We start from the raw sequence: 54,913 nt of genomic DNA on the forward strand, positions 1-54,913 counted from the left end.
GCGAAATGCCGTCGAACCAGCGGGCGCCGTCGAAGACGGTCGAGGCAAGCCACATGGCGTGCGAGGTCGGGCCGATGAGCTTCGGATTGCCATCAATCCATTCCCCGTCCACATAGGTCCAGGTGGTTGAGCGGGGGGATGTATCGACGGCCATGATCAGTCTCCTTCAAAGCAGGCACGAAAAGTGGCGCGAATGAAGGCTTCCGGGGCTCGAAGGTCAAGCGATAATATGAAATGTCTCATCACAAGAATTGATGGATCACATCCCATTGTCGTCAGGGATTGCTATTTGGCTGGCTGGGTGTCGGCGGCTGACCGGTCAGCGGATTTTGCTGCGTGGGATCACCACCCTGCAAATGGCCACCGGCGGGGAAGCGATTGGCGTCATTCATCCAGATGATGCTCAAAACGCAGGCGACCAGAAGGGCAAGAACAAGGATAAACAGCCAGCGCAACGCGACACCTCTTCAATTTCATTCACGCAATAATATCGGATCGACATGATCCGTGATCTTTCATCAGAACAATCGGGCGTCTATGCGGCAAGGCGCATAAACATAGTGCGGCAATGCGTTGACACCTCGACGAAGGCGGCGCATTTTCCAGCCTTGCAATCATATTCCCTGCGCCGACGCCCATAATCGCCATGCCAAAATCGTCTCCTATGTCCCTGACCCAGCAGATGGTCGATCTCTGCTTTCGCGAGGAAGAAGATCCGGGCCTGCCGGCGGCATGGACGCCGCTTATGGATGAGGATTATCTGGCGCTGACGGAGCGTCTGCTGGAGGAAATCGGCGACGAGCCTTTATGGATCTTCGCCTATGGTTCGCTGATCTGGAAACCCGGATTCACGTCCGTCGCCTGCCAGCGTGCCACCGCCTATGGCTGGCACCGGTCGTTTTCGCTGCGCATCGAACGCGGGCGCGGCTCTCCCGCCCAACCGGGATTGATGATGATGCTGTCGCGCGGCGGCCGCTGCGACGGCGTGATCTATCGGGTGGCCGATCACGACAAGCGCGAACAGATCGACAAGGCGCTTCGCCGCGAACTCAGCAACAAGGACAGCCTGACGACGTTTCGCTTCCTGCCGGTCAGAACCGAGGACGGCGATACGATCCCGGCTTTGACCTTCTGGGCCGGCGGAGACAGCCCGCGGATCGTGCGCCCTCTCCTGCCGCTCGAAGACGTCGCCCCCATTCTGGCGCGCGCCTGCGGGCATCGCGGCTCCTGCGCCGAGTATCTCTACAACACCGTCGTGCATCTGGCCGAATTCGGCATTCGCGACCGCAATCTGTGGCGCCTGCAGGAGCTTGTCGCCCGGGAGGTCGAGGCGCTGCATGGCGCTGCCGCTCCACCACTGGACGGCACGTCTCCCTCAAATGGGTGAAGACGCCGCGTGGCGATCATGCTTGAAAGATGACGGGGCGCTGTCAGCCTCCACCTGCTGAATGACTGGCCCTCTCGCCAAACCTTTTTGAGGGGGGCACTCCACGAGAGGGCCAGCCATGCCGCAATATATACGAAGCTTATTATGCGCTTCCTCTTTGAAACACCGTAAAGCCCCCATAGAAGAGCCGTTCCATCGCCCTATATGCCCGTCCGGATCAACCTATGACGGAACAGACAGTCGATGCAGAGCATATTGAAGGAAGGTGAGACCTGCTGGCGGATCGCAAAGGCAGACCGGCTTTCAATCATTATCGACGCCGCCGACTTCTTTCGACACGCCAAGGACGCCATGGCCAGGGCGAAGCGCTCGATCTATCTGATCGGCTGGGATTTCGACACGCGCATCGACCTCATTCCCGGCAATGGTGATGACCGGCAGCGAAACCGGAAAAAGACCGACGAATTGCCCGACCAGCTCGGCAAGTTTCTCAACGCGATTGCTCGGCGCAACGAGGATCTCGATATCCGCATCCTCAAATGGGATATCGGGCTGATCAACTCGATCACCCGCGGCGAGACGCCGTTCTACATCCTCAAATGGATGTTCGACAAACGCATTCACCTGAAGCTCGACGGCGCGCATCCCCCGATTTCCTCGCATCACATGAAGCTGCTCGTTATCGACGACGAAGTGGCGTTCTGTGGCGGGATCGACATGACGGTCGGGCGCTGGGATACGCGCGACCATGCCGAGAACGAGAGCCTGAGGAAATCGCCGATGCGGTTTGCGCAAGGCCCCTGGCACGATGCAACGACCTGTCTTTCAGGCGAAGCGGCGCGGGCGCTGGGCGAAGTTGCGCGCAACCGCTGGAAGCTCGCGACCGCTGAAGACCTGCCCTCGCCGTCGGCGCTTTCGCAAGACGATACCCCTTGGCCCGACGGGCTGGAGGTCGGGTTTCGCGACATCTCGATCGGCATCGCACGCACCGCTCCCGAATATGACAAGCGCGAGCAGATCGTCGAGATCGAGACGGCGAAGCTTGCGATCATCGCGGCGGTCAAAAAGACGCTTTACGTCGAGAGCCAGTATTTCGCCTCGCGCCGGATCGCGGAGGCGATGGCCGAGCGTTTGAAGGAGCCGGACGGACCGGAGATCGTACTGATCAATCCGGAAGGCTGCGAGGGGTTTCTGGAAGCCAAGGCGATGGACAGTGCCCGCATCCGGCTGATGAAGCTGGTGAAGGAGGCTGATATCCATGACCGGTTCCGGCTCTATTATCCCGTCAACGCGGCGCGCACGCCGATCTATGTACATGCCAAGATGATGTATGCCGACGACCGGATCGTGAAGATCGGCTCGGCCAATCTCAACAACCGGTCAATGGGTTATGACACCGAATGCGACCTCATTCTTGAGGCTGCCGAAGGACAGACGGAGTTGACGGAGAAGATCATTTCTACCCGTGACGACCTGATCGCCGAGCATCTGGGACGGGATGTATCGGAAGTCTCGCAGACGATTGCGGCGCATGGCGGCTCGATCATCGGGGCGATAGAGGCGCTTAACCGCGAAGAAGGCCGCGGTCTGGTGCCGGTGCCGATGCGGGAACTGACGGCGGATGAGGAACTGATCGCGGAATCCGACATTGCCGACCCCGAACGGCCGGCAGGTGTGCGCTATCGCACTTCAAGCTTCCTCAAGCGCCGTTTCGGGCACAAGGTGAAGGCGGCGATCTGACACTTTTCCTAACGGCAACCGGCTCGCAGGGTAACTGCTGACCGTAGCGGTATCCATTCCGCATGCTGCCGTATGCCCCGACAATGTTCCATCCCCGGAGATATCTCGCCACTCCATCTCAGGCAACACGAGAGCGGCAATCATATTTGATCAGATGCTTATTGACTATCTGGTTGTTCTCGTCATTAAATGCAACCAAGGGTTAAGGGGAATGACAATGATTAAACCAATAGTACTGGTGTGCAGTCTGCTGCCTTGCGTTTTGAGTTCATGCGCCAACGTATCGGCCATTCCGGTCGAACCGGGTTCGAAGGTGCAGGGTATAAGAATATATGACGTCAAGCCATTACTCGTGGTCACGGGCACGTCCGTCACCCTTCTCATGGTTCCCAACTATAACCGCGCCTACGCGGTTCAGTTCAGTACATTCCTGGCGAAGCACGACTTCGAAGCGGATTTCAGCAACGGCTTCATGACGAAGATCCGCAGCAACCAGGACACGACAGCCGTAGCCACCGCGCTCATCAACGTCGTCCAGGAGGCCATCAAGACCGGAAATCCGATCGGCGATGCCTTCAGCGGCAAAACGGCCGGCGGCGCGGAGGAACGGTTCGGGGTCTATGACATCGTGTTTGACAACCACGGCAACCTGATCGGCCTTAGACCGCTCCTCGACAAGACGACCCTGATCAAGGTGCCAGCCTCTTCGGTGAGAGCGGTGCCCGGCTTTCAAAGCGGACAACCCGGCGCGGACAACCAGCCACGCGTAAACGCAAACTGAGGTGCGATATGCCCGACCCAAATCAGCTTACAGTCTGGGATATACGACGCTCAGCCCTCTCCCAATTCGATGATCTGATCATCAAGCAGAACGTCTCGCATATCACGATAGGACACAAACATACCGACGGGATTTGCACCCATGAAAAATCGCTGATCTTCTATGTCCGCGACAAGCAAGACGTTGCGCCAAATGAGACCATTCCGAAGACGATCGAGGCTAAGGCCAAGGACGACAGCCCGATCGGTGACATTCTGACCGATGTGCAGCAGGCGGGAGAAGCAGAACCATTCGGCTGGCGCTCAGGGCATATGATGCGAGGCTCCGACGACGATATCGGCGTCTGTGCCGTATCGTTCAGTGTGAGAGGTCAGAAATATCTCGTTACCAATGCTCACGTCGTCGTCGACGCTGCGAATGGAGGGATCGGAGGCCCTCCGGCGATTTTCAACCGCACAGACGGAAAATTCTATCAACTCGGCGCCATATTGAAGGCAACGACGCTTACTCGTGGCGCTGTAGCAACCTCGGATCTGGCGATTATCGAGGTTCCGCAGAACCACGTGGTCGACAGTTTCATGATCCTCGACACGCAGAATGATATCGACGCCATTGAGGGCATCGGCACGTTTGCGCAAAGCCAGTACTGGTACATGGTCAATGGGGTCCGCCACCATTGCAGCATGCCGGAACGAATTGTCGGGACCATGGGGATCATGGTCGACGGTGTCCTGATTAACTATTCCGAATTTTGGCAGTTGAAGATGAACCCACCGACCTCGGGCAAAGGACATTCCGGCGCCTTGCTTTGCCGCAGCCAGGGCGATGAAATCATCGCATGCGGGCTGGTTTTTGGAGGAATTCCGCAGACGCATGTCTTCGCGTTTCCGTTCAACAAGATGTGGCAGATGATACAGTCTGCCGTGGGGTAGCTCCGTTCTCGCGTCTCCCATTGCTCTGAAACAAAAGGCATCAGAGCCTTTCGGCGAGGAAATCGATGAAGGCGCGGATGCGGACGGCCAGATGTTCATGGCCGGCGTAAACCGCGTGGATTTCCTCGATGTCTTCCGGGTTGAAATCCTCCAGGATCGGCACGAGACGGCCAGCCTGGATGTCCGGTTCGACATGGAAACGCCCGACGCGGCCGATGCCGATGCCGTCTACGCAGAACTGGCGGATGATCGAGCCGCTCGACGCCTTCAGATTGCCGGATACGGGGCGCAGGTCCATCTTGCCGGTCGCCGGGTCGCGAAAAGGCCAGCCTTCGACGGCGCGGCGGAAATTGAAGTTGATGCAGTTGTGGCGGTCGAGCTCAGAGGGGATTTTCGGCAGGCCGTGCCTTTCGATATAGGCGGGCGAGGCCATGACCACTTGCCGGCTCTGGCCGATCTTGCGGGCCATCAGAGTTGAATCGCGCAGCGGCCCGTGGCGGATGGCGATATCGACACGCTCGCGGATGAGATCGACGGTATCATCGGTCAGCGTGATGTCGAGCTGGACTTCGGGGAAAAGCGCCAGGAATTCGCCCGCAAGCGGCAGGATGTAGCGCTCGCCAAAGGCGACCGAGGCATTGACCGACAAGGGACCGCGCGGCAGTGCCCGCCCGCCGCCGGAGACGATTTCTTCCGTATCGGCGATCTCGGCGAGGATGCGTGAGGCGCGCGCAAGATAGGTCTCGCCTTCCGGGGTCAGCTGCAGCAGGCGGGTGGAGCGGACCACCAGCCGGGTGCCCAGCCGGTCCTCCAGTCGGGTAACGAGCTTGCTGACGGCCGATGGCGACAGTTTCAGCTTTCTGCCTGCCGCCGAGAAGCTTTTCAGCTCGGCGGCGAGCACGAAGACTTCCATTTCTCCGGCGCGGTTGTCCATCAGTATTCCTGCTTTCGATTTTCTGTTTCAACCAGCATGCGGAGCTACCCCCCTCTGCCCTGCCGGGCATCTCCCCCACAGGTGGGGAGATCGGCTGGGAAGAACGCTCCCCACCCTACATTCCGCGTTGCATTCCGGGCGCCCGACAACTGCAGGTCAGCGATGAATGGCGATCGTGCCGCCTGCTGATCTCCCCCCTTGTGGGGGAGATGCCCGGCAGGGCAGAGGGGGGTGTGGCTCGCTTCTCAAACTCACCTGTGACTTCATTTCACAAATCATTATCCATCTATGCCGCTACACAGGCAAGTGTCTGGCGACGATATTGCGACGCATCGAATGATCTTCCCTTGGTTCCTCCCCCCAAGGGATCAGGACAAGGATACCCCAATGCCTCTCGCTCTCTACGCGTTGACGGCCGGCGCCTTCGGCATCGGCGTCACGGAATTCGTCATCATGGGTCTGCTGATAGATGTCAGCAAGGATCTCGGCGTCTCGATCTCCGCCGCCGGCCTCTTGATTTCCGGCTATGCGCTCGGTGTCGTCATCGGCGCGCCGATCCTCGGCGCCATTTCCGGCAAGTGGTCGAAGAAGACCCTGCTGATGGCGTTGATGGTGGTGTTCACCATCGGCAATCTCGCCTGTGCGCTCGCCCCCGATTACTGGACGCTGATGGCGGCCCGCGTGCTGACCGCGTTCGCGCATGCCTCCTTCTTCGGTGTCGGTTCGGTGGTTGCCACCAGCCTCGTTGCGCCGAACAAAAAGGCGTCGGCCATCGCTATCATGTTCACGGGTCTGACCGTCGCCAACATTCTCGGCGTGCCGTTCGGCACATGGCTGGGCCAAGCCTATGGCTGGCGCTCGACCTTCTGGGCGGTGACGTTGATCGGCATCGTTGCCCTTGCCGTGATCGCACTGCTCGTCCCCAAGGATAAGGCTTCCGATGCGCAGGAAGAAGGCTCGCAAGGCGTCGCCGCCGTGCTTGGCCGTCGCTCGGTCATTCTCGGCCTGTTGACCACCGTGCTTTCCTGGGTGGGCGTGTTTGCCGGCTTTACCTATATCGCGCCTATCCTCACCGAGATCACCGGCTTTTCCGCAGCCGCCGTCTCGCCGATCCTGCTCGTCTTCGGCGGTGGTCTCGTGGTCGGCAATCTCTTCGGCGGCTGGCTGGCTGACCGTCACCTGATGCCGACGATCATCGGCAGCCTGATCGCGCTTTCCGTCGTGCTTCTGGCGATGACCGCGACCATCCACCAGCCGGTGCTGGCGGTCATTTCCATCGCGCTCTTCGGCGCTGCCGCCTTCGCCACGGTTGCACCGCTGCAGATGTGGGTGCTGGCCAAGGCCGAAGGTGCAGGCCAGGGCCTCGCCTCGTCCTTCAACATTGCCGCCTTCAACCTCGGCAATGCGATCGGCGCCTGGCTCGGCGGTGCCGTCATCGACCATGGCCCCGGTCTTGGTGGCGTCACCTTCATCGCCGGTCTGGTTCCGATCGCAGCCCTTGCCGTGGCGCTGATTGCAATCCGCCTGGACAGGAAAGAAGGCCTGCGCGAAGCCCGGCTTTCACCCGCCGAATAACCGCCAAGAAGGATACCGGTCATGGACTATCGCACACTTGGAAAATCCGGCCTGAAAGTGCCGGTCCTCGCCTTCGGAGCCGGCACGTTCGGCGGCTCCGGCCCGCTGTTCAGCGCCTGGGGCAATACTGATGTAGAGGAAGCCCGCCGCCTCGTCGACATCTGCCTCGAAGCCGGCGTCAACCTGTTCGACACGGCGGACGTCTATTCGAACGGCGCATCTGAAGAGGTGCTGGGACAGGCGATCAAGGGTCGGCGCAAGGACGTGCTGATCTCCACCAAGGCCAGCCTGCCGACCGGCGACGGGCCGAACGACTGGGGTTCGTCGCGATCCCGGCTGATCGGTGCGGTCGAAAGATCGCTGAAGCGGCTCGGCACCGACCATATCGACATCTTCCAGCTGCATGCCTTCGATGCATCGACGCCCGTTGAAGAAGTGGTCTCGACGCTCGACCAGCTCGTTCACGACGGCAAGCTGCGCTATATCGGTGTTTCCAATTTCTCCGGCTGGCAGATCATGAAATCGCTGGCGGCGGCGGAGAAGAACGGTTGGACGCGCTATGTCGCCAACCAGGTCTATTATTCGCTGATCGGCCGCGATTACGAATGGGACCTGATGCCACTCGGTGAAGACCAGGGCCTCGGTGCACTGGTGTGGAGCCCGCTCGGCTGGGGCCGGCTGACCGGCAAGATCAGCCGATCCAAACCGATCCCCGCGGGCAGCCGCCTGCACGAGACGGCAAGTTTCGGACCACCGGTGGAGGGCGAGTATTTCTACCGGGTGATCGACGCTCTGGAAGAGGTTGCGGCGGAAACGGACAAGACCGTACCGCAGGTGGCGATAAATTGGCTGATCTCTCGGCCGACCGTGTCTTCCGTCATCATTGGCGCCCGCAACGAGGAACAACTGAGACAAAATCTCGGTGCGGTGGGCTGGTCGCTGACGAAGGAGCAGATCGCCAAGCTGGACGCGGCAAGCGCTGTGACGGCGCCCTATCCGCATTTTCCCTATTACCGGCAGGAGGGATTTGCCCGGCTCAACCCACCGATCATCGGCTGATCCTCTCAACGGGAGCAACCGGTTTTCGCGAAATATTGCAATTGATCCATCCGTCAAACGGCCCATCTAAAGTGGGTCTCATTTCCGGCCCGGCCCGCTTTTCACCTATCACGGCCGGGCCTGCCTTTCCAAAGGAGTTATCATGTTCGACGTCAGCGCAAACGGCGCAAATATCCCCGCCCTCGGTTTCGGCACCTTCCGCATGCCGGATGCCGATGTGCATCGCATTCTGCCGGAAGCCCTGAAGCTCGGCTTCCGCCATGTCGATACCGCGCAGATCTACAAGAACGAGGCGGCTGTCGGCGATGTCCTGAAATCCTCGGGTATTCCCCGGCAGGATATCTTTCTCACCACCAAGGTCTGGGTCGATCGTGTCGGCCACAAGGATTTCATCGCCTCGGTGGATGAAAGCCTGACCAAGCTGAAGACCGATCATGTCGATCTTCTTCTCTTGCACTGGCCGCAGAGCGAAATGCCCCTCGCTGACCGGATCGGCGCGCTGAACGAGCTTCGCAAGGCCGGCAAGGTGAAGAATATCGGCGTCTCCAACTTCTCCACCGCGCTGATGGCGGAAGCGGTAAAACTGTCGGACGCACCGATCGTCAACAACCAGGTCGAATATCACCCCTATCTCGACCAGACCAAGGTTTTGGCCGAAGCGGCCAAGACCGACATGTCGGTGACCGCCTATTACCTGATGGCCGATGGCGCGGTGCCGAAGGACGAGGTGCTGAAGGATATCGGGGCCAAGCATGGCAAGACCGCAGCACAGGTCGTGCTGCGCTGGGCCGTGCAGCAGAAGGGCGTGATCGCGCTGTCGAAGACGGCGACGGAAAGCCGCCTGCCGGAAAACTTCGACATCTTTGATTTCGCCCTGTCGGAAGAGGAAATGGCTCAAGTCCATAAGCTCGCCCGCCCGGACGGCCGGATCGTCAATCCGGGCCATCTGGCGCCGGAATGGGATAAGTGATCCGCAGTACAAATCAGGATTGAAGAAGACGGGCTCCAGAGAGAATATCTCTGGAGCCTTTCTACATCGATCAGCCACGGAGCCGACGGATGAAGTTAGATAAAGAGCCCGATTTGGCGCTTGAGGATGACGCACCGGACCTAAGCCAGCCACCATGGCCCGATATGCTTGCAACTGTGCCGGTTCGATCTGGAGCGCATCCGCTCCTGCGTCGGGTGGAAGGCCGTTTCTTCCGTTCGGTGCCGGCGAGCCGGCTGGACAACATTCTCGATCCGCCCGATCCGAAAAGCGCCGGCCGCTATCATCGCCCCGGCGAGAGTATCCTCTACACCAGCGCGACATTCGAATCGGCAGTCGCGGCGATCTCGGGCTATATGAGCCAGGACGGCATGCCTCGGATGATGGTGCCGCTCCGGATCAGCGAAGCCTTCGTGCTCGACCAGCATGATGAAGAAGCCTGCAAGGTATTCGGCATCGAGAGAGATCTTTCCAACGAGCCGTGGCAGGCAGCGCTTGCGGAAGGTCGCGAACCGGCTTCGTGGCGGAATGCCGATATCGCCCGCGCCTCGGGCGCAGACGGGATCATCGACCGATCCCGCAAGATGCCGGGAGCATGGCATCTCAACCTGTTTTACTAGAACGAAAGCGGTGGCCCGAAAGTCGAGATATGCGGCGAGCCGGTCGAAATCATCCCATCGGCTGACGGTCCGACATGGGATCGGAGCCGGACAGGCTGAAACGAGGAACTTTTTTCAAGCGGCTTCCGGAGTTCGAGCCGGGGGTGGAATAGGAGGCGCATGCGGCGCGTTACCCCCTTCTGCCCTGCCGGGCATCTCCCCCACAAGGGGGGAGATCCGCTGGGCGCACTGCCCTGCCTCGATCAAATTCAGCCATGGAAGAGACCACTGCTTTCGGGCTTCTTTCTTGAGCGCTCCGGCTCGGGCGATGAACAAGCCGCTTGTAATCTCCCCCCTTGTGGGGGAGATGGCCGGCAGGCCAGAGGGGGTGCCGGCCATTTCCAATCTCGCTTGATCTACTCAATCCTTGGCAAAGGTCGTCGCCGTCTGCGAGGTCGTCACCATGGTGTTATAGTCCGAGACGATCCATTCGATATCGCTGCCGCCGGCCTTGCGGGCGTCGCCCTTGACCTTGCGAAGCTGCTCGTCGAGATCGCGCAGCTTGGAGAGAAGCGAGGCCGGGCGGCTTTCGAAGACATGGAAACTATCCGGGTGGTCGATGGCATAGTCGTCGAACGCGCGCACCGCACCCGCATAGGCATCGAGCTCGCCCTTGAACACGGCCATATCGACGATCGGCTTCTCATTGTCCGGCATCAGGTCCATCATCGCTTCGGCGCGGATCATGACATTGCGGACATGCCAGCGGGATTTCCTGCCCTCGGCCTGTTCGAGCGCATCGAGAGATGCACGGTCGAGCTTCACCTTTTCCGACCGCAATGTCAGGTCGGCAGTCTCGCGACGCTCCTGATAGGTTGGAGCAAGAGCCGCGATATCCTTATGGAAAGCCCTGGCGCCTTCCATCTTGTCCGATTTATAGTCGAGCCGCTCGTAATACTTGTTGGCTTTTTCGACGACCGGTGCCAGCTTCTGGTAGACCTCGACATAGGCAAGCATGGCGGCGTCGAGTTCCGGCATTTTCGGTTTAGCCCTCGCGGCTTCCTCGACTGCTGCGATCTCATCGCGCACGTCGTAAAGCGAATAAAGCCCGTAGATGACCCTCTCCTTGCCTGTTGGCCCCTGTTTCATGTCGACCCAGCTCTCATAGCGCTGGAGCGATTCGGAGGCTCGAATGGAGCGGTTGAGGAATTCGACATAGGCATTCATCTTGCCAATCGCATCGTCGGAGAGATCGGCTTGCACCTCACCCGCTGAGCCCGCGACTGCTGCAGATTGGGCAAATGCAGGTGTGCCGGAAAGAACCGGCGCGATGGTCGGAACCTGCAGCAAAAGCGAAACCGCGGCGACGGCAAACGCCCTCGACGTGAAAATGCGCATTCTGATTACCCCCGAAGACATCAAATTATTAACTGTTTGAATTTGATGTTTGAACCGCGAAGGTCAACTGCGAAAAATCGCAGTTTGTGCGCTTTTGCAGGATGGCGAAGGGTTGGCCCCCTTGTCAAACAAGCCGTTTACCAACCTCCACTTGCGCCTCCAGGTTCGTTCAACTTTGTTTCCTGAGAAATATTCAGCTTTTCAACGAATTTTCCGATTCCTGCGCATTTGATTAAATTGCGATTAAGCAAGATTGCCATAGCGTGCGCCCAAGCCCATGACAGGCCCGCATGACAGCCCAGCCCGCGCCTTCCCGGCCTCCGATAGCGACCACTCGTGCCTCCTCCATTCTGCCCGATCTTCCCAAGGCGACCTGCGTCCACGCGGTCCATTCTCACGGTGTATGCTATGAGTTTTCTTTCAAACGCGAAAATTAGAACCAAGATACTGTCCCTGATCATTCCGGTCTGTCTGATCGGCGTGGCCGGTATCGGCGCTGCCGCCTACAGCTTCAAGCAGGCGGACAAGCAATATACGTCCTTCATTGCAGAAGACAGTGTCGCAGCGACCCAGGTCTCTCGCGCTTCCACCTCGATGAACTCGGTCGCCTATAGCGCGTATCAGTTGACCGTCTACCCGCAGGGTTCCGCCTTCCGCGCCGTGGCGCAGAAGAATTACGAAAGCGGCAAGAAGGTCATCGGCACGCTGCTCGGCTCGGCCAAGCAGCTTATCCCGGAACAGGCCAGCGATCTGTCCGCGTTCGAAACCCGCGCGCTCGCAATCATGGCGATGACCGACAAGGCCGTCGCGCTGACTGAGCAGGGCCAGATGCAGGATGCCCAGGCCGTGCTTGCCCAGGTCGATCCGGACATCGCCAAGATCCGCGATGATTTCAAGGATTGGAACGTCGCCAATACGAAGACGGTCCTCGACAACAGCGCCGCGATCACCGCACAGATCAACTCGACCCTCATCACGCTGATCACGACGCTCGGCCTGCTGTTTGCCGCTGCGATCGCGGCGTCGCTGTTCGTTGCCTCGCGCGGCATTTCGGGCCCGATCGACATGCTGCGCCAGCGTATGGCGTCGCTCGTCGGCGGTCAGACGAAACAGGAAGTTCCGGGCCTCGGCCGCAAGGACGAAGTGGGCCAGATGGCCGAAGCTGTTGCGGTGTTCCGCGACAATGCGATCGAACGCATCAAGCTTGAGGAAGAGGCCCGCGCCAACCGCAGCCTTTCCGAACAGGAACGCGCCGCCCGCGAAGAGCAGAAGGCGAAGGAAGCCGCCGACGTAAAGTTCGCAGTCGACAACCTTGCAAGCGGCCTGTCGCATCTTGCCGACGGCGACCTTGCTTACCGGATCGGCCAGCCCTTCACCGAAACGCTCGACGGCGTACGCCATAACTTCAACGCCTCGGCCGACAAGCTGCAGACCGCCATGCGCGGCGTTGCCCAGAATGCCCGCGGTATCGATGCCGGTGCCAACGAGATCAAGTCGGCTGCCGACGATCTGGCCAAGCGTACCGAACAGCAGGCCGCAGCGCTGGAAGAGACCGCTGCAGCGCTGGAGCAGATCACCACCACGGTGAAGGACGCCGCCAAGCGTGCGTCGGAAGCCGGTTCGCTTGTCGCCCGTACCCGTCAGGGTGCGGAAAAATCCGGCGAGATCGTCCAGACCGCTGTCCAGGCGATGGAGGAGATCGAAAAGTCTTCGGGCGAGATCGGCAACATTATCGGCGTGATCGACGATATCGCCTTCCAGACCAACCTGCTTGCTCTCAACGCCGGTGTCGAAGCTGCGCGTGCCGGTGAAGCCGGCAAGGGCTTTGCGGTCGTTGCACAGGAAGTGCGCGAACTCGCTCAGCGCTCTGCCAATGCGGCGAAGGAAATCAAGGCGCTGATCACGACGTCGAACGAGCAGGTTCGCAACGGCGTGGACCTGGTCGGACAGACGGGCAAGGCGCTGCAGACGATCGTCGGCGAAGTTCAGGAAATCAACCGCAACGTCGCGGCGATCGTGGAATCCTCGCAGGAACAGTCGTCGGGTCTCCAGCAGATCAACACGGCCGTCAACCAGATGGACCAGGATACGCAGAAGAACGCGGCGATGGTGGAAGAATCCACCGCCGCCAGCCACAGCCTGGCGCGCGAAGTCGCCTCGCTGAACTCGCTGCTCGCCCAGTTCAAGCTGGCAGACGGCCATGCCCCGGCAGCCGTTCGTCCGGCAGCGCGGAACGATGCACCGGCCGCTTCGCCGGCCCGGTCGCTCGCCCGCAAGGTTGCAGGCGCGTTTTCCGGCAATGCTGCCGTGGCGCAGAACTGGGAAGAATTCTGAGCTGCACCGAAGCAGCCAACCGAAACCTGAAACGGGCGGAGCAGCAATGCTCCGCCCGTTTCGTTTTGCTGATCCTGCCTGAAGATTACAGCCAGCCCTTGCGCTTGAAATAGAGGTAGGGCACGGCCATCGAGAAGATCATCAGGCCGATGGCCGAATGGTAGCCATATTGCCATTGCAGCTCCGGCATGGCGGCGAAGTTCATGCCGTAGACGGAGGCGACCAGCGTCGGCGGCAGGAACATGACCGAGGCGACGGAGAAGATCTTGATGATCTGGTTCTGCTCCAGATTGATCAGGCCGAGCGTCGCGTCGAGCAGGAAGTTGATCTTGTTCGACATGAAGGCAGAGTGATCGCCAAGCGAAGTGGCATCCCGCTGCAGCAGCTTCAGCCGCTGGCGGACTTCCTTCGACAGTTTGCGATCGACGCCATCGAGCGCCGCATAATAGGCGACGACGCGGGAGACGCTGACGAGGCTTTCGCGCACAACGGTGATGAACTCTCCCTTCTGGCCGATGGCCTGGATGAGTTCCTGCAGGTCACGCTGCTTCTTGTTGGCCTTTGCCGCCTTGGCCTGGAACACATCCCGCGAGATCTGGTCGATATCGGCGCCGAGCCGTTCCAGCGTATCGGCCATGCGGTCGATGATCGCCTCGATCAGGCCGCTCATGATCAGCTCGCCGGTGGCCGTATGGGTGCCGAGACCGTTTGCCTTGCGGGCACGGGCCATGAAGGCATCGAAAGGACGTGGTTCGGCATGGCGGACGGTGACGAGGATCTGCCCCTTGATGATGAAGGTGACCGGCACCTTGATCGGCGTGCCGGCATCGGGACGCGTCAGCACCGTCATGGTCATGAACTCTGCGCCGTCCTCCTGATAGAGACGGGCGGAAAGCTCGATATCCTCCATCTCGTCCATGGTCGGAACGACGAGGCCGAGACATTGTCCGACTTCACGCTCCTCTTCGGCCGTCGGGCTGATCAGGTCGTACCAGACGATGGAAGGGGCTTTTACGGCAGGCGTGGCATCGGTCTGCTGCGCAACGGTATTTGTACCTTCGGACGGTTCGTCGAAGGCTGCGGGCACAAGGCGGTCAAGGTCATAGGCGTGGATGCGCAGCATGACGGCTCCTTTTCGGACCAGTTGGTCCCCGGAGCGCATCACCGAGAAAACGGATCAGAGCCCCGAAGCGGCAGGTCTATCTGTTGACGTCGAACTTCGACTGTCGGGGTTCATCTCGGTTGTCCTTTGAAAGAGCGACGCCCGGACGGGCCGTCGCTTCGAGGCTCACATGGGCCTGTTGGCAAGGAAAGTCAATGGCTTCCTTAAGTAGCACCCACAAAGATAAATGCCCGGCCGGAACCGGGCATTCGGATGCGAATCGGCGACCGTTTTATTCGGTGACCTGACCGAGATAGGCGTCGAGACGCTCCTTCTTCATCACCAGCTTGGAGCGCAGCTTTGCCGCCTTTTCCTTGACTGCTTCGAGGTTTTCCGGCTTGCCGACCTGAACCACGCCGATCATCGCCATCATCAGATGCGGCGGGCAATAATAGAGGTAGACACCCTCCTTATCGACGGTCACCTTGTATTCCTCATCCAGCTTGCTCTTCCAGGGTGCCGCACCTTCCGGGATGGCAAAGGACTGGACGTTGTGGCTGGAATTCTGCGGCACGAAGGTGATCGTGTCGCCGATCTCGGCCTTCACATAGGCCGGCTCAAACACCATGCTGCCGTCCGTGCCGAAATTCAGCATTTTCACCGTGTGATCGGCCGCCATCAGGGGCGAAGAGACGAGCGCGGCGGCAAGCGCCAGGGCGACGGATTTCATGCAAGCATTCCTTCGTTTGCAGGGGAGATTTCATCTTCGGAGGAGATTTCGTGGATATTGCCAAGCGGCTGGACGACAGGGTTGCCACGGCGGTCATGCAGCACCTCGACATGGATGCCGTAGGTCTCGTGCACGAGATCGGGGGTCATGATCTGCTTCGGCGGGCCAGAGGCCTTAAGCGTGCCATCGGCGATCACCAGAAGATTGTCGGCATACTGGCAGGCGAGATTGAGATCGTGCAGGACGACCAGCGTCGCCCAGCCATTGGCACGGGTTTCCCGGCGCACGACATCGAGAAGGGCTACCTGATGTTTCAGGTCGAGAGCGCTCACCGGCTCGTCGAGCAGCATGACCTTCGGCTGGCGCATCAGCACCTGGGCGAACAACACCATCTGCCTTTGGCCGCCGCTCAACGAGGCGATATCGCGACCGGCGAGATGGCCGATGCCGGCCTGGTTGAGGCGGTCCATGGCCATTTCCAGCGTTTCGTCATCGATATGCAGCGAGAGCTTTCCCAGCCGTCCGAGGACAACGACTTCGAGCACCGTCAGCGCCACGTCGGCGCCGGTATCCTGCGGCATGTAGGCGATGTGTTCACGCCAGTCGGAAAGCCGTTTGCGGCCTGTTGCGGAGATCGTCTTGTTTTCAATGCGCACGACACCCTTGTCGATCGGCAGGTCGCCGAAGATGGCGCGCAAAAGCGTCGTCTTGCCGGTGCCGTTGGGGCCGATGATGGCGTGGATCCTGCCGCCTTCGAGCCGCGTGCTGACGCCGCGAACGATGGTCTGGCCGCCGCGTTTGACGGAGAGGTTTTCGATCTCGATCATGTGCGTTTCCCCCTCATGTGCGTTTCCGGGGTGCGAAGATCAGCCAGAGCAGGAAAGGCACGCCGACAATGGCGGTGACGATGCCGACCGGAAAGAGCGCGCCCGGGATGATCGACTTCGACAGGACAGAAGCGGCCGACAGCATCAGCGCGCCTGATATGACCGACATCGGCAGGAAATAGCGCTGGTCTTCCCCCACCGTCATGCGGGCAATATGCGGGGCGACGAGGCCGATGAAGCCGATGACGCCGACGAAACTGGTGGCGGTCGCGGTCATGATTGCGACGATGACCAGCACTTTCATGCGCAGGAAACGGACATTGACCCCAAGGCTTGCGGCCCGCATTTCGCCCATGCGCAGGGCGGCGAGTTTCCAGGAGTCGGCCATTAGAACGATGCAGCAGACGAGCGTGACGATGGCGGTCAGCGTCAGCGTCGGCCAGGTGGCCTTGGTTAGGCTGCCGAACAGCCAGAACAGGATCTGCTGCGACAGTTCCGGCGACGAAAGGAACTGGATCAGCGACAGGAGCGACTGGAACAGGAAGAGCAACGCAATACCGCCGAGGATGATCGTTTCGGTGTTCATCCGTCGCATGGAGGCGAGCATGAACAGGAAGAAGGCGGCGAGCATGGAAAAGACGAAGGCGCCGAGCGGCACGGCGATCATGGCCGAGAGGCCAAGCCCGCCGACAGCGAGAACCAGTGCCGCGCCAAAGCCTGCGGCAGCGGCCATGCCGAGCGTATAGGGGCTGGCCATCGGGTTGTTGAGGATGGTCTGCATCTGCGCGCCGCCCGCGCCAAGGGCTGCACCGACAACAAGCGCCATCAGCGCCATGGGCAGGCGCAGCGAGCGGACGATGGAATCGGTCATCGGCGCGCGGTCGCCCAATCCGGTCAGGGAGCGTAGCACTTCTGCCGGCGACAGCATGGAGGGGCCGGTGGCGATATCGAGCACGAAGCTTGCCGCCATCAGCGCCAGGAAAAGGAGCACGGTGCGCCAGCGGCGGCGCTCGCGGGCGCGATGGGCGCCGATCGCTTCGGCATTGCTAGTCGGGATTGTCATGTCTTTGATGTCGCCTCAGCCGGAAACGGGTGGAAGACGCCGGCCGAAGCCTCGCGCCTTCCGTCAGTCTTGGGAGACCAATCAGTCCTTCACGGAGATTGCGAAGGTGCCTTCCGGCTGCACCGGCAGGTATTTTGCGTAATAGGCATGGTAGTTGGCGATCGGATCGACATCGGCGAACTGCTCCGGATAGAGCTGCTTGGCGATGTACTGGACCATGGCGAAATCGGAGAGCGTACGGGACGCGCCCTGATAGACACCGAAGAGCTTGCCGTTCTTGACGGCCGGCAGCTGGTCCCAGCCCTGGCGGGTTTCGAATGCCTTGAGCTTGGTGCGGGCTTCGTCAGCCTTCACGCTCTGGCCCATCGGCAAAGCGGTATCGCTCTTGTTGTTTTCGCGGCCGGAAATGAAGATCGCGTCCGGTACCGAGGCCAAGACCTGTTCCGGGTTGATCGGGCCCCACCATTCGACAAACGGTGCTGCGATATTGTCTGCGCCAGCGGCGGTCGACATGGCGCCCCACATGTTCTTGCCATAGGTGAAGGAATATTCGGCCGGGCCTTTGTTGCCGAATTCGACATAGACCTTTGGCTTGGCGGCGCCGGCCTTGGCAACGCGATTGGAGACATCCTTCAGGGCGCCGGAATAGAAGTCGGCGATTTCCTTGGCGCGAGCTTCCTCACCCGTCAGGGTGCCGAGAACGAGCGTCGAGGCAACGTGGCGGTCCACCGTCTGGGCGTTGTAATCGACGACCACGACCGGGATGCCTTCTTCCTCGATACGATCCGCATCAAGGCCGAGCGCCTTGTACTGCCAGTCGGCAAGGATGACGAGATCGGGGTTGAGGCTCAGGAGCTTTTCGACCGAGAAGGTCTGGGCTTCGACTTCGCCGACATCAGGGATGTCCTTCAGCGAGGCGCGGTGGGCGGTGTGCATGTTCCAGTTTGCCGGAACCCAGCCTTCCCAGGCTTCGCGGGAAATGCCGACGACCTGATCGTAAGCCTTTTCACCGCCAACTGCCATGTAGTCTTCAAAGTAAAAACCGACGACAACGCGCTTTGCCGGCAGATCAACCTTTACTTCGCGACCGATCACGTCGGTGATCGTCTTTTCTTCGGCAAAAGCCGTGCCCGAAAAAAGAGCAGCCGAAATTGACATCGCGCAAGCTGCGATGCGGACACCTAAATTGTTGGAAATCATGAATGTATTCCGATTTGAGTTGCCTATTCGACGTATTAAAGCTGAAAATAAGAGTCAAGTTATTGTGCGCAAAAAATAGGCCTGATGAGACAAAAATACGCAGAATCCCAGAAGGGCATGTGGCTAAGTATAAGTTCTTGTTAAGTCTAATGCCGGCCTAGGGAAAACAGATATTCGACATATTGCAAATTAGATCAACCTAATATACATTTAACTATCGCCATTTCCCAGATCACCCGGCGATGGTCCGAAGCATATCTTCGGCCGGGCATACCCCTGCCCAAATCGCGTGGCATTCCCCCGATTGGCCACACGACAAAAAGCCGCCGGCACATGACCGGCGGCTTTTTTGCTTTTCCTGTAGCGGTCGAAAAGCCCAATGGATTGAATGACTCACTTATGCGACAACTACGACCACTTCAAACTTTGTGTGATCGATGACTACGGCTGGCTTTCAGAACCATATTCAAGATCGGCTTGATGTGCTTGTCGGCCTGCAACTCAGCATCGCTCGCGATGCACTGGACATGAAAATGTTCCACTTCGGTGAGATCTCGCCATTACCATCCGGCAAAGGTTCGGTAGGCACCTATGCCCTGCATGTTCAATGTCCTTGGAGAATCGTATCCGAGAACATGATCTTGACCGGATCATTCGATCGTTATGAGCCGGCCCGGGACGATAAAGAAGCAGATGGGGAGGACGAACGTTCACGTACGCTTCAACACGCCCGACTCTTCCATATCCTGCAAGGGTATGACGAAGCCACACGAAGCATTGTAAATTCGACCAATGGCCTTGTCGTCAGATCCATCAAGGTTGATGGATTTGGTGGAATGGATCTATCGCTGTCCGGCGGATACAGTCTTCAGCTCTTTCCAAGTGGTGCCAGTAGTGAGCATTGGCGTTTCTTCAGGACGGGAGGCGGGCCACATCTCGTCGTCGAAGCCGGGCGCGCGGAAGAGGTCGATTAGAGGCCGCCTAAATTGCGGGCGGCCTCTCATAAAAAGGTCAGACGAACTGCGACAGGCCCGGCACGGAGGCGATGACCGTATCGACCACTTCGTCGCCGGCATGTTCGCGGGCGACCGCCATGGTTTCCTTGGCGAGCGCGGTGATCTCACCCATGCCGAGCCCCTGCGCCATCAGCTGCTGGCCCAGCGCCATGACGCCGCCGCCGAAGCTGGCCATCAGGCCGCCGAGCAGACCGCCGCCGCCTGAACCTTCACCGTTGAACTGGGCGACCAGCTCCGGCGCGCCGGGGATTGCCTCGATCATCCGCGCGACAGCTCCGTCATCGGCCTCGCGCTGCAGGAAGCCGAGCATCATGCCGATCGCCTTTTCAGCCACATCCGGCGTGATGCCGACGCTATCTGCGACGCGGGAAACCAGTTCGTTCATCAGGACATCTCCTCAAATTCTGACGTTAACGTCAAAGTAATACACACTTGTCCAGCACAAGGCCAGCGTTTGAGACAGTGTTATTCACGGGCGGGCGAGCACAAGGCAAGCCGATAATCGTGATTGCCGCTCAATCGCTCGGCTTGCCCACCGTATCGGCCATATAGGCTCCACGCTCTCCCATCGGGCGCGGTCTTCCCGTCGTCGAATCGCGCGCCGTCTGATGTTCCAGTTCGGCGTTTATCTCGGCGCCGACGATGACGATGATGGCGGAGATCCATGTCCAGACCATGAAGCCGATCAATGCCCCGAGCGTGCCGTAGGTGGCATTGTAGTTGGCAATATTGGAGAGATAGAAGGAGACGCCCAGCGAGGCGGCGAACCAGAGAAGCGTCGAGAAGACCGCGCCCCAGGTGAGCCAGCGGACCTTTGCCGGCTCGCGGCTGGGGCCGAAACGATAGAGCGCCATGATGCCGATGCCGACAAAGACCATCATGACCGGCCAGCGGGCGAAACGGATGATCATTTCCGCCCAGCGATCCAGCCAGAGATAATTGAGCACGGCCGGCACGATACCCATTGCAAACAGGATGACGATGGCAATGACGAAGGCGCCAAGCGTGAAGGCGAGCGAGGCGAGGTTGAGACCTAAAATGCTGCGTTTCTCCTCTTCCCGGTAGGCGACATTCATCGCTTCGAACAGGGCCTTGATGCCGTTGTTGGCGCTCCACAGGGCCAGCGCCAGACCGCCAACCAGACCTGCCGACAGGGTGGCGCCGCGCTCGGCCGACAGCGCTCTCACCTGATCGAGGAAAATGTTGAGCGCATCCACCGGCATGATGGAGCCGAGCGAAGCGATGCGATCCGCGATCGCCGCCGGATCTGCCAGCAGGCCGTAAAGCGAGACGAGAACGCTGGCGGCGGGAAACAGGGCGAGCAGAAGATAATAGGTGACGCCTGCCGCAATCAGTGAAACCCGATCCTCGGTTACGGCGGCAAAGACGCGCCAAAAGACATCCTTCAAGCCGCGGGTCGGAATTTCGGCCGGCGTGTCGGCATGCCTGCCGCGATCTTTCCCAGGTCGATCAACCCCATTTTCCGGCACCGCGCCATTGATCGTCATCTGGCCCTCGCTTTCCTATGCTCTCATCCGGCCAAGACCTCGGGAAACCGTTGCCGCCCGGAAAAGCCCGTCTTATAAGTATTTGAGAACAAACGCCGCGAGGGAGCGCATAGTTGCATGACGGACGAGACGGGTAAGCTCTTCATCGGCGGCAGCCGCAAGCCGGACGACACGCTGAACAAGGCCGAATATCTGGACCTGAAATTCGGCAACCGCCACGGCCTGGTGACCGGGGCGACGGGCACCGGCAAGACGGTGACGCTGCAGGTTCTGGCGGAAGGTTTTTCCAAGGCAGGCGTTCCGGTTTTCGCCGCCGACATCAAGGGCGACCTTTCGGGCGTCGCGGCCAAGGGAGAATCCAAGGACTTCCTGTTGAAGCGCGCCGAGCAGATCGGCTTTCAGGATTACGATTTCGAACAGTTTCCGGTGATTTTTTGGGACATCTATGGCGAAAAGGGCCATCGGGTGCGCACCACGATCGCCGAGATGGGACCGCTTCTGCTCGCCCGGCTGATGAACGCGTCGGAACCGCAGGAAGGCGTGCTCAACATCGCCTTCAAGCTGGCCGACAAGGGCGGCCTGCCGCTCCTCGACCTGAAGGACCTTACCTCGCTGCTCAACTACATGGCGGAGAATGCGACCGAGCTTTCCAAGGAATTCGGACTGATCTCCAAGGCCTCGGTCGGCTCGATCCAACGCGCACTTCTGGTGCTGGAACAGCAGGGTGCGGAACATTTCTTCGGCGAACCGGCACTGAAGATCACCGACATCATGCGGGTGAACCCTAATAACGGTTATGGCCAGATTTCCATTCTGGCGGCCGATAAGCTGATGATGAACCCGCGGCTTTACGCGACCTTCCTTCTGTGGCTGCTCTCGGAACTGTTCGAGGAACTGCCGGAAGTGGGCGATCCGGACAAGCCGAAACTGGTGTTCTTCTTCGACGAGGCGCATCTGCTGTTCGATGAAGCCCCGAAGATTTTGATCGACCGGGTGGAGCAGGTGGTGCGCCTGATTCGCTCCAAGGGCGTCGGCGTCTATTTCGTTACCCAGAACCCGCTCGACGTGCCGGAAACGGTGCTGGCGCAGCTCGGCAACCGGGTGCAGCATGCGCTGCGCGCCTATACGCCGCGCGAGCAGAAGGCGGTGAAGACGGCGGCCGATACATTCCGCCCCAATCCGGATTTCGACTGCGCTACCGCAATCACCCAACTCGGCACCGGCGAAGCGCTGGTTTCGACGCTGGAAGCAAAGGGCGCACCGTCGATGGTGGAACGCACCCTGATCCGCCCACCCTCCGCCCGGATCGGGCCGCTCACCGATGCCGAGCGGCAGGGGATCATGGACCGCAGCCCGGTCCTCGGCGTCTATGACGAGGATATCGATCGCGAAAGCGCCTTCGAGATCCTCGCGTCCCGCGCCAAGCAGGCCGCCGATGCGGCAGCCGCCAGAAACGCGCAGGACGAACTCGACCCTGCACCTCCAGCCGGTTCCGGCGAGACAACCGGCTGGACCCTGCCGGGCTTCGGCGGCGGCAATGACGATCAGGATCAGCAGCGTGGTCGCAAGACGGTCGGCCGGTCGGGCTACCAGCGCGAGACGATCGTTGAAGCGGCAATGAAGAGCGTGACGCGGACAGTCGCAACCCAGCTTGGCCGGGCGCTGGTGCGCGGGATCCTGGGGAGCTTGAAGCGGTAGGACGACCGCGCTCACTAAAGCGCGTCGCGATCTTTCAGATTCGCTTGCCGCGCTTTAGTTCTTTGTTTTTGCGCATGTCTCCCGAAACCGATGACCACTTTCGGGAGACATGCTGTAAAACGTCAGACATGATGCGCAGGGCAAATCCCGCTCTGGCCTGCCGGCCATCTCCCCCCCCCCCCCGGCTAGGGGGGAGAAAATTCGCGGCAAACTCCTGCCGTGCTTTGGTTTCAACGCCTTGGCCAGGTTAAGCCCTCCCCCTTGTGGGGAGGGGTCTTTGGTTATCTACCTCTTCGGCGCCACCAGCGAGAAGAAAGCACCCTGCGGATCCGTCGCGTTGACGATCCAGCTGCCGCCAGGAACTTCCTGCGGGCCGAAGACGACCGTGCCGCCGTTGGAGGTGATCCGCTCGTGTGCGGCATCGATGGCCTCAACGTTGAAATAATAGCTCCAGCAGGGGATCGGCACCGTTTCAGGCCTCGTCATCATGCCGCCGATGGCTTTGCCGCCATGCGCGAAGATGCGATACGGTCCCATCGCGCCCATGTCGAAATCATGGTCCTTGGTCCAGCCGAACACCTTGGCGTAAAAGTCGAAAGCCTCGTTGACCTCACCGGCATAAAGCTCGCGCCAGCCGACATTGCCCACGTCTTCCGGGCCCAGTTCGCGCGGCGGATTTTCCGGCGGGATCGGCGTCATGATGCAGAGCACTGCGCCATGCGGATCCGCCACCACGGCAAACCGGCCGATGCCGGGAATATCGTCGGGTTCGCGCTGCACGCTCCCGCCGAGTGAAACATATTCCTTGGCCGTCGCGTCCACATCATCAACCGCAACGTAACCCGTCCAGTTGGGTGGCAGCTTGCCTTCCAGTTCAGGCGGAAAATCCATCATGCCGCCGATGCCGGGGCAATTTTCCCCCTCGCCCATTTCGAACAGGAAATAAGACGGCAAATCCGGCATCTGCATCGAGGTCACCTTCCAGCCGACAACGGCGGAATAGAAATCGCCAGCGGCCTTGGTGTCGGAGGTCATCAACTCGCACCAGATGAATTTGCCGTGCGTGTCGGAGCGAGTCGTCGAGGCGGTCTGCAACATGGTCTTCTCCTCTCTTCTTCGTGGAGCGGCCTGAGCCGCCTATTTGCTGCGCGTGTAGTGAATGTCCTGAAAGGTCTTCCAGCTGCCATCCTCCTGCCTCGTCGCCGAGGTAAAGAGCCGATGGTCATCGTCCTGAAAGACGATCTGTTCGCGGTATTCGACGGTGCGGCCCTGTCCTTCGAAATCCGGTCCGGTCGCGTAGAGGCTGAGCGTATTGCCATCCGGCGACATCTCGCCGTCATAGGTCCAGAGCATGCCCATCATCGTGCCGATCCAGCTGCCGACATAACGGCGTTTGGCCGGATCGTAACCGAGCGTCATGATCGTTTTGGCCTTGCCTCCCGGCACATCGCCTTCGCCCTCGGCAATATACCACATGCCATCCAGCGAACGGCAGGTCTCGGTCCAGTGGGCATCCGGCCCAGCCATCGAGGATTTGACATCCCAGGTGCCGACCAGGCGTTCCAGAGCCAGATGCTCGGGCTGCGGCTTTTCGAAATCGTCTTCGCTCATCGTTCTCTCCTTGGGGTTTTCGCCTTGCGGTTCGAGCAGGTGGGCGTTTGAGGCGGTCTATGCCCTGCGCCGGTAATGCGCCTCCATGAACTGTTTCCAGCTGCCATCCGGCTGCTTGGCGCTGGAGGTGAAGGTGCGGTGTCCATCGGACAGGAAGGTGATCTGCTCGCGGTAATCGGCCATGCCCTCGCCGCTCATCTTCGGGCCGGTCGTGTAAAGGCTGAGCGTCTTCCCGTCCGGTTCGACCTCACCTTCATAGACCCAGAGATAGTCCATCATCGAACCGAACCAGGTACCGACATATTTGCCCTTGGCGGCGTCATATCCGAGGGTGAGCATCGTGGTTGCGGGTTCGCCACCTTCCCCCTTGGTCTCTCCTTTTGGCATCATGCCGGCACCTTCGGCAACGATCCAGATACCCTGCAATGAGCGGACATTTTCGACCCAGGGCATGTCGCCGCTCATCTCCGAAGTAACGTCCCAGGTGCCGACCATCTTTTCGAGAAATCCGTGCTCGGGGCGCGGTTTTGCCATGACCATCGTCATCGTCTTCTCCTCCCTGTTCATGAAGTCTGGCCTGTTCATGAAGTCTGCACCGCTTCAATGGCAGCAGGATGAACCCTTCTCCTTTGGCGCGGCTTCATATTCGTCGTGACGTTTCAAAAAGCTCATGGTCGAGGTCTCGTTGCGGCCGAGAGGCGCGCGGTCGAGCAGCATCAGCGTGCCGCAGACTTCTTCGCCGCCGCGGGCATAGGTCGAATAGGTGTAAAAGATCTCGCCCGCCTCGTTGCGGTAGAAGGAGGACATGCCGTGTTCCTCGTCGGCGATTTCGTTCGTCGGAACCTTGCGATAATTGTATTCGACGGCGCCGGATGCCCGCTGCTCCTCGGAGAATGAGACGTTGTAATCGTAGTTGAAATCATCACCGAAGGACGAGACCCAGGGGAAATTCCAGCCCATACGCTTGCGATAGGCCTCGATCTTGTCGAGCGGTGCGCGGGAGACCGCCACCCAGGTGACGTCGTGATTGTTCAGATGCGGCAACGCGCCTTCGACATGATCGCAGAAGAAAGAGCAGCCGATACAGCCCTCGTCCCAATCCGGGCCCAGCATGAAGTGATAGACAAGCAGCTGGCTGCGGCCATCGAAAAGCTCGGCGAACGTCTTGCGGCCAGCGAGCGTATCGAAGGTATAATCCTTTTCGACCCTCACCCAGGGAAGTGCCTGCCGCGCCGCCCGCACCTTGTCACGCAGATGGGTTTCTTCCTTCTCCAGTTCCAGAAGTTTTAGCCGCGCATTGCGCCATTCATCCTTATCAACAACGCTATTGTCAGGCTTGGCCTTTGTGGATGCAGCGATATCCATGTCTTGGACCTCCTCTTCCTTGACAGATTACGTTGATATCAACATGATTATGCGATGCTGTCAAATCTCGAATCGATTCCGTTCTCCACCACCCTGCATGTGCGCGACACCTGCCTGTGCCTGCATGTGCAGCGGGCAGCGCGGGCGCTTGCGCGGCGTTTCGACGTGGCGATGAAGCCTATCGGGCTGAATAACGGGCAGTTTTCGCTGATGATGTCGCTCAACCGGCCTGTCCCGGCAACGATGAAATCGGTCTGTGATCTCCTGGCCATGGACCGGACGACCTTGACGGCGGCGCTCAAGGTTCTGGAACGGCGCGGACTGGTGAAAACCGAGACCGACCCGAAGGACCGCCGCGGTCGGCTGTTGACGCTGACCGAGGCAGGCATGGCGATGCTTTCCGCTGCTCTGCCGATCTGGACACGAGTTCACGCGGAGATCGATGCGGAACTGGGGGATGGCGGATCGGATGTGGTGCGACGGTCGCTGGCGGGCATACGGTAGGCAAGATGCAAAAAACGCCCGGCTCATCACCGGGCGTTTTCGATGTCGGCGTCACGGCAGCTCAGGCTGCTTCCGTCTTGTCGAAATCCGTCGAGAGCGAGATCGCCCTCACCCGCTCAAGCAGCGCCGTGTCGGCGGCGATCTTGGCTTCGATGGCGGCGACCGTGTCGCTGCCGAGCGGCAGGCGGACGGGCGGGTTTTCCATGTCGACGAAATCGATCAGCACAGCGGCGAGCTTCTGCGGATTTCCGGGCTGGTTGCGGCTGATGTGTTTTGCCTTTTCGCGCACCACGCCGGCAGTTTGCGCATAATCGGCAATCTCGACCGGGCTGACGCTGAGCGAATTGCCTTCGAGGAAATCGGTGCGGAAGTAGCCGGGCTCGATGGCGGTGGCGAAGATGCCAAGCGGGGCAAGTTCGTCGGCCAGCGCTTCAGTCAGGCCTTCGACTGCGAATTTGGCCGAGCAGTAGACGCCGAAGCCCGCAGCGCTGCGATACCCGCCGATGGACGAGAAATTGAGGATATGGCCCGAGCGCTGGCGGCGCATATGCGGCAGCACGGCGCGAGTGACGGAGAGAAGCCCGAAGACGTTGGTACGGTAGATCGCTTCGACTTCATGAGCTGTCGCTTCCTCGATCGCGCCGAGCAGGCCGAAACCGGCATTGTTGACGAGAACATCGATGCGGCCGAAGCGGGCAATCGCGGCCTTGGCGGCATCATGGGCCTGGGTCTCGTCGTTGACATCGAGTGCGACGGCGAGAAGGTTGGGATGATCGCCGAAACGTTCAGTGACGGATTTCGGATTGCGAGCGGTGGCAACGACATTATCGCCCTTTGCCAAAGCCTTTTCGGTGATCAGGGCGCCAAAGCCGCGGGATGCACCAGTGATGAACCATGTACGCATGTTGAAATCTCCTCTTTGGTGATGCCGTTCCGTTGATCGGCGGCTGAGGAGATTTCTACGCTGACATCGCTCGTGAGATAATCGACTGGATTCTCTTCGAGTTGATGAGTAAATTTCAGCAATGGCTGTTTTCTCACCCACCGATCTGTCGCCGTTTCTGGCTCTTTCGCGACACAAGAGTTTTCGACGGGCTGCCGACGAACTGGGCTGCACGCCGTCTGCGCTCAGCCATTCGTTGAAGGCGCTGGAGGAGAGGCTGGATGTGCGGTTGTTCAACCGCACGACGCGCAGCGTGGCGCTGACGGAGGCCGGCGAGCGGCTGCTTTCACGCGTCGCCCCCGCCTTCCGCGATATCGAGGATGCGCTGGACGACCTCAACAATTTTCGCGGCACGCCGGTGGGGCGGTTGCGGATCAATGCCTCGCGGCCTTCGGCGCGGATGGTGCTTCTTCCACTCGTCGCGCGGTTTCTGGAGGCGCATCCAAGGGTCGGCATCGAGATCGTCATCAACAACGAGCTGGTCGACATGGTGTCGGAAGGGTTCGATGGCGGCGTGCGTTTCGGCGAGATCATCGCGCAGGACATGATCGCCGTGCCGATCGGCCCGCGGCAGCGGACGGCGATCGTCGCGACGCCGGACTTTTTCGAGAAACACCCGAAGCCGGTGACGCCGGAACAGCTGAAATCCCTGCCCTGCATCGGCTTTCGTTTCGGCACCGGGCGGCTTTACGCCTGGGAATTCGAGCGTGGCGGCGTGGAACTGTCGGTCGAGGTGGATGGCGCGCTTGTTCTCGACGATCAGGACATGATGGTGGATGCAGCGCTCGCCGGTGCCGGCATCGCCTTCACCTTCGAGGACCAGGTGAAAGATCTGGTGGCGGATGGCCGGCTCACACGGGTACTGGAGGACTGGTGCCCCTATTATTCCGGCTTCTATCTCTATTATCCGAGCCGGCGGCAGATGCCGGCGGCGCTGCGCGCCTTTGTCGATTTCGTCAGGGCGGACAGGAGTGCGTGATACGCGGTAAACGCGCATAATTGCCGCAGATCGTGGTTTATCTTGATTTCAACACAATCATGGATTACATAAGCTTCATCGGCATTGCTGATGAGCGCTTAACCCATGTGCTGCTCGCAATTGCCGCCGCTGCTTTGAGCTTTTGACCACGGATGTACTGGCACTGGTGGATAAAGCGGCGATGAGAGAGGTCGGAGCAATATTGCCCCGGCCTTTTTTCGTTTCTGGGCCGGGATTTTGTTCGGCCGCTCAAGCCTTGATCGCTGCAGCAATGCGCGGATCATCGGCAAAGTCGGCGATAGAAAAACCGAGCCGCTGCAATGGGTAATTCCGTATCGCCTGCACACCCGCCCGCGACAGGCGGATTTTCCATGTCTGCCTTTCAGAAGGTTCGGGCGCCGCAAAGGCGGCTGCCGTCAGCAGCGCGATATTCGACTTGCCCTCAGGATCGCGAACAGAGCGGTAGACGATCGCTTCGGCATCGGCGGTGCGTGCGGTTTCGGTAAAAGCCTGGCAGGCAGCATAATCCAACCGGTCTTCCCAGGCAGCTCTGTCCCGATCGAATGGGGCTGTGGTGAGATCGAGGATTTTTGCGCTGTCGATCGGGACAGCAAAAGCCGTGTATTCGGCGGGGTTGGACGGCAGTGGCGTTGCCGGAGATTCCGCGAAGAACAGCAGCCGGTAAAAGGCCATTTCGGCAATCGCCGTGGATATCTCGAAGGCGGCGTAGAAGACGCCCGGTGTCTTGCCGGCGCGGCGGAAACGGGAGCCATGTGGATAGGCTGCGCCGTAACGGAAGGGTGTCTTTAACAGATAATCCAGCCCTTCGCATTCCGGCGGATAGGCAGGCTTGGTTTCCTCCAGCAGGTTTTCCAGAAGCGCCTGTTCATCGACATGATCGACCAGCTTCATCGTCGAGACACGATGCTGCGCCTCGACCAGACGCCAGACAGTCGTGCTCAATTGCCTGAACTCAGACGAGAGCGCGGCGGGCATCCAGATAGGCAAGGACATCAGTCAAACCGGAAATGGAGAGGATTTTTTCGGCAGGAATGCCGGAGAGAGCCGTATTGTGGTTCTTCAGCCAGGCGCGCGCCACCTGCTCGTCGCCGCCGGTGATGGCATCAAGCGAGCGGAAAAGACGGATCAGCAGCAGTGCCAGTTCGAAGGGTTTGGTGCCCTTTTCCAACAGATGGTCCAGCCGCTTCATGCGCGACACAGATGCTTCAGAGACCCCGACAACGCCGGCAAGCGTGCGGGCGCTGAGGCCGAGCCTGTCGGCAGCCGCGACGGTGGCCTTGGTAACCACCTGCGCTTCTGAGATGACGAGACCAGGATTTTTCGATGCTTGAGCCATTGCCATTTCCTTTCCTAAGAAAGAATATAGACGATATCTTTCCAAAGACAAGAATGATGGACCATGAGACAAAACGGCCGGAAGCCCTGAGACTTCCAGCCGTTTTCAAAACATGGTCCGAATGCCGCCCGAAGACGGCACCTTACAGGCCTATGATACTCAGGCGACCGTGACCGGAACTTCGGTCGAGGTGCGCATGGCGTGGCTGTAGGGGCAGACGATATGGGCCTTGGCGACCAGATCTTCGGCCTGCGCCTTGTCCATGCCGGGAATGGAAACGGAAAGCGAGACTTCGATGCCGAAGCCGGTGCCATCTTCACGCGGGCCGATGCCGACCGTTGCTGTCACCTTGGCGTCTTCCGGGATCTTTACCTTTTCCTTGCCCGCAACGGCCTTCAGCGCGCCGAGGAAGCAGGCGGAATAACCGACTGCGAAAAGCTGCTCGGGGTTGGTACCGGTTGCGCCGTCGCCGCCGAGTTCCTTCGGGACGGTGAGCGTGACATCGAGAACGCCGTTTTCAGAAGCGCCATGGCCTGCACGGCCACCGGTGGCAGAACCCTTGGTGGTATAGAGAATGGGCATGTTCGTACTCCCTTCGGTTAATTTGTTCGCAATTCAATTGCGCACAATAGATTTATGCGCATTGCATTCTGACGTCAAGCCTGCGACAATGAATTATTGAAGAGATAGGGCACGGTTTCGTGATGACAGGGGCAGAGCCTCATAAAAGCGACATGAAGGAAAGCCGCGACGCAGCAGTCGGCGGACTGGATGCAATGCTGTGTTTCGCCATTTATGGCGCGGCGCATGCGTTTACGCGCGCCTACAAACCCCTGCTCGAACCGCTCGGACTGACCTATCCGCAATATCTGGTGATGATGGCGCTCTGGGCGGAAGACGGGCAGAAGGTGAAGATGCTCGGCGACCGACTGGGGCTCGATTCCGGCACGCTCTCGCCTCTCCTCAAGCGACTGGAGCAATCCGGCCTCGTCAGCCGCAAGCGCGATGCGGAAGACGAACGTCAGGTGAAGATCACACTGACGCCGCAGGGGCTAGAGCTGAAGGAACGGTCAGCTGGCGTGATGGAAACCATCGGCAGGGCGACGGGATGCAGCCTTGAAGAGGTGACGGCGCTGCGTGAGGCGCTGGTGGGGCTGACGGAGCGGCTGGAGGGGGCCGAGGAGAAGTAGGAAGCGGGCACCGAATTTGCCGAGGGAAATCTGCCTATGTCGCGGACGGGTCGATTATTTGAACTGCTCAGCATATTGCGTGCACGCAGGATACCCGTGACGGCCCTAGATCTCGCAGATCGGCTGGGTGTGTCTGAGCGGAGCATATACCGGGATATCGATACGCTGCGCGCTTTAGGAGCGCCGATCGATGCACAAGCGGGCGTTGGCTTTTGTCTGGGAGATGGTTACTTCCTTCCGGAATTCGCATTTTCTCCGGATGAACTGGACGCGATAAAGCTGGGATTGAGCTGGGTACAGCAACGCGGCGATCCGGCCCTGGCATTTGGCAGCGAAAGCGCATTGGCAAAGATCCTTTCCATTGGAAAGGCAGCTTCTGTAATGAGCGATGACGCATCCGGTCTCATAACGGCGGCGCCATTGCCGGAGATTATCGACCCTCCACACACCGCAGCACTACGAGAGGCCATTCGTCGGCAACGCAAGGCTGAGATCAGTTATCAAGATGCTCAGGGCTGCTTGTCGGATCGCACCATCTGGCCAATCGCCATCGTCTATTTCGACGGTGTGAGGATACTTGCGGCGTGGTGCGAACGGAGATCGGCCTTTCGTCACTTCCGCATAGACCGGCTGCAGCTGAGAGCCGTTTTGCAGGAGCGCTATCCCGGTCGTCGACAATCGATCGTGAAACAATGGCACGAACAGGATCGCGACTGGCGTTCACTCCTGACAGTTTCTGACAAATGAACACGCTATTCGTTTGCCGGAGCGCGCCCTCCGAGCAATGTGTCTATAAGGAAGATAAGCGAATGGTTGAATTGTCCCCAGATGCCGTCGAGGCCTTTCTGAGTGAAACTGACGACTCGCCCATCGTCATGCTGAACCTCATCAACTTCGAAGCCGATGGCGGGCGAGAGCGGTATCTCCAATACCATAAGATGGCCAAGCCGATTTTGGCGCGCTTTGGCGCGCAAATCCTTTTCGGTGGCGATGGCCTGCCCGTGCTAACCACGGGACCGTCAGGTGGATGGGATGCTGTCGTGCTGGTCCGATATCCAAATCGGACAGCATTCAAGAACATGATCGCTGATCCCGAATATCAGCAGGCATTCAAGGTTGGCGTCTCGGCGATTGCCGATATCGCGTTGCAACCCATGAAGCACATGAACGATCTGCCGTAAAAAGCGGCCATGTTACGGGACTGGACTGACTGCTTCCGTACATCCGCAGCTCGCCTGTTGATCGCTTCGGCCACAAATCAGCCGTGATACAGAAACTGCATCACGGCCTTGCTCACATTCATCAAGCCGAAAACTTCACCGTCACGCCGCGCTGGCGAAAATAGGCCTGCATCAGCTTGCGGCCGGAGCGGTTGTTCTGGGAGATTTTTGCCGGATCGAAGACAGCTTCCTTCTGGCCGGCCTTTGCGAGCGCCGCCTTCAGAGATGCGATATGCGTGTCGATATCGGCATTGTCCGCGTGGAGCGATTCATAAATGCGATTGGTTGCGTCTTCTACGGTCAGTTCGGTCATGTTCGCGCTCCTGCTTTCATTCGGCTGGCGCTTAGCACATGTTTTGGCGCGATCCTAGAAATGTCTGTTGATTGTACGTGGGCCTTGAAAGGCGGTATATTCGAGCCTTCGTGATGTGGTGAAGGTTATCCCAAGATGACCACGGTCATGGAAGCAGAATTACCGTCCCAGCTTGACGATGTTCGTTCGCTGATGACCGCTTTCGTCGCGTGGCATCGTGAGCGGCATGTCGAGGATATTGCGCTGATCGAGCGTTATTTCGATGCCGCAGCCTTCAGCCGTGAGCTGGAGGACCTTCCCGGTTATTACGCCCCTCCGACAGGTAGCCTGCTGATCGCTTATTCGGACGACCAAAAGGCCGGTTGCGTGGCGCTTCGCGATCTTGGAGACGGGATTTGCGAAATGAAGCGGATGTTCGTGCGGCCGGAATTTCGCGGCAGGGGCGTCGGGATCGCGCTCGCGGCCCGGATTCTGGAGAATGCCCGCACGCTCGGTTATTGCTGCATGAGGCTGGACACCAGCCATCGGCAAACCGAGGCAATGCGCCTTTACCGCAGAATAGGGTTCAGCGAGATCGCGCCTTATTACGACCTAACGGACGACATGCGGAACTGGCTGGTGTTTTTCGAAAAGAGGCTGTGATCCTCAGGGAAAACCCGAGAATCACGCTTTGCCAGCAGTCGCTTACTGCCAGACCACGATGCGCGTCTTGGCGGGAACGCGCTCGTAAAGGTCGATAATATCCTGGTTCATCAGCCGTACGCAGCCAGACGAGACGGCTTTGCCGATCGAGTTCCATTCCGGCGAGCCGTGCAGGCGGTATAGCGTGTCCTGGCCGTTCTGGAAGATGTAGAGCGCGCGGGCACCGAGCGGGTTATTGAGGCCGGGGGCCATGCCACCGTTCCTGGCGGAATATTTGACCAGTTCCGGCTGACGGGCGACCATTTCGTCCGGCGGGGTCCATTTCGGCCATTTCTGCTTCCACTGGATGACGCCCTCGCCCGACCAGGAAAAGCCTTCGCGGCCGATGCCGACGCCGTAGCGCATGGCAGAACCGCCCGGCTCGACCAGATAAAGGAAGCGCGACGGCGTATCGACAACGATCGTGCCGGGGCGCTCACCCGTCGGATCAAGCACGCGCTGGCGATAATAACGCGGGTTGATCTTCTGATAGGGAATAGCCGGGATGACGAAACCGCCATCGGCAACCGAGCCATACATCATGGCAGCTTCGGAATCACCGCCGGCCATTTCCGGCGGCATTGTGGATATTCCGTCGCGATAGGTGATGACCGTTCCGCCGGATCCCGGCGTGGTCGAGGCGCAGCCGGCAAGCGTCGAGGCCGCGCCCGCGCCAAGGAGAGTGAGGAAACTCCGGCGAGAGAAAGAGGTGTCGAATGTCATGTCAGGGAGAACCATCCAGAGGAACGCGATAACGCAAAGCTTAATCGAACGATCTCGAGCGCGAAAGGTTCCGATCGGTCACAACCGGCATCTAATAGACCATGCTGCGACAAAACGGCAACGTTCATGTTCCGTGCGCTGCGGATCACCCATGTGAAAAGGCCGCCCGATGGGCGGCCTCAAGAGATCTTTTGGCAAAGTTTCTCGTCAGATGACAACGATCGGGGTGCCGCTGGGGACGCGGTCGAAGAGATCGATGACATCCTGGTTGAACATGCGCACGCAGCCTGAGGACGTTGCCTTGCCGACGGATTGCCAATCCGGCGTGCCGTGCACGCGGTAGAGCGTATCCTTGCCGTCCTGGTAGATATAGAGCGCACGAGCGCCGAGCGGGTTGTTGAGGCCAGGGGTCGCGCCGCCTTCGGCTGCCGCAAACTGACGCAAGGCGGGGTCGCGCGCGACCATCTCACCGGGCGGCGTCCAGCGCGGCCATTTCGCCTTGCGCTGGATAACGCCGCGGCCGGACCATGCAAAACCCGCCTTGCCGAGGCCGACGCCATAACGCATCGCCTTGCCGCCGGGCTGGACTAGGTAAAGGTAATGGGCGCGGGTATCGACAACGATGGTTCCGGGCGCTTCATTGGTGCGATAATCGACTTCCGATCTTAAAAAACGTTGATCGACCCGCGAATAGGGAATGGCCGGCAGCGTATGGTCAGCATCGCGCGTGACGTCATACATGGTGCGATAGACCGGGTTGGAAACGGGCAGGCCATAGATCGTGCCGTGGTCGTATTTCTGGTGGAAATCCGACGGATAGAGCTGGCGCTTGTGCGGGATGGCGCCCGGCATCGGCGGCGGCTGGTTGGACGGCGGATCCCGATAAGGCGCGACGTTGAAGACCGGCGCCGTCTCCTGCACGAAGACGTTCGGGTTCACACGGCTCGTATCGGTGACGAACGGCACCGTGCAGCCGGCAAGCGCCGTCGTGGCGATCAGAGCAGCCGCGAGACCTGTGGCGCGGCGAAGCGATGAAAATGTGTTCGGCATGAAGACCCGCTGGAGCAGATGACGTCATGTTTCTTTTGGCAGGTGGCGCTGGCGCGAAGCTGGAGTGACCGATGCGGTACATCCTACCTCAGCATCATATTCCGCGACAGAGAACACAGCGAACCGACTCAAGAAGTGACAGTATATCACTTTGCAACTCTCGAAATACATTCAGAAACAGATCGCCCCAAAAAGATGCAAATGCCTGATATTTATCCACACTTTAAGTAAAATTAGAGAATTTCCGGAGATACCCATTTGGCGCTTTGTTCCGCACGGGGATTTGGACTGATATGACCGACACGACTATTAGAAGACCGCTTTGGATGACGATCACTGGCTGCGGGTTTGCAGCTGTTATGTTTGCCAGCGCGGCCGTCGGCGGCCTGGCATGGTACGCTCAGTCGAAGATGGGCAATGATGCGCTGTTCAGCAAAGCGGAAAGCGATCTGGCCCTGATCCAGAACGACATGGCCGCCATCCAGCGCTCGGCCTCGGCAATCGCGGCCCAGATCGCGGCCGATACCGAGACCGCAGCAATTATCAGCAGCAACGACCGCCAGCGGGCACTCGACAAGTTCGCAAAGGGCGCGGAATCCCTGCGCACGGTCGGAAGCCTCGCATTCTTCACGCTTATCGACGCCAACGGCAAAACCCTGGCGCGCACGCATAACCCGTCCAGCTTCGGTGACGACATCATGGGCCGCCGCAAGACGGTCCAGCAGGCATTCCAGACGGGCAAGATCGCAGCCGGAATCGAACAGGGCCAACGCGGCGGGATCGGCATGTATGCGGTGGCGCCGGTCGTGGTCGGCGGCAAGGTCATCGGCGCCGTCGATGTCGGTACGGAATTCGCCAAGGCCTATTTCGACCCACTCGCACAAAAGCTCGGCAGCGAGATCGCAGTCGACGTGATGGTGGATGGAAAGCTGACGACGCAGGTCTCGACGCAGAGCGACAAGCCGCTCGTATCAGCCGATTTGCTGAAAGCCGGCTTTGATGGCCAGCGCGTTTTCCAGGAAGTCGAGATCGGTGGGCGCGATATCGTCGTAAAGGTCGTGCCGTTCAACAATTTCGCCGGTGACAAGATCGGCGTATTCGAAATCGGTGCAGATGCCAGCGAGATCACGGCTGCCAACAACTCTGCCCTGATGAACACGATCATCGGCGCCTTCATCGTTGCGATGCTGACGCTTATCGGCTTCCTCGCGTTTGCCCGTTCGCTCGGCAATGCCATCGGCCGCCTGACCGGCACGATGGGACGCCTCGCCGCTGGCGATCTTTCCGCCGAAATCCAGGGCGAAGACCGCCCGGACGAAATCGGCTCGATGGCGAAGGCTGTCCAGGTATTCAAGGACAACGCACTGAAGACGCAGGCGCTGGAACGCGAGGCGGAAGAGCAGCGCAACATGACCGACGAACAGCGCCGTCGCAATGCCGAAGAGGCCCGCATCCGCGCCGAAGCCATGGCTGAAGCCACTAACGGTCTTGCGACCGGCCTCAAGCACCTTTCCTCCGGCGATCTGACCTTCCAGCTCGACCGCGCTTTCGCCCAGGAATTCGAAGGCCTGCGCGCAGACTTCAACGCCACGGTTTCACAGCTGCGCGGCACGCTCGGCTCGGTTGCCCAGGCGACAAGCTCGATCGACAGCGGTTCGCGCGAAGTCAGCCAGAGCGCCGACGATCTTTCCAAGCGGACAGAACAGCAAGCCGCATCGCTGGAAGAGACCGCAGCTGCGCTCGATGAGATTACGGTCAATGTCACCAACTCGTCGAAGCGCGCGGAAGAGGCCCGCAATGTCGCCATCCAGGCAAACGAAAGCGCCCGCCAGTCAGGTTCTGTCGTTGCCAATGCCGTCAATGCGATGGGACGGATCGAGGAATCGTCGGGCCAGATCTCCAACATTATCGGCGTGATCGACGATATCGCCTTCCAGACCAATCTTCTGGCGCTCAATGCCGGCGTCGAGGCAGCACGTGCCGGCGAAGCGGGCAAGGGATTTGCCGTCGTTGCCCAGGAAGTTCGCGAACTGGCGCAGCGTTCGGCCAATGCCGCCAAGGAAATCAAGGACCTGATCGGCAAGTCCTCGATCGAGGTCGAGACCGGCGTCAAGCTGGTCAGCGATACGGGTGCTGCGCTAAAGACGATCGAGAACTATATCGTCACCATCAACCAGCACATGGATTCGATCGCGACATCCTCACGCGAGCAGTCGGTCGGCCTGGCGGAAGTCAATACCGCGGTCAACCAGATGGATCAGGTGACGCAGCAGAACGCAGCTATGGTGGAAGAAGCCAATGCGGCGGGTGCAACGCTTGCTACCGAAGCCGGTCGGTTGCGCGAACTCGTATCGCAATTCCAGCTGGGACAGGCACAGCAAGTCCAGGGTGCAAGCGCAAGCTACTCACAGCAGACGACAAGCCTGCGCCAAACCGCATCGGCTATGGCAGCCCCGGTCAAGACCGCCTCGCGTAGCTCCGCACCGGTCGCTTCCCCCGCCCGCGGCATGGTCGGCAAGCTCGCACAGGCCTTCGGCGGTGGTCGCAGCAGCGCTGCCGCAGCTCCTGCGACCGACAATTGGGAAGAATTCTGATCGACACGATCGGGTAAGTCATGAAGGAAGGCGGGGCCAGAACCCCGCCTTTTTTGTTGGTTCGCGAAGACGGCGCGATCAGGAAAACTGGTTGAAGAAACGGATGCTTTCGGCCACCGCGCCGGAAACCACTCCGTTATGCGTGCCGGGCAGCAGTTTTTTTTCGATCGACACACCGGCCGACCCGGCCCGTTCCATCAGTAACTCGTGATCCTTGTCAAACGGGCGTTCTTCGGTTCCGCGCAGCAGATATGTCGGGCATTTGATGCTGGCGCCGAAACAAACGGAGGAACGCATGACGAATTCCATAGGATTCGCCGGATCGAAGGGCATTTCATCGGCATAACGACCGAAATAGCGCCAGGCGCTGACGCCGGCCGAAATGGGTGCGGCGGCGCGAAATTTGCGCGTCATGGAGGCGAGCAGCGTCAGCGTGCCGCCATTCGAGTGGCCGGCGATGAAGAACCGGTTGCGGTCTATGCCGGGCAGGTTTTCGAGATAGGCCGCGGCGGCAAGCGCGTCGGCGGTTTCGTCGTAAAAGCCGGAATAGTTTCCGGCCTGTCCATTCTCACCGCGGAAAGATGGCAGGAGGACAACGAAGCCCGCCTCCCAATAGGCTTTCAGCAATTCCCAATGGCCATCGCCGGTGGCATTGCCGCCATGAAGGAAAAGGACTGCGGGCTTGAGCTTCTTCGACGGTTCATAGTGGGAAAGCCAGGCGATCAGTTGGATCGAGCCGTCCGGGCCGCCCGGATAGGTGACGCGCTTCGCGCCCGGCGGCGTGCCGAGCGGGGCTGAGATTTCGGGCGATGGCCCCTTCTTGAGCAGATGCGTGACGAAGTGGTGTCTCGCCTGCGCGTAATCGCGCTTTTCGAGCGGCGGGATATCCGGTGTCGGGAAGGGAGCGGCAGCGAGAGCATTTCGGGAAAGGGCTCCGGCGGCTATGCCGGCAAGAACGATGCGGCGGGTGATCAGCATTGGAGAAGTATCCTGCGGCTGGATGTCAGTCCTACTGACGCTGGAGAGAAGGCAATTCCAAGGCGCAATGGCAACGTCCGAAGCAGTTCAGAGCGTCCCCTCCCGCGTTTCGATCATCGCGGTGAGCGTTTCCAGCCGGTCGGCATCGCGCGGCAGCTTGTCCTGCCTGAGCCTTGCGATACGGGGAAAACGCATGGCGACGCCGGACTTGTGGCGGGTGGAACGGGCAATCCCTTCGAAAGCGACTTCCAGCACGAAGCCGAAATCTGGCGTTGCCTTGACCGCCCTCACCGGGCCGAAACGATCAATCGTGTTGTCGCGGACGAACTTGTCGAGCACTTCCAGCTCCGCATCGGTGAAGCCGAAATAGGCCTTGCCGACGGGGACGAGCTGCTCCCCCTCCTCCGTCGTGGTCCAGACGCCGAAGGTGAAGTCGGAATAATAGCTCGACCGCTTGCCGTGGCCGCGCTGGGCGTAGAGCATCACGGCATCGATGTTGTAGGGGTCGCGCTTCCACTTGAACCACGGCCCCTTGAGGCGACCGGCCTGATAGGGACTGTCCTTGCGCTTGATCATCACGCCTTCAATGACGGGATCCGGTGGATCGGCTCTCAGCCGGTCGAGTTCGCTCCAATCGGTGAAGGGTACGAGGTCGGAGAGGTCGAAGCGGTCGTGAGGGGCTTTCTCGATCACCTGGGCCAGACGATCGCGGCGGGCGAGGAAGCCCTCGCTGCGAACGTCCGCCTCGCCCTGAAACAGAAGATCATAGGCGCGGACGAAGGCGGGATAATCGTCCATCATCTTTCCCGTCACCGTCTTGCGGTTGAGGCGCTGCTGCAGATCGGAGAAGGTGCGGGTCGGAGCGTTGGTTCGCTTCGTGCCGCCGACGAGCAGCTCACCATCGATAACGCCGTCGAAATTGATCGCCTCGACGACATCCGGGAAGGCACCGGTAATGTCATCGCCGGAGCGGGAATAGAGTTTTCTCGTGCCACCGTGGCTCGACATCTGGACACGGATGCCGTCCCATTTCCATTCGGCGGCATAGTCTTCAGGGTTCAGCTTTTCGAGATCGCCGTCTTCCACCGGATTGGCGAGCATGACGGAGTGGAAGATGGCGGGCGTGGCGAGAACCGGCTTCTCCGCCCTGCCCTCCAGCCAGGCGAAGAGAGATTCGTAGGGCGGCGTGAGGCCGTGCCAGAGGGTTTCGATCTCGATGATATCCTTACCACTCATATCGGCCAGCGCCTGTTTGGCGAGACGCGCGGAGACGCCGATCCTGAGCGACCCGGTGGCGAGTTTCAGGAAGGCGAAGCGGCCGGATGTGTCGAGCTGGTCGAGAAGATCGCGCACGGCACCGCGGACTTCGGTGCGGCCGAGCGAATTCATCCGCTTGACGACTTCCGACAGGCGGGGTTGCGGAGCGTGGTCGGCAACGTCCTTGGCACCGCCATCCCAGACGAGCGAGATGGTTTCGGCAAGATCGCCGACATAGTCGTAGGAGTAGCGAAACAGCACTTCGTCCATCCGCTCCATCACCAGTTCGCGCAGCATGGCGGGCTTGACGCTTTTTAAGTCCAGCGCGCCTGCAAGGGCTGCAAGGCCGTAACCGCGATCGGGATCGGGGGTGGTGCGGAAGTAATCGACGAGCAGGGTGAGCTTGCCGTTGCGGGACGGGGTGAGGACGAGGCGATCGAGGAGGGTTGCGAAGGGTTTCATACCGTTGACCCCGCGGCAAATTCCCCCTCTGGCCTGCCGGCCATCTCCCCCACAAGGGGGGAGAAAACATCCCGCACTCGCCTGCCTTGATTGAGCCTCGACGGAAAGGCCGGGTTAAGCCCTCCCCCTTGTGGGGAGGGTTGGGAGGGGTGTTTTTTCTTTGATGATGGAGCCATCAATCCCCCTCATCCTCATAGCCCACCAGATGCAGCGGCCTCGCCGGAATGCCCTGCAGCTCGCACCACCGCACCAGTGCCTCCTCGCGGCCGTGGGTGACCCAGACCTGCTCTGGCGTGATCTCCTTGATGGTGGAGAGGAGTTCCGGCCAGTCGCAATGGTCGGAGACGACGAGCGGCAGTTCGACGCCGCCCTGCTTCGCCCGCTGGCGGACCATCATCCAGCCGGAGGCAAAGGCGATCAGTGGTTCGTTGAAACGGCGGGCCCAGCGATCCTGAAAGGCAGAGGGCGGGCCGACGACGATGGCGCCGGCAAATTCGGTCGGCTTGCTCTTTTCGATCGTCGCGGGGCGGATATCCCCCAATTCGATCCCCTGCCCCTGATAATAATCGCAGAGCCGCGCCAGCGCGCCATGGATATAGATCGGGTCGGAATAGCCATTGTCGCGGATCAGCCGGATGACGCGTTGCGCCTTGCCGAGCGCATAGGCACCGACGAGATGGCTGCGTTCTGGAAACTGCTTTAGCGAGGTGAACAGCTTTTCGATCTCGGTCTTCGGGTCCGGATGATGGAAGACCGGCAGGCCGAAGGTTGCTTCGGTGATGAAGACATCGCAGGCGATCGGCTCGAAGGGATCGCAGGTCGGGTCGATGCCGCGCTTGTAGTCGCCCGAGACGACAATGCGCATGCCGTCCTTTTCGATGAGGATCTGAGCGGAGCCCAGCACATGGCCTGCCGGCCTGAACATCACCTTGACGCCGTTGACGAAAATCTCCTCACCCCAGGCGGCCGCCTGTTCCGAGCCGGCAAACTCCTCGCCATAACGGATCGCCATGATGTCGAGCGTCTGGCGGGTGGCCAGCACATGGCCATGGCCGGAACGGGCATGATCGGAATGACCATGGGTGATCAGCGCCCTTTCGACAGGGCGGACCGGATCGACGTAAAAGTTTCCGATGGGGCAGAACAGCCCGGCGGGGGTCGGATGAAGCAAAGCCTCGGGTTTCATGCCTATCAAGATAGGAGGCAACCCGAGACTTTCGAGAGGTTTAGTTTCAGGAGGATCAGGCGGCGGCCTTTTCCTCTTTCGGCTGGCTTGCCGCCTGCATCGTCGGCAACTGGATCGGCTTCAGGCAAAGCGCGGCGACGAGACCGATCAGGGCAATTGCTGCGGCCACGAGGAAGAGCGGCGAAAAGACATCGTGATAGACCGCCGCCACAGCTTGCTGCGATGCTTCGGGCAGAGTTGCCAGGATTTTTGGCGTCAGCGTCTCTATATCGGCCAAGCCGGGGATTTCAACCGGATGGGATTTCAGGCCGGTGCCGATGATCGCGCCGAAGAGCGAGATGGCGATCGAGGCACCGCCCATGCGCATCAGCGCCACCGCACCGCTTGCTGCCCCGACATCGCCGCGCGGCACTGCATTCTGCACGCCGATGATCGGCGCCTGCTGGCCGAAGCCGACCGACAAGCCCTGCAGGAACATGATCGTCGCCACCATGACCAGAGAGACGTCGTGGCCGATCTGCGAAAAGCAGAACAGCATGATGACGCTCATGGCGAGGCCGATGACGGTGAAGGGCTTGTAGCGCCCGGTGATCGAGATCAGGCGGCCGGCCGAGATCGAGCCGGTGACGATGCCGCCGGTCAGCGCGATGAAAAACAGGCCGGCGGCAGAGGGCGAAAGTCCGGTCGTCGTCTGCAGGAAGAGCGCGTAGTAGTTGACCAGGCCAATGCCGACCGAACCGGCGCAGAGCGAGATGATGAGGTAGAGCGAGAATGTGCTGTCGCGGAAAAGCTTGAGCGGCACGATCGGTTCGGGCACCCGGCTTTCGACGAAGACCCAGAGGCAGGCGCAGACGATGCCACAGGCCAACAGAGCAAGCGAAGCCGGTGCGACGAGCGAGCCGAAAATCTGGCGGCTGTCGGCGAAGGCAACGAGGCAGGTGATCGTCGCGGCCAGAACGGCGGCACCGATATAATCGATCTTCGGCTGACGCGTCGGGTGGCGATAAGGCAGCATCAGCACGAGGCCGGTGATGACGATGACGCCGAGCGGCAGGTTGATGAGGAAGATCGAACGCCAGCCGAAGAGATCGCTCATCGTGCCGCCGAGAACAGGGCCCAGGCTGCCGGACGCCATGATCATCAGGCTGGAATAGCTCTGATATTTGGCGCGCTCGCGCGGCTCGAAGAGATCGGCATTGATCGAGAAGATCGACACCATGATGCCGCCGCCGCCCAGCCCCTGAAAGACGCGGGCTGCAATGAGACTGTCCATCGACCAGGCGAAACCGCAGGCAAGCGAACCGAGCGTGAAGATGACGATCGCCGCCAGCATGACGTATTTGCGGCCGAAAAGATCGCCCAGCTTGCCATAGATGGGCATGACGGCGCTGGTGGCGAGCAGGAAGGCGGAACTGACCCAGCCGAAACGCTCCATTTGGCCGAATTCGCCGACAATTGTCGGAAGCGCGGTTGAGACAATCTGATTGTCGAGCGTCGCCATGAAAAGTGCGGCCATCAGGAAGCAGAAAACGATCAATCGCTGGCGATGGCTGGCAACCAGCGGAACGACGGGTGATGCGGGAGCTGTCATGGCATATCCAGTGTGAGACTGAATTTATGTGCTTTTAGCATATAAATGTCAATCACACCTAGATGCGTATAGCAGATATTTCTTGCTCACCGGCACGGCTCTGCTATTTTCCATCGTCATGACGAAGACAGTGACCGAGAACCGTTCCACCGCAGCCGACATCGCCCATATCAGCGAGGTGATGGGACGAATGCGACTGCTGATCGGCCGTCGGGTTATCAGCAGGACGCTGGTCGACAGTCTCGCTCCAAGCCTCGAGATCTCGCATCTGGATGCGTTGAGGGCGATGGGCCGTATCGAAGGAGAGGTCACCGTGGGTGCGATCGCCGATGTGATGCGGCTCGACCCGTCACGCGGCAGCCGGCTGGTGGCGGAGCTGGTCGCTCAGGGGCTACTGCGCCGCGCGGCTTCACAGGCGGACGGGCGACGGTCGATCGTCGTGCGCACCGAACTTGGCGATCAATTGATGGCTGAGGTCGATACCACCAAGCGACAACTTCTCGCCTCCATGCTGGATGGCTGGTCTGAAGAAGAACTCAGTGTCTTCGCCGTGCTTTTCGACAAATTCGTCAGCAAGTTCGAAGAGACCTATCCGAACGAAAAGGCCCACGGTTCGGCTGCATCCCGCAGCCTGACAAGCGCCTGACAAGACTTCAAGCGCAAACCGCGAGCCTGTCGCGGCCGAGTTCCTTGGCTTCGTACATGGCGCGGTCGGCGCTGGCGAGAAGCTCCTCGGCAGCGTCACCATCCTCGGGATAGAAGGCGATCCCCATGCTGCAGGTCGCGGTAATATCGATTTGCTCGACCCAGACAGGCTCGGCGATCAGGGTGCGCAGCTTGTCTAGTCGCCGCAGGACACCGCTACGATCGCCATCGGGGTTGGAGAAGACGATGGCGAATTCATCGCCACCCAGCCGCACGATGAGATCACTTGCACGGATGCAATGCGTCATCCTCTCTGAAAGAGTCTTTAAAACCGCATCACCCGCAGCATGGCCGTGCGTATCGTTGATCGCCTTGAAATTATCGAGGTCGATATAGGCCACCGTGATCTTACGGTTTTCACGCCGCGCTTCGTGGAGGCTGCGATTGAACTGGCTCCAGAAGAGCGTGCGGTTGGGCAAGCCGGTCAGAGGATCATGGTGCGCCAGATGGCGGATACGCCGTTCGCTTTCGGCGCGCTCTATGGCGATACCGGCAAGGTCGGTTGCAATCGCCATCAGCTCCTGTTCAAGCGTCGACGGTTCGCGCCTTGTGGGCGAATAGAGTGCGAAAGTACCGAGCACACGCGCTTCAGCGCCGACGATCGGCGTCGACCAGCAGGAGCGAAAACCGAACAGGGAGCCAAGCTCGCGATAGGATTCCCAGAGCGGATCGGCCTCCACATCGGCGACAGCCACCGGAGCGCCCAACCATGCAGCCGTGCCGCATGAACCGCGACCGGGGCCGATCTCTATCCCCTCAACGAGTTGGACATAGGATGGAGAAAGACCGGGGGCTGCCCCTCCGCAAAAGCGTTTTCGATCCTCGTCGAGCAGCATTACGGCGCCCTTGACGTCGTGAAGCTGTGCCTCGATCAGCCTGACGACCGCATTGAGAACAACATCCAGAGGCTGGCCGCGGGCGATCATTTCAAGCAGGCGTGCCTGACCGTGGCGCAGCTCTTCCTGGCGCTTCCTTTCGCCGATATCGCGAGAGATACTGACCAGACCGACGATCTGTCCGGCGGAATTGCGCAAAGCGATCTTCGAGATGGACAGCCAGAATGTTTTGCCGTCGTGGCGGACGAGATATTCGTCCTGCTTCTCCACGGCTGAGCCGCTTTCCATCACCAGCTGCTCCATCGCGAACAACCGGTTCGCCGTCTCGCCGATGAAGACGTCGAAATCGGTCTTGCCGAGCAGGCTGGAATAATCGCTGATATCGGCCGCCCGGCAGGCTGCCTCGTTGGCGAAAACGAAGCGGCTGCGGCGATCCTTGATCGAAATGAAGTCGGGCAACTGATCCAGCACCCTGAGCGCCGTCAGCTCCTGCAGCGCTTCTGCGAGGTCCAGCGCACAGCCGCTGTCCATCACGCTGCGTCGCAATCGCTCGCACGCGTCTTCCAATGTTTCCCTCGGTGCTTCCACCGTCATCTCATATGATACGGGAATTACCATGTCCGTCTCCAAGCCCCCGAAACGTCCAGAAATTGCATGCCCTATGCGATGCACCTTAAAAAGCAAATCCTACCCCTTGCTTAATAAATCGGTGCAACAGTCAGTGTTGTTGAGATGATGGCAAAGTTTTTACCCGGATAGGCAAATATTTGTGACGCATACCGATCACAGATACTGCGATGGGAAACTTTTTATTGACGTGCCGGGGGAAGTGGATGATTTCGAAACGACGACTGGTGGCAGGGTTGGCCGCAACAGCCGGCACGGCGGCTTTTGTCCGGTCAACGGCGGCCCAATCCCCTCGCATTTCCAATGGTGAATTGCGCGGTTCAATCGATGCGGGCGCCCATGGCGTCACTCCGGGTGGAGGACAAACCACGCGTCGCAATCTTGAGCGCCTGCTCGCCGATGCCGCTGCGCGTAACATGCCCGTCTATCTGCCACCCGGCGACTACCCTATATCCAGCCTCAACCTTCCCGATGGTACCCGGCTGATCGGCATTGCGGGGGCGACGCGCCTTGTTCACTCCGGCAACGGAGCCTTGCTGCGTGCGCAAAACGCCCGTCGCATCGAACTGTCTGGCCTGATCCTTGATGGCGCGGATCAGCCACCTGGCGGAGATGAGGCAGCGGTTGCGTTTTTTCGCGGTGTAGCGGATCTCGTCATCGAGAACTGCGAGGTGGCGAACGCCGGACGGACGGGGCTGCATCTGGAGGCTTGCGGCGGCAGGATTTCACGCAACCGCATTTCACGCATCGTCGAATACGGTCTCTACGCGGTCAACAGCGCCAATCTTTCGGTAACCGAGAACACCGTCTCCGACTGCGGCAATGGCGGCATTCTCATTCATCGCTGGGAAAAGGGCACCGACGGAACGATCTTGTCCGGCAACCGTATCGCACGCACCGGAGCAAGCAACGGCGGCACCGGCCAATATGGCAATGCGATCAACCTCTACCGCGCCAATGACGTCATCGTTTCCGGCAACCACATTTCGGATTCCGCCTTCTCCGCAATTCGCGCCAACAGCGCCTCGAATGCGATGATATCGGGCAATCACTGCACGACATCCGGCGAGACGGCGATCTATGCGGAATTTTCCTTCGAAGGCGCGATGATTGCCGGCAATCTAGTGGATGGCGCCGCGAACGGCATTTCGGTTGTCAATTTCAACGAGGGCGGAAGACTTGCCACCGTCGCCAACAATATCGTGCGCAATCTGCGTCTGGGCGGTCCCTATACGATCGAGGACCCGATCTTCGGTGTCGGCATCAGTGCTGAGGCGGACACGGCTGTGACGGGCAATGTGGTCGAGAACGCGCCGCATAGCGGCCTGGCTTTCGGCTTCGGCCCCTATCTGCGCAATGTCACGGCGACAGGCAATATCGTGCGCGACGCCGGCGTGGGCTGCGTCGTGACGGTAGTCGAAGGTGCAGGTGACGCGATCATCGCCAACAACATCTTTCAGGGGGCGAAACGGGGCGCGATCGTCGGGTATCGGTGGAGAGAGGCTTCGACCGGCGATCTGGCGAAGGACGGCGCAGAGCGGTTTTCGCATCTGACGATCGAGGGTAATCGGGTGGGCTAAAGATCGAGGTCGGGCGAGTAGTCATCGGCATCAATGTCGCGGCCGCGGTGGTAGATGCGAAGAATGGTGACTGTCTGTTTCTCGACATCAAACGCTATCGTCGCTTTATATCGAAATCCCACCATACGAATGCCGGGGCGAATATCGTCTCGCCGCATTCCTCGATGTGGGAAGGTAGCAAATCCCGCACAATAAGTACGGATCCTGCCTATATATCCGCGCGCTGCAGCAACACCCATTTCGGATGCCAGATATCGGAAAATTTCATCGAGATCTCTGATTGCCCGAGGCGAGAAAACGACGTCGTAGATCATGACTTCCGTTTTTCCTGAAGGAGTTGTGCCATTGTCGCATCGAGCCGGCGATCCACTTCTTCAATCGAAAGTGCTCGCTCCGGATGAGCTTTCATCTCATCGTATGCCGGAGCAACCTCCTCCACCAGCCATCTTTCAATCGCCGCATCGCGGGCGATCAGCGTGCGCAGGCCGTCGCGGATGACTTCGCTTTCGGAAGCGTATTCGCCGGATGCAACCTTGGCCTTGACCATCTCCGCCATCTCGATCGGAAGCGTGATGCTGAGGGACTGGGTGGTGCGCATGGGAAGCTCCTTCTAGGTTATCCGACACGATTTAATCCTATCGAAAACTTTCATGGACGTCCAACGCAGGATGATCTTCCGTTCGTTACCAAACCTGATTAGCTTCGCGCCAACTCATCAAGGAGATATCGATGCTGAAGATTTACGGGGTTTACCGTTCTCGCGCCACGCGGCCACTCTGGCTCATCGAGGAAATCGGCCTGCCGTTCGAGCTCGTTCCGATCATCCAGGCCTATCGCCTGGCCGATACGTCGGCTCCCGGCTGCCCGGTGCACACGCGCACGAGCGAGTTCCTCGCCATCAATCCGATGGGATCGATCCCGTCGATGGACGACGATGGCTTCGTACTGCACGAGTCGCTGGCGATCTCGCTTTATCTCGCCCGCAAATATGGCGGCGAGCTTGGCCCGCAGAATATCGCTGAAGAGGCGCTGATGGTGCAGTGGTCGCTGTTTGCGGCAACCAGCATCGAGTCGGATGCACTGAAGATCCAGTCGACCAAGGGTGATACGCCGGAAGGCATCGCTGCGATCGACGATGCGGCCGATCGCCTTGTGCGCGCCTTCGACGTTCTGGAAAAGCACCTGGCAACGACCCATTATCTCGTCGGCGACCGCTTTACCGCCGCCGATATCAATGTCGTCGAAATCCTGCGTTATGCGCGCGGCTATCACGCCCTGTTCGATGCCCGGCCATCACTGAAAGTCTGGTACGAGGCCTGTACCCATCGTCCGGGCTATCAGGCAATGTGGGCAAAGCGGAACGCCGAGCCGGCAAATCCATAAGGTCATTGAGGCTGCAAAGCCTCCAGCTCCTGCGTCAGCCATCGATGAAAGGCCTTGACCTTCGGTGGCTGACGAATTCCGGCAGGGGTGACGAAATAGTGGCCGAAGCCGGTCGCGGCCCTGACCGAGAACGGCTCGACCAGCTTGCCATGCGCCAGCGGATAATCGGCTAGGGTTTGCCAGGCGATCATGACGCCCTCGCCCCTTATCGTTGCATCAAGGCAGAGCGAGGCCTCGTTGAAGACATGGCGGACCTGCATCTGCCGCCCTTCCAGCCCCACGCACCGAAGCCACACATCCCAAGAAAACATCGCGTGTCCATCAATGATGGTCGGCAGTTTGAGAATGTCCTTCGGCTCGCGCAATCGTTCAGCCAAAGCCGGCGCGCAAACGGGGAAAACGAGCTGTGGCAGAAGCAGGTCCGCATTGACACCTGGCCATTTCCCCGCTCCGACCCGGATGCCTAAATCCACCCCATCCGTGACGAAATCCGCCATCGCCGTCGTCGCATCAATCCGCAGGCGGATTTCAGGATGCAATGCCGTGAAGCGGTCAAGCCGATGAACGAGGAAACGGGCGGCAAAGACCGGTGCAACCGAAATGGTCAGCAGGTTTTCATCCCGCGCCCGACCAACCGCCACCGCTTCCGACAGGCTGCGAAAACCATCCGCCAGCCGCGCCAGCATCGGCCTTGCCGTGTCCAGCGGCACCATGCCTTTCGGCAGACGCTGAAAGACCGGATGACCGAGCTGCGCTTCCGCCTTGATGACCTGCTGGCTGACGGCTCCTACCGAGACGCCAAGCTCCGTCGCTGCTGCCTGTAACGAGCCGAGCCGCGCGACGGCTTCCAGCGCCCGAAGGCCATTCAGATGAACGAGGTTCAGATTGCTCATATAGAAAACCTATAGCAGCAACCTGATAATGTCGATTGTAACCTTGGCTGATACAACCCATATTCACCCTGCAAATGAAACACGCATTTGCGAGGTAGACGATGAACCCTTTCAAGATTTTCTTGAATGCCACGACTCGGTCACTGCGGCTCTGCTCCGCCACCAGCGTCATCGAACAGAGCCCCTTGGACCATCTGGACATCCGCGCAATGGATCTGCAACAGCTCGCGGATCTTCCAATGCCCTATCTGCCGATGGACGTGAAGGCGGAGCCGGAGCCTATTCCGCTGGCACGCTGCGCCTGATTTTTCGGGCCGCATCCGCGCCCTGAAAAACGATCTCAGGCGAACATGGCGTCGGTCACCCTTACATCGCCGACATGGATCCCGTTCCAGTTCTTCATCTGGCGGTTGGCCATTTCCATCAGTTTCGTCTGCGTCTCGCCACCCTTTTCGAAGTAACGGGAAATCAGCGCATAGATCATCGCTTCGGCGGCGCGGGTCGTCCCGTCTTCGCATTTGACCGCCATGGCGAGGCCTTGTTCGGGAAGGGCTGCAACGAAGACGCCTTCGGCACCGGTTTTTGCAAAGATCTTGCCTGGCGCGACTTCCATCAGTTTCGTGCAGGCGCGGCCGGTACCGGCAACATAGAAGGGTTCGGCCATGCAGGCGTCGATCAGGCGGCGGGACGCTTTTGCGCGCGATGCGGCAAGCCCTTCGCCGGTCAGCATTTTTGCAAACCCGTGCGCCAGTCCCTTGAGCGGAACGGCATAGGTCGGGATCGAGCAGCCATCGGTGCCGCAATTGTCCGCGCCAAGCACTGCGCCCGTCAGGCTCTGCATGACGTCGCGGATTTCTCGCTGCAGCGGGTGGTCATAACCGACATAGTTTTCGACCGGCGCGCCGGAATGGACACAGGTGCAGACGAAGCCTGAATGCTTGCCGGAGCAGTTGTTATGCAGGGCCGTCGGCTTGTCGATGGTGCGTGCCTGATGAATGAGGGTCGCCTGATCGGATGACCAGTGCGCGCCGCATTCGAGCGAAGAGACGTCGCGGCCGGCCTTTGCCAGCATGGACGCCGCCATCTCGACATGGCGATCCTCGCCCGAATGCGAGGCGCAGGCAAAGGCGAGTTCGGCATTGCCGAAACCATAGGCATCCGCCGCGCCGCTCTCGACCAGCGGCAGCGCCTGCATGGCCTTGCAGGAAGAGCGCGGAAAAACACCAGCTTCCGCATCACCGAAGGAAAACAAGACCTTGCCGCTTCCATCAACGACCACACCCAATCCCCTGTGGCGGCTTTCGACCGACGAGCCGCGGGTCACTTCGACGGTAACGGGATTTTGCATGGTCAGTCCTGATTTTGCTGGATTCTATTGCGATCGAAACAGGTGGCGGCGTCATAGCTGGTTCGCGGAAGACTTGCACGGGAAATGCTAATGAAATCGGTAAAACGTCTGCTGGTCGTCATCTTCATCGTCTACCTGCTGCCGACCTTCGCATCTGCAGGTCTCTGGGCAATGAAGGACCATCCTGCCGGATGGAGTGCGGCGCGCTGGACATCGGCCGGAATTCTGCCCAAGCCTGAAGCGAGCAACGATGCGGCGATCTATATCTTTTCCGCCATGACTGGCGGGCTGAAGGGTGCCGTTGCCAGCCATGCCTGGATCGTCACCAAGGAAAAGGGAGCCTCGACCTATACCCGTTACGACAAGGTGGGCTGGGGATCACCGATCCGGCGCAATCACCGGGCGCCGGATGCCTACTGGTATTCGAATGAACCGCAGCTGGTCGCGACTGTCACGGGCGCGAAGGCGGAGTTGCTGATCCCGAAGATAGAAGGGGCGATTGCCGCCTACCCTTACGCCGAACCCGGCGGCTATACGATCTGGCCCGGCCCCAACTCCAACACGTTCGTCGCCTATGTCCTGCGCACCGTGCCGGAGATCGGGGCCGTTTTGCCGCCCCATGCGGTGGGGCGCGATTATCTGCCGAACGGTGAATTCGTCCATCTCGATGAAGACCGGCGCGACCTGCATGTAACGCTGAGGGGATTGGCCGGTTTCTCGGTCGGCGCGCGAAGCGGTCTGGAGGTGCATTTCCTCGGGCTTGTCGCCGGGTTAGACCTTTCCCGGCCCGGCATCAAGATACCCGCGCTCGGGCGTATCGGCATCTGATCCAGCAGACAGTTTCTCAAAAGCAAAACGCCCGCGTCATGGCGGGCGTTTTCATCAGAAGTGTGCCTATTTTTCGATCAGAGACCGTGGGCGGTCCGAGCGAAGCTGCGGATCTCGTATTGGGTGATCCCGAGATCGGCCAGTTCGCGCGTCGTCATCCGCTCCAGTTCGGCAACCGTCCGACGGTAATTGCGCCAATTGGTCAAAGTGCGTTTCACGTTCATGATGGTCCCCCTTTCCTGGGTTTTCGAAGCGGCGGCCGGTTGGTGGCGCCCTCTTGCTTCGATGCGTCTGTTATACGCGCGAAGACCGTCTTGAAGTAGCACTCGATTAGCAGCACACCCTTGCCAAATGAGCAGGGATTTTTGTGATCTCGGTCAAAGCAACCGCGTTAAAAATAGGCATCTTCGGCAGGTCCTAGCCGAAAAAACATGCAGGCATGTCACGCAGAGTCATTGTCGGCGTAGTGCTCGTTTCTGCCTATTGCAGAAAAAGGAAAAGGGCCGCCAAGGCGACCCTTCCATGAAATCTGGTCCGTTCAACGAACCCGGCCCGTCTCGCGACAGTCCGAAGGAAGATGCAGTTCAGGCCGAGGGCTGCCCCGTCAAGACCGCCACCTTTCCATTGCCCGTTACGCAGACCGAAATCTCATTAGACATTGGATCACCTTCCTTTCACTACGTTGACGATGACTAGAAGGTAGGTGTCATACGCATGTCTTGCAAGGCAAGTTATGTTACGCGCCGCGAATATATGTGCTTTGGAAAAGCGCCCGCCTGTGCTTAACATTCGCGAGCCGGAGCAAGGATGTGATTCCTCGAAGGCCCATTCCCTAGCCGATCCTCAGCACGATCTTGCCGATATGGCTGCTGGTTTCCATCAGCCGGTGAGCCTCGGCGACCTGATCGAAATCCAGCACGGAATGGATCACCGGCGCGATTTCACCCTTTTCCAGAAGCGGCCAGACTTCGGTGACGAGATCGTCGCGGATGGCGCGCTTTTCGTCGGCGGTGCGTGGGCGCATGGTCGAACCGGTCACCGTCAGGCGCTTGACCATGATCGGCGTCAGATTGACGGTCTCAGCTTTTGCTCCGCCCAGAAACGCGATGATCGACAGGCAGCCGTCCTTGGCGAGCACCGCGAGGTTCTTTTCGAAATAGGCGGCCCCGATCATGTCGAGCACGACATCGACGCCCTGCCCTTCAGTTTCCGCCTTGATGACCTCGGCAAAATCCTCCGACTTGTAATTGATCGCTCTCGTCGCGCCGAGCTTTTCGCAGGCGTCGCACTTTTCCTTCGATCCGGCCGTCGCATAGACCTTTGCGCCAAAGGCCTTGGCGAGCTGGATCGCCGTCGTGCCGATGCCGCTCGAGCCGCCATGGATCAGAACGCTCTCGCCCTCCGTCAGGCCCGCCATCTGGAAAAGGTTGGCCCAGACGGTGAAGAAGGTTTCCGGCACGGCTGCCGCCTTGAGCGCATCATAGCCCCTTGGCCATGGCAGCACTTGTCCGGCCGGCACTGCGCAATATTCGGCATAACCGCCGCCATTCGCCAGTGCACAGACCTTGTCGCCGATCGCATAGTCCGAAACGCCTTCGCCGAGGGCAACCACTTCGCCGGCGATCTCCAGGCCGAGGATCGGGCTTGCATCCTTGGGGGCCGGGTAATTGCCCTGACGCTGCGCAACATCCGGGCGATTGACGCCCGCCGCCTCAACCTTCACCAGAATTTCGCCGGGACGCGGGCTTGGGAGCGGCCCCTGGGCCACCACCATTACATCCGGGGAACCGAAAGACGGCAGATCGATGAAACGCATCTCATTTGGAAGCGGCATAGAAGTCTCCTGTCAGCATGAGAGCACTGACTTAGGACACGCCCCCGGGCTTAGAAAGGGACCGGTGGCTGCGGCCGGTCACTTTGTCTCACCGAAGGCGGAGAAGACGAGGCCGCCTTCGCTCTCCTTGGCACTTGCCTTGACCGCGGCAATCTCGACGCTGATGCGGCCGATATCGTCGAGAAGCAAACCCTTCGGCAGTTCAAGAACGCCGATCGAGCAGCGCAACAGCGGAAAATCCCGTTCGCGACCCGACCTGTCATGGCCGCGGATTCTGCCGGAAGCACGTTCCTCTTCGGAATAAAGCTCGATGACGTCGCCGTGGAAATCCGACAGCAGGCGCTCGAGGATTTCGTCCAGTTCGCCGCGTGTCCAGTCGCGAATGCCGATGAAGAAGTCGTCGCCGCCGATATGGCCGAGGAAATCGCCCTCAGAGAAGAAGTAGCGTTTCATCAGCGCCGCAAACAGCGAGATCGCGTGGTCACCCTTCTGGAACCCGTAATGATCGTTGAAGGGCTTGAAATTGTCGAAGTCGCAATAGCAGAAGAAACGGCTTTCCTCGTCGTCGCGCCCGGCTTCCTGCATGAAATCACGCACCGCACGGTTGCCCGGCAGGCTGGTCAGCGGGTTCTGGTCCTGGGCGATTTTCAGCTGTTTTTCGTTGACCACCTTGATGAGTGCGGCGGCCGAAACAACGCCGGCATAACGCATGTTCTCCGTCAGGATGACGCAGGCGCTGTTTTCCATATTGGCAAACAGGCTCATCAGCTCTTCCGCCTCGGCATCCAGCCCGATGATCGGCGCCGGCTCGACGAAATGGGCGATCGAGCGCTCATAGAGCTTGTTCTTCAACAGATCGCGGCCGAAGGGCTGATAGATGAATTCCTTTAGATGGTATTCGCTGATGACACCGCGCGGCTCGCCATTGGCGTTCAGGACCGGAAAAAAGGCCTGGCGCGGATTGCGGCGAAACAGTTCGAACACGCTATCGATCGCATCGCTTTCAAAAACCGTCGGCAGTTTCTCGATCTGCTTGCGGATGAGGATCTCGTCGAGCGACTGGCTGGAGCGGCGCGTACGACCGATATCGGCAAGGTGCGGAAAGGCCGGCTGCAATTCGGTCAGGAAGGTCGTCGGCCTTGCGATGAAATAGCCCTGAACGAGGTCGACGCCATATTCGCGGCAGGCCAGGAACTCGGCTTCGGTCTCGATGCCCTCGGCAATGACCCGAATGCCGAGCGTGTGGGCAATGTTGACGATGTTCTTGACCAGATGACGCTTGCGCGGATTGCTGTCGATCTCCGAGACGAAGTGTCGATCGATCTTCAGATAATCGACCGGGAAATCGCAAAGCAGCTTCATCTCGCCGTGGCCGACGCCGAAATCGTCGATGGCGAGCTTGAAGCCGGCCTTGCGCATATCCGCAACCAGATCGGCAAATTCCGGCACGCTGGTATTGTCGAAACGTTCGGAAAACTCGAAACAGACAGAAGACGGCGCAATGCCAGAGGCGCGCAGGTGATGCAGCACCTTTTCCAGGAACTCGTGGCCCTGACGGATCAAGCGGACATCAAGGTTGAGGAAAAGCGTCGTCGAGGAATATTCGGGAAGCGTCGCGAACTTGGCAAGCGCCCGACCGGACATCATCTGTTCCAGCGCCAGAAGCTGTCCCGTCTGATGGGCCTCATCGAGAAGCGCCGGCGGAGAGGTAAAGCCGATCCTTTCCTGGCCGCGCAGAAGCGACTCGTAACCGAAGACCGAACCGGTGGCGACCTCGACAATCGGCTGGAAGGCGTTTTCCAGCACCAGTTTTCCAAGCGTGACAAGCTGGTCGCCTGCATATCGCCGGATAGCACCCGGTTCGAGAACAGCCGCAGACGACATACGCATTACTCCACTGCACCAGCGATATTTAAAGAGGCTCAATCCAAGCCTTCAATGACGTTGCGCAGGTTGCCGTGCGACCCGTCAACAATCCGTTGCTCCTCTATGAAAATCGCATGA

Annotated in this window: 57 protein-coding genes (1 of these 57 only partly in view); 24 read left to right on the forward strand and 33 right to left on the reverse strand. The window is 59.8% G+C overall.

Features of this window, described 5'->3' with window-relative positions; translation table 11 throughout:
• Positions 1-154, reverse strand: partial view of a branched-chain amino acid aminotransferase gene (locus tag JNB91_RS22185; protein ID WP_220327661.1) — the start only. The gene continues 734 nt to the left of window position 1, outside the view; the window shows 154 of its 888 coding nt (coding positions 1-154); it begins with the start codon at positions 152-154; its stop codon lies beyond the left edge, outside the window.
• A 100-nt stretch (positions 155-254) separates the two neighbouring features.
• On the opposite strand from JNB91_RS22185, the gene JNB91_RS22190 reads away from it, so the two are divergent.
• From JNB91_RS22190 to JNB91_RS22210, 5 genes are all read left to right on the forward strand, one after another.
• The gene (locus tag JNB91_RS22190; RefSeq protein ID WP_220327662.1) at positions 255-488 is read left to right on the forward strand and encodes a hypothetical protein; all 234 of its coding nucleotides are present in this window, start codon (positions 255-257) and stop codon (positions 486-488) included.
• 176 nt (positions 489-664) lie between these two features.
• Complete coding sequence (locus JNB91_RS22195) at positions 665-1,387, forward strand: gamma-glutamylcyclotransferase (protein ID WP_223218312.1); 723 nt, start codon at positions 665-667, stop codon at positions 1,385-1,387.
• A gap of 243 nt (positions 1,388-1,630) precedes the next feature.
• Positions 1,631-3,127: a phospholipase D-like domain-containing protein gene (locus JNB91_RS22200; protein ID WP_220327664.1), complete on the forward strand. Its 1,497-nt coding sequence runs from the start codon at positions 1,631-1,633 to the stop codon at positions 3,125-3,127.
• 211 nt (positions 3,128-3,338) lie between these two features.
• Entirely contained in the window at positions 3,339-3,908 is a 570-nt protein-coding gene (locus JNB91_RS22205; protein ID WP_220327665.1) for a hypothetical protein, read from the forward strand.
• 8 nt (positions 3,909-3,916) lie between these two features.
• Positions 3,917-4,840: a hypothetical protein gene (locus JNB91_RS22210; RefSeq protein WP_220327666.1), complete on the forward strand. Its 924-nt coding sequence runs from the start codon at positions 3,917-3,919 to the stop codon at positions 4,838-4,840.
• A gap of 40 nt (positions 4,841-4,880) precedes the next feature.
• Here JNB91_RS22210 and JNB91_RS22215 read toward each other — a convergent pair whose 3' ends face one another.
• Positions 4,881-5,774, reverse strand: a complete 894-nt coding sequence (locus JNB91_RS22215; RefSeq protein WP_220327667.1) for a LysR family transcriptional regulator — start codon at positions 5,772-5,774, stop codon at positions 4,881-4,883.
• A gap of 387 nt (positions 5,775-6,161) precedes the next feature.
• On the opposite strand from JNB91_RS22215, the gene JNB91_RS22220 reads away from it, so the two are divergent.
• The 4 genes from JNB91_RS22220 (at position 6,162) to JNB91_RS22235 (ending at position 10,016) form a co-directional block, all read left to right on the forward strand.
• On the forward strand, positions 6,162-7,349 hold the full coding sequence (locus tag JNB91_RS22220) for an MFS transporter (RefSeq protein ID WP_220327668.1): 1,188 nt from the start codon (positions 6,162-6,164) through the stop codon (positions 7,347-7,349).
• A gap of 21 nt (positions 7,350-7,370) precedes the next feature.
• Complete coding sequence (locus JNB91_RS22225; RefSeq protein WP_220327669.1) at positions 7,371-8,408, forward strand: aldo/keto reductase; 1,038 nt, start codon at positions 7,371-7,373, stop codon at positions 8,406-8,408.
• Positions 8,409-8,550: 142 nt separating this feature from the next.
• Positions 8,551-9,378, forward strand: a complete 828-nt coding sequence (locus JNB91_RS22230) for an aldo/keto reductase (RefSeq protein WP_220327670.1) — start codon at positions 8,551-8,553, stop codon at positions 9,376-9,378.
• Positions 9,379-9,467: 89 nt separating this feature from the next.
• Positions 9,468-10,016: an RES family NAD+ phosphorylase gene (locus JNB91_RS22235; RefSeq protein ID WP_223218313.1), complete on the forward strand. Its 549-nt coding sequence runs from the start codon at positions 9,468-9,470 to the stop codon at positions 10,014-10,016.
• 399 nt (positions 10,017-10,415) lie between these two features.
• On the opposite strand, the gene JNB91_RS22240 is transcribed toward JNB91_RS22235, so the two are convergent.
• Entirely contained in the window at positions 10,416-11,393 is a 978-nt protein-coding gene (locus tag JNB91_RS22240) for a YiiG family protein (protein ID WP_220327671.1), read from the reverse strand.
• A 408-nt stretch (positions 11,394-11,801) separates the two neighbouring features.
• On the opposite strand from JNB91_RS22240, the gene JNB91_RS22245 reads away from it, so the two are divergent.
• Positions 11,802-13,727, forward strand: coding sequence for a HAMP domain-containing methyl-accepting chemotaxis protein (locus JNB91_RS22245; RefSeq protein ID WP_220327672.1), 1,926 nt, complete (start codon positions 11,802-11,804; stop codon positions 13,725-13,727).
• An 85-nt stretch (positions 13,728-13,812) separates the two neighbouring features.
• Here the strand turns inward: JNB91_RS22245 and corA are convergent, their stop codons facing one another.
• From corA to JNB91_RS22270, 5 genes are all read right to left on the reverse strand, one after another.
• A complete protein-coding gene (gene corA / locus JNB91_RS22250; RefSeq protein ID WP_220327673.1) occupies positions 13,813-14,850 on the reverse strand; it encodes a magnesium/cobalt transporter CorA in 1,038 nt (345 codons plus the stop codon).
• A gap of 271 nt (positions 14,851-15,121) precedes the next feature.
• Positions 15,122-15,559, reverse strand: a complete 438-nt coding sequence (locus tag JNB91_RS22255) for a pseudoazurin (protein ID WP_220327674.1) — start codon at positions 15,557-15,559, stop codon at positions 15,122-15,124.
• Positions 15,556-16,386, reverse strand: coding sequence for an ABC transporter ATP-binding protein (locus tag JNB91_RS22260; protein WP_220327675.1), 831 nt, complete (start codon positions 16,384-16,386; stop codon positions 15,556-15,558). The genes JNB91_RS22255 and JNB91_RS22260 overlap by 4 nt, the downstream gene beginning before the upstream one ends.
• A gap of 13 nt (positions 16,387-16,399) precedes the next feature.
• Positions 16,400-17,449 carry a FecCD family ABC transporter permease gene (locus tag JNB91_RS22265; protein WP_220327676.1) on the reverse strand — a complete coding sequence of 350 codons (1,050 nt, stop codon included), beginning with the start codon at positions 17,447-17,449 and terminating at the stop codon, positions 16,400-16,402.
• Positions 17,450-17,530: 81 nt separating this feature from the next.
• A complete protein-coding gene (locus JNB91_RS22270) occupies positions 17,531-18,607 on the reverse strand; it encodes an ABC transporter substrate-binding protein (protein ID WP_220327733.1) in 1,077 nt (358 codons plus the stop codon).
• 479 nt (positions 18,608-19,086) lie between these two features.
• Here JNB91_RS22270 and JNB91_RS22275 point away from each other — a divergent pair, with 479 nt between their 5' ends.
• Positions 19,087-19,623 carry a hypothetical protein gene (locus JNB91_RS22275; RefSeq protein ID WP_220327677.1) on the forward strand — a complete coding sequence of 179 codons (537 nt, stop codon included), beginning with the start codon at positions 19,087-19,089 and terminating at the stop codon, positions 19,621-19,623.
• A 37-nt stretch (positions 19,624-19,660) separates the two neighbouring features.
• On the opposite strand, the gene JNB91_RS22280 is transcribed toward JNB91_RS22275, so the two are convergent.
• Entirely contained in the window at positions 19,661-20,050 is a 390-nt protein-coding gene (locus JNB91_RS22280; protein ID WP_220327678.1) for a hypothetical protein, read from the reverse strand.
• 130 nt (positions 20,051-20,180) lie between these two features.
• Positions 20,181-21,173, reverse strand: a complete 993-nt coding sequence (locus JNB91_RS22285) for a YihY/virulence factor BrkB family protein (RefSeq protein ID WP_220327679.1) — start codon at positions 21,171-21,173, stop codon at positions 20,181-20,183.
• Between the two features lie 117 nt (positions 21,174-21,290).
• Here JNB91_RS22285 and JNB91_RS22290 point away from each other — a divergent pair, with 117 nt between their 5' ends.
• Positions 21,291-22,871, forward strand: a complete 1,581-nt coding sequence (locus tag JNB91_RS22290) for a helicase HerA-like C-terminal domain-containing protein (protein ID WP_220327680.1) — start codon at positions 21,291-21,293, stop codon at positions 22,869-22,871.
• A 285-nt stretch (positions 22,872-23,156) separates the two neighbouring features.
• On the opposite strand, the gene JNB91_RS22295 is transcribed toward JNB91_RS22290, so the two are convergent.
• From JNB91_RS22295 to JNB91_RS22310, 4 genes are read right to left on the reverse strand one after another with little or no spacing between them, the layout of a single operon-like run.
• Positions 23,157-23,969, reverse strand: a complete 813-nt coding sequence (locus JNB91_RS22295) for a VOC family protein (RefSeq protein WP_220327681.1) — start codon at positions 23,967-23,969, stop codon at positions 23,157-23,159.
• Positions 23,970-24,008: 39 nt separating this feature from the next.
• Entirely contained in the window at positions 24,009-24,482 is a 474-nt protein-coding gene (locus tag JNB91_RS22300) for a DUF1579 domain-containing protein (protein ID WP_220327682.1), read from the reverse strand.
• 57 nt (positions 24,483-24,539) lie between these two features.
• Positions 24,540-25,022, reverse strand: coding sequence for a DUF1579 domain-containing protein (locus JNB91_RS22305; RefSeq protein WP_220327734.1), 483 nt, complete (start codon positions 25,020-25,022; stop codon positions 24,540-24,542).
• A gap of 60 nt (positions 25,023-25,082) precedes the next feature.
• Positions 25,083-25,847 (reverse strand): DUF899 domain-containing protein, encoded by a 765-nt coding sequence (locus JNB91_RS22310; RefSeq protein WP_220327683.1) that lies wholly within the window; start codon positions 25,845-25,847, stop codon positions 25,083-25,085.
• A 57-nt stretch (positions 25,848-25,904) separates the two neighbouring features.
• On the opposite strand from JNB91_RS22310, the gene JNB91_RS22315 reads away from it, so the two are divergent.
• Complete coding sequence (locus tag JNB91_RS22315) at positions 25,905-26,351, forward strand: MarR family winged helix-turn-helix transcriptional regulator (RefSeq protein ID WP_220327735.1); 447 nt, start codon at positions 25,905-25,907, stop codon at positions 26,349-26,351.
• Between the two features lie 61 nt (positions 26,352-26,412).
• On the opposite strand, the gene JNB91_RS22320 is transcribed toward JNB91_RS22315, so the two are convergent.
• On the reverse strand, positions 26,413-27,255 hold the full coding sequence (locus tag JNB91_RS22320; RefSeq protein WP_220327684.1) for an oxidoreductase: 843 nt from the start codon (positions 27,253-27,255) through the stop codon (positions 26,413-26,415).
• A 121-nt stretch (positions 27,256-27,376) separates the two neighbouring features.
• Between JNB91_RS22320 and JNB91_RS22325 the strand changes: the two genes are divergently transcribed.
• Together JNB91_RS22325 and JNB91_RS31225 are read left to right on the forward strand one after the other, a co-directional pair.
• Complete coding sequence (locus JNB91_RS22325) at positions 27,377-28,273, forward strand: LysR family transcriptional regulator (protein WP_220327685.1); 897 nt, start codon at positions 27,377-27,379, stop codon at positions 28,271-28,273.
• A 20-nt stretch (positions 28,274-28,293) separates the two neighbouring features.
• Positions 28,294-28,419, forward strand: coding sequence for a hypothetical protein (locus JNB91_RS31225; protein ID WP_262928023.1), 126 nt, complete (start codon positions 28,294-28,296; stop codon positions 28,417-28,419).
• A 103-nt stretch (positions 28,420-28,522) separates the two neighbouring features.
• On the opposite strand, the gene JNB91_RS22330 is transcribed toward JNB91_RS31225, so the two are convergent.
• From JNB91_RS22330 to JNB91_RS22340, 3 genes are all read right to left on the reverse strand, one after another.
• Positions 28,523-29,287: an RES family NAD+ phosphorylase gene (locus tag JNB91_RS22330; protein ID WP_220327686.1), complete on the reverse strand. Its 765-nt coding sequence runs from the start codon at positions 29,285-29,287 to the stop codon at positions 28,523-28,525.
• Complete coding sequence (locus tag JNB91_RS22335; RefSeq protein WP_430736336.1) at positions 29,247-29,630, reverse strand: antitoxin Xre/MbcA/ParS toxin-binding domain-containing protein; 384 nt, start codon at positions 29,628-29,630, stop codon at positions 29,247-29,249. The genes JNB91_RS22330 and JNB91_RS22335 overlap by 41 nt, the downstream gene beginning before the upstream one ends.
• A 159-nt stretch (positions 29,631-29,789) precedes the next feature.
• A complete protein-coding gene (locus JNB91_RS22340; RefSeq protein ID WP_220327688.1) occupies positions 29,790-30,212 on the reverse strand; it encodes an organic hydroperoxide resistance protein in 423 nt (140 codons plus the stop codon).
• 152 nt (positions 30,213-30,364) lie between these two features.
• On the opposite strand from JNB91_RS22340, the gene JNB91_RS22345 reads away from it, so the two are divergent.
• The 3 genes from JNB91_RS22345 to JNB91_RS22355 are packed head-to-tail and all read left to right on the forward strand — an operon-like array spanning position 30,365 to position 32,001.
• Complete coding sequence (locus JNB91_RS22345) at positions 30,365-30,820, forward strand: MarR family winged helix-turn-helix transcriptional regulator (protein WP_220327689.1); 456 nt, start codon at positions 30,365-30,367, stop codon at positions 30,818-30,820.
• 36 nt (positions 30,821-30,856) lie between these two features.
• Entirely contained in the window at positions 30,857-31,567 is a 711-nt protein-coding gene (locus tag JNB91_RS22350; RefSeq protein ID WP_220327690.1) for a helix-turn-helix transcriptional regulator, read from the forward strand.
• Positions 31,564-32,001 carry a DUF1330 domain-containing protein gene (locus JNB91_RS22355; RefSeq protein ID WP_223218314.1) on the forward strand — a complete coding sequence of 146 codons (438 nt, stop codon included), beginning with the start codon at positions 31,564-31,566 and terminating at the stop codon, positions 31,999-32,001. Before JNB91_RS22350 ends, JNB91_RS22355 begins: the two co-directional genes overlap by 4 nt.
• A 121-nt stretch (positions 32,002-32,122) precedes the next feature.
• On the opposite strand, the gene JNB91_RS22360 is transcribed toward JNB91_RS22355, so the two are convergent.
• Positions 32,123-32,353 (reverse strand): hypothetical protein, encoded by a 231-nt coding sequence (locus tag JNB91_RS22360; protein WP_183822822.1) that lies wholly within the window; start codon positions 32,351-32,353, stop codon positions 32,123-32,125.
• A gap of 135 nt (positions 32,354-32,488) precedes the next feature.
• On the opposite strand from JNB91_RS22360, the gene JNB91_RS22365 reads away from it, so the two are divergent.
• Positions 32,489-32,995, forward strand: coding sequence for a GNAT family N-acetyltransferase (locus tag JNB91_RS22365; protein WP_220327691.1), 507 nt, complete (start codon positions 32,489-32,491; stop codon positions 32,993-32,995).
• Between the two features lie 42 nt (positions 32,996-33,037).
• Here the strand turns inward: JNB91_RS22365 and JNB91_RS22370 are convergent, their stop codons facing one another.
• Together JNB91_RS22370 and JNB91_RS22375 are read right to left on the reverse strand one after the other, a co-directional pair.
• Positions 33,038-33,757, reverse strand: coding sequence for a L,D-transpeptidase family protein (locus JNB91_RS22370; RefSeq protein ID WP_220327692.1), 720 nt, complete (start codon positions 33,755-33,757; stop codon positions 33,038-33,040).
• 207 nt (positions 33,758-33,964) lie between these two features.
• Positions 33,965-34,807 carry a L,D-transpeptidase gene (locus tag JNB91_RS22375; RefSeq protein ID WP_220327693.1) on the reverse strand — a complete coding sequence of 281 codons (843 nt, stop codon included), beginning with the start codon at positions 34,805-34,807 and terminating at the stop codon, positions 33,965-33,967.
• Between the two features lie 326 nt (positions 34,808-35,133).
• Here JNB91_RS22375 and JNB91_RS22380 point away from each other — a divergent pair, with 326 nt between their 5' ends.
• A complete protein-coding gene (locus tag JNB91_RS22380; protein WP_223218315.1) occupies positions 35,134-37,401 on the forward strand; it encodes a methyl-accepting chemotaxis protein in 2,268 nt (755 codons plus the stop codon).
• 78 nt (positions 37,402-37,479) lie between these two features.
• Here the strand turns inward: JNB91_RS22380 and JNB91_RS22385 are convergent, their stop codons facing one another.
• The 4 genes from JNB91_RS22385 to JNB91_RS22400 all read right to left on the reverse strand — a co-directional run bounded on the left by JNB91_RS22385 (position 37,480) and on the right by JNB91_RS22400 (position 42,875).
• Positions 37,480-38,379, reverse strand: coding sequence for an alpha/beta hydrolase family protein (locus JNB91_RS22385; RefSeq protein ID WP_220327695.1), 900 nt, complete (start codon positions 38,377-38,379; stop codon positions 37,480-37,482).
• An 87-nt stretch (positions 38,380-38,466) separates the two neighbouring features.
• The gene (locus JNB91_RS22390) at positions 38,467-40,098 is read right to left on the reverse strand and encodes a cisplatin damage response ATP-dependent DNA ligase (protein WP_220327696.1); all 1,632 of its coding nucleotides are present in this window, start codon (positions 40,096-40,098) and stop codon (positions 38,467-38,469) included.
• 175 nt (positions 40,099-40,273) lie between these two features.
• Positions 40,274-41,284, reverse strand: coding sequence for a ligase-associated DNA damage response exonuclease (locus JNB91_RS22395; RefSeq protein ID WP_220327697.1), 1,011 nt, complete (start codon positions 41,282-41,284; stop codon positions 40,274-40,276).
• Positions 41,285-41,339: 55 nt separating this feature from the next.
• On the reverse strand, positions 41,340-42,875 hold the full coding sequence (locus JNB91_RS22400; RefSeq protein ID WP_220327698.1) for an MDR family MFS transporter: 1,536 nt from the start codon (positions 42,873-42,875) through the stop codon (positions 41,340-41,342).
• A 118-nt stretch (positions 42,876-42,993) separates the two neighbouring features.
• On the opposite strand from JNB91_RS22400, the gene JNB91_RS22405 reads away from it, so the two are divergent.
• A complete protein-coding gene (locus tag JNB91_RS22405) occupies positions 42,994-43,521 on the forward strand; it encodes a MarR family winged helix-turn-helix transcriptional regulator (RefSeq protein ID WP_220327699.1) in 528 nt (175 codons plus the stop codon).
• Positions 43,522-43,528: 7 nt separating this feature from the next.
• On the opposite strand, the gene JNB91_RS22410 is transcribed toward JNB91_RS22405, so the two are convergent.
• Positions 43,529-45,034, reverse strand: coding sequence for a sensor domain-containing protein (locus JNB91_RS22410; protein WP_220327700.1), 1,506 nt, complete (start codon positions 45,032-45,034; stop codon positions 43,529-43,531).
• Between the two features lie 215 nt (positions 45,035-45,249).
• On the opposite strand from JNB91_RS22410, the gene JNB91_RS22415 reads away from it, so the two are divergent.
• Positions 45,250-46,623 carry a TIGR03808 family TAT-translocated repetitive protein gene (locus tag JNB91_RS22415; RefSeq protein WP_220327701.1) on the forward strand — a complete coding sequence of 458 codons (1,374 nt, stop codon included), beginning with the start codon at positions 45,250-45,252 and terminating at the stop codon, positions 46,621-46,623.
• On the opposite strand, the gene JNB91_RS22420 is transcribed toward JNB91_RS22415, so the two are convergent.
• Both JNB91_RS22420 and JNB91_RS22425 read right to left on the reverse strand, forming a co-directional pair.
• The gene (locus JNB91_RS22420; RefSeq protein WP_220327702.1) at positions 46,620-46,937 is read right to left on the reverse strand and encodes a type II toxin-antitoxin system RelE/ParE family toxin; all 318 of its coding nucleotides are present in this window, start codon (positions 46,935-46,937) and stop codon (positions 46,620-46,622) included. The genes JNB91_RS22415 and JNB91_RS22420 overlap by 4 nt on opposite strands.
• Entirely contained in the window at positions 46,934-47,221 is a 288-nt protein-coding gene (locus tag JNB91_RS22425) for a ribbon-helix-helix domain-containing protein (RefSeq protein ID WP_220327703.1), read from the reverse strand. The genes JNB91_RS22420 and JNB91_RS22425 overlap by 4 nt, the downstream gene beginning before the upstream one ends.
• 131 nt (positions 47,222-47,352) lie before the next feature.
• Between JNB91_RS22425 and JNB91_RS22430 the strand changes: the two genes are divergently transcribed.
• Entirely contained in the window at positions 47,353-48,006 is a 654-nt protein-coding gene (locus JNB91_RS22430) for a glutathione S-transferase family protein (protein WP_220327704.1), read from the forward strand.
• Between the two features lie 2 nt (positions 48,007-48,008).
• On the opposite strand, the gene JNB91_RS22435 is transcribed toward JNB91_RS22430, so the two are convergent.
• Positions 48,009-48,899, reverse strand: a complete 891-nt coding sequence (locus JNB91_RS22435; RefSeq protein WP_220327705.1) for a LysR substrate-binding domain-containing protein — start codon at positions 48,897-48,899, stop codon at positions 48,009-48,011.
• A gap of 340 nt (positions 48,900-49,239) precedes the next feature.
• Positions 49,240-50,247, reverse strand: coding sequence for an asparaginase (locus JNB91_RS22440; RefSeq protein WP_220327706.1), 1,008 nt, complete (start codon positions 50,245-50,247; stop codon positions 49,240-49,242).
• 90 nt (positions 50,248-50,337) lie between these two features.
• Between JNB91_RS22440 and JNB91_RS22445 the strand changes: the two genes are divergently transcribed.
• Positions 50,338-51,075, forward strand: coding sequence for a DUF3750 domain-containing protein (locus tag JNB91_RS22445; RefSeq protein ID WP_220327707.1), 738 nt, complete (start codon positions 50,338-50,340; stop codon positions 51,073-51,075).
• Positions 51,076-51,152: 77 nt separating this feature from the next.
• Here the strand turns inward: JNB91_RS22445 and JNB91_RS22450 are convergent, their stop codons facing one another.
• The 3 genes from JNB91_RS22450 to JNB91_RS22460 form a co-directional block, all read right to left on the reverse strand.
• A complete protein-coding gene (locus JNB91_RS22450; protein ID WP_220327708.1) occupies positions 51,153-51,299 on the reverse strand; it encodes a DUF1127 domain-containing protein in 147 nt (48 codons plus the stop codon).
• A gap of 608 nt (positions 51,300-51,907) precedes the next feature.
• Positions 51,908-52,909 (reverse strand): NAD(P)H-quinone oxidoreductase, encoded by a 1,002-nt coding sequence (locus tag JNB91_RS22455; protein ID WP_220327709.1) that lies wholly within the window; start codon positions 52,907-52,909, stop codon positions 51,908-51,910.
• A gap of 78 nt (positions 52,910-52,987) precedes the next feature.
• Positions 52,988-54,793: a bifunctional diguanylate cyclase/phosphodiesterase gene (locus tag JNB91_RS22460; protein WP_220327710.1), complete on the reverse strand. Its 1,806-nt coding sequence runs from the start codon at positions 54,791-54,793 to the stop codon at positions 52,988-52,990.
• Positions 54,794-54,913 lie beyond the last annotated feature (120 nt).

The sequence above is a fragment of the Aliirhizobium wenxiniae genome (genome assembly GCF_019511445.1).
Lineage (GTDB): Bacteria > Pseudomonadota > Alphaproteobacteria > Rhizobiales > Rhizobiaceae > Neorhizobium > Neorhizobium wenxiniae_A.

Excerpts from the sequence above, each read along its gene's own strand:
- JNB91_RS22225 (WP_220327669.1), top strand. The coding sequence starts at position 7,371 with ATGGACTATCGCACACTTGGAAAATCCGGCCTGAAAGTGCCGGTCCTC.
- JNB91_RS22300 (WP_220327682.1), bottom strand. The coding sequence starts at position 24,482 with ATGAGCGAAGACGATTTCGAAAAGCCGCAGCCCGAGCATCTGGCTCTG.
- JNB91_RS22220 (WP_220327668.1), top strand. The coding sequence starts at position 6,162 with ATGCCTCTCGCTCTCTACGCGTTGACGGCCGGCGCCTTCGGCATCGGC.
- JNB91_RS22405 (WP_220327699.1), top strand. The coding sequence starts at position 42,994 with ATGACGAAGACAGTGACCGAGAACCGTTCCACCGCAGCCGACATCGCC.
- JNB91_RS22305 (WP_220327734.1), bottom strand. The coding sequence starts at position 25,022 with ATGGTCATGGCAAAACCGCGCCCCGAGCACGGATTTCTCGAAAAGATG.
- JNB91_RS22430 (WP_220327704.1), top strand. The coding sequence starts at position 47,353 with ATGCTGAAGATTTACGGGGTTTACCGTTCTCGCGCCACGCGGCCACTC.
- JNB91_RS22390 (WP_220327696.1), bottom strand. The coding sequence starts at position 40,098 with ATGAAACCCTTCGCAACCCTCCTCGATCGCCTCGTCCTCACCCCGTCC.
- JNB91_RS22425 (WP_220327703.1), bottom strand. The coding sequence starts at position 47,221 with ATGCGCACCACCCAGTCCCTCAGCATCACGCTTCCGATCGAGATGGCG.
- JNB91_RS22265 (WP_220327676.1), bottom strand. The coding sequence starts at position 17,449 with ATGACAATCCCGACTAGCAATGCCGAAGCGATCGGCGCCCATCGCGCC.
- JNB91_RS22215 (WP_220327667.1), bottom strand. The coding sequence starts at position 5,774 with ATGGACAACCGCGCCGGAGAAATGGAAGTCTTCGTGCTCGCCGCCGAG.
- JNB91_RS22450 (WP_220327708.1), bottom strand. The coding sequence starts at position 51,299 with ATGAACGTGAAACGCACTTTGACCAATTGGCGCAATTACCGTCGGACG.
- JNB91_RS22355 (WP_223218314.1), top strand. The coding sequence starts at position 31,564 with ATGAACACGCTATTCGTTTGCCGGAGCGCGCCCTCCGAGCAATGTGTC.
- JNB91_RS22375 (WP_220327693.1), bottom strand. The coding sequence starts at position 34,807 with ATGCCGAACACATTTTCATCGCTTCGCCGCGCCACAGGTCTCGCGGCT.
- JNB91_RS22235 (WP_223218313.1), top strand. The coding sequence starts at position 9,468 with ATGAAGTTAGATAAAGAGCCCGATTTGGCGCTTGAGGATGACGCACCG.
- JNB91_RS22210 (WP_220327666.1), top strand. The coding sequence starts at position 3,917 with ATGCCCGACCCAAATCAGCTTACAGTCTGGGATATACGACGCTCAGCC.
- JNB91_RS22275 (WP_220327677.1), top strand. The coding sequence starts at position 19,087 with ATGACTACGGCTGGCTTTCAGAACCATATTCAAGATCGGCTTGATGTG.
- JNB91_RS22260 (WP_220327675.1), bottom strand. The coding sequence starts at position 16,386 with ATGATCGAGATCGAAAACCTCTCCGTCAAACGCGGCGGCCAGACCATC.
- JNB91_RS22445 (WP_220327707.1), top strand. The coding sequence starts at position 50,338 with ATGAAATCGGTAAAACGTCTGCTGGTCGTCATCTTCATCGTCTACCTG.
- JNB91_RS22255 (WP_220327674.1), bottom strand. The coding sequence starts at position 15,559 with ATGAAATCCGTCGCCCTGGCGCTTGCCGCCGCGCTCGTCTCTTCGCCC.
- JNB91_RS22230 (WP_220327670.1), top strand. The coding sequence starts at position 8,551 with ATGTTCGACGTCAGCGCAAACGGCGCAAATATCCCCGCCCTCGGTTTC.
- JNB91_RS22370 (WP_220327692.1), bottom strand. The coding sequence starts at position 33,757 with ATGACATTCGACACCTCTTTCTCTCGCCGGAGTTTCCTCACTCTCCTT.
- JNB91_RS22345 (WP_220327689.1), top strand. The coding sequence starts at position 30,365 with ATGAAGGAAAGCCGCGACGCAGCAGTCGGCGGACTGGATGCAATGCTG.
- JNB91_RS22410 (WP_220327700.1), bottom strand. The coding sequence starts at position 45,034 with ATGGTAATTCCCGTATCATATGAGATGACGGTGGAAGCACCGAGGGAA.
- JNB91_RS22435 (WP_220327705.1), bottom strand. The coding sequence starts at position 48,899 with ATGAGCAATCTGAACCTCGTTCATCTGAATGGCCTTCGGGCGCTGGAA.
- JNB91_RS22320 (WP_220327684.1), bottom strand. The coding sequence starts at position 27,255 with ATGCGTACATGGTTCATCACTGGTGCATCCCGCGGCTTTGGCGCCCTG.
- JNB91_RS22385 (WP_220327695.1), bottom strand. The coding sequence starts at position 38,379 with ATGCTGATCACCCGCCGCATCGTTCTTGCCGGCATAGCCGCCGGAGCC.
- JNB91_RS22395 (WP_220327697.1), bottom strand. The coding sequence starts at position 41,284 with ATGAAACCCGAGGCTTTGCTTCATCCGACCCCCGCCGGGCTGTTCTGC.
- JNB91_RS22245 (WP_220327672.1), top strand. The coding sequence starts at position 11,802 with ATGAGTTTTCTTTCAAACGCGAAAATTAGAACCAAGATACTGTCCCTG.
- JNB91_RS22290 (WP_220327680.1), top strand. The coding sequence starts at position 21,291 with ATGACGGACGAGACGGGTAAGCTCTTCATCGGCGGCAGCCGCAAGCCG.
- JNB91_RS22365 (WP_220327691.1), top strand. The coding sequence starts at position 32,489 with ATGACCACGGTCATGGAAGCAGAATTACCGTCCCAGCTTGACGATGTT.
- JNB91_RS22350 (WP_220327690.1), top strand. The coding sequence starts at position 30,857 with ATGTCGCGGACGGGTCGATTATTTGAACTGCTCAGCATATTGCGTGCA.
- JNB91_RS22200 (WP_220327664.1), top strand. The coding sequence starts at position 1,631 with ATGCAGAGCATATTGAAGGAAGGTGAGACCTGCTGGCGGATCGCAAAG.
- JNB91_RS22330 (WP_220327686.1), bottom strand. The coding sequence starts at position 29,287 with ATGTCCTTGCCTATCTGGATGCCCGCCGCGCTCTCGTCTGAGTTCAGG.
- JNB91_RS22340 (WP_220327688.1), bottom strand. The coding sequence starts at position 30,212 with ATGCCCATTCTCTATACCACCAAGGGTTCTGCCACCGGTGGCCGTGCA.
- JNB91_RS22195 (WP_223218312.1), top strand. The coding sequence starts at position 665 with ATGTCCCTGACCCAGCAGATGGTCGATCTCTGCTTTCGCGAGGAAGAA.
- JNB91_RS22190 (WP_220327662.1), top strand. The coding sequence starts at position 255 with ATGGATCACATCCCATTGTCGTCAGGGATTGCTATTTGGCTGGCTGGG.
- JNB91_RS22270 (WP_220327733.1), bottom strand. The coding sequence starts at position 18,607 with ATGTCAATTTCGGCTGCTCTTTTTTCGGGCACGGCTTTTGCCGAAGAA.
- JNB91_RS22285 (WP_220327679.1), bottom strand. The coding sequence starts at position 21,173 with ATGACGATCAATGGCGCGGTGCCGGAAAATGGGGTTGATCGACCTGGG.
- JNB91_RS22455 (WP_220327709.1), bottom strand. The coding sequence starts at position 52,909 with ATGCCGCTTCCAAATGAGATGCGTTTCATCGATCTGCCGTCTTTCGGT.
- JNB91_RS22205 (WP_220327665.1), top strand. The coding sequence starts at position 3,339 with ATGACAATGATTAAACCAATAGTACTGGTGTGCAGTCTGCTGCCTTGC.
- JNB91_RS22240 (WP_220327671.1), bottom strand. The coding sequence starts at position 11,393 with ATGCGCATTTTCACGTCGAGGGCGTTTGCCGTCGCCGCGGTTTCGCTT.
- corA (WP_220327673.1), bottom strand. The coding sequence starts at position 14,850 with ATGCTGCGCATCCACGCCTATGACCTTGACCGCCTTGTGCCCGCAGCC.
- JNB91_RS22440 (WP_220327706.1), bottom strand. The coding sequence starts at position 50,247 with ATGCAAAATCCCGTTACCGTCGAAGTGACCCGCGGCTCGTCGGTCGAA.
- JNB91_RS22380 (WP_223218315.1), top strand. The coding sequence starts at position 35,134 with ATGACGATCACTGGCTGCGGGTTTGCAGCTGTTATGTTTGCCAGCGCG.
- JNB91_RS22415 (WP_220327701.1), top strand. The coding sequence starts at position 45,250 with ATGATTTCGAAACGACGACTGGTGGCAGGGTTGGCCGCAACAGCCGGC.
- JNB91_RS22335 (WP_430736336.1), bottom strand. The coding sequence starts at position 29,630 with ATGGCTCAAGCATCGAAAAATCCTGGTCTCGTCATCTCAGAAGCGCAG.
- JNB91_RS22400 (WP_220327698.1), bottom strand. The coding sequence starts at position 42,875 with ATGACAGCTCCCGCATCACCCGTCGTTCCGCTGGTTGCCAGCCATCGC.
- JNB91_RS22295 (WP_220327681.1), bottom strand. The coding sequence starts at position 23,969 with ATGTTGCAGACCGCCTCGACGACTCGCTCCGACACGCACGGCAAATTC.
- JNB91_RS22460 (WP_220327710.1), bottom strand. The coding sequence starts at position 54,793 with ATGTCGTCTGCGGCTGTTCTCGAACCGGGTGCTATCCGGCGATATGCA.
- JNB91_RS22325 (WP_220327685.1), top strand. The coding sequence starts at position 27,377 with ATGGCTGTTTTCTCACCCACCGATCTGTCGCCGTTTCTGGCTCTTTCG.
- JNB91_RS22360 (WP_183822822.1), bottom strand. The coding sequence starts at position 32,353 with ATGACCGAACTGACCGTAGAAGACGCAACCAATCGCATTTATGAATCG.
- JNB91_RS22310 (WP_220327683.1), bottom strand. The coding sequence starts at position 25,847 with ATGGATATCGCTGCATCCACAAAGGCCAAGCCTGACAATAGCGTTGTT.
- JNB91_RS22420 (WP_220327702.1), bottom strand. The coding sequence starts at position 46,937 with ATGATCTACGACGTCGTTTTCTCGCCTCGGGCAATCAGAGATCTCGAT.
- JNB91_RS22280 (WP_220327678.1), bottom strand. The coding sequence starts at position 20,050 with ATGAACGAACTGGTTTCCCGCGTCGCAGATAGCGTCGGCATCACGCCG.